The organism is Niabella soli DSM 19437 (assembly GCF_000243115.2).
Lineage (GTDB): Bacteria > Bacteroidota > Bacteroidia > Chitinophagales > Chitinophagaceae > Niabella > Niabella soli.
Window position 1 is genome coordinate 2940575 of the sequence record NZ_CP007035.1, and the last position, 57671, is coordinate 2998245.

The 57671-nt window shown below is 45.2% G+C and carries 50 protein-coding genes (2 of these 50 running past the window's edge); 15 read left to right on the plus strand and 35 right to left on the minus strand.

The features are described from left to right. Positions 1 to 171 carry the 3' end of a hypothetical protein gene (locus NIASO_RS12600; RefSeq protein WP_008586356.1) on the plus strand. It extends 216 nt beyond the left edge of the window, so 171 of the gene's 387 nt are visible here — the last part of the coding sequence; its start codon lies off the left edge, out of view; its stop codon occupies positions 169 to 171. An 83-nt stretch (positions 172 to 254) separates the two neighbouring features. On the opposite strand, the gene NIASO_RS12605 is transcribed toward NIASO_RS12600, so the two are convergent. From NIASO_RS12605 to NIASO_RS12625, 5 genes are all read right to left on the minus strand, one after another. Further along, entirely contained in the window at positions 255 to 1424 is a 1170-nt protein-coding gene (locus NIASO_RS12605) for a hypothetical protein (protein WP_008586358.1), read from the minus strand. A 98-nt stretch (positions 1425 to 1522) separates the two neighbouring features. Next, positions 1523 to 2326, minus strand: a complete 804-nt coding sequence (locus NIASO_RS12610) for an HAD family hydrolase (RefSeq protein WP_008586360.1) — start codon at positions 2324 to 2326, stop codon at positions 1523 to 1525. 279 nt (positions 2327 to 2605) lie between these two features. After that, positions 2606 to 4639: a M13 family metallopeptidase gene (locus NIASO_RS12615; RefSeq protein ID WP_008586361.1), complete on the minus strand. Its 2034-nt coding sequence runs from the start codon at positions 4637 to 4639 to the stop codon at positions 2606 to 2608. Positions 4640 to 5406: 767 nt separating this feature from the next. Continuing rightward, a complete protein-coding gene (locus NIASO_RS12620) occupies positions 5407 to 8025 on the minus strand; it encodes an MGH1-like glycoside hydrolase domain-containing protein (protein WP_008586363.1) in 2619 nt (872 codons plus the stop codon). A 446-nt stretch (positions 8026 to 8471) separates the two neighbouring features. After that, positions 8472 to 9539: an N-acetylmuramoyl-L-alanine amidase gene (locus NIASO_RS12625; RefSeq protein ID WP_008586365.1), complete on the minus strand. Its 1068-nt coding sequence runs from the start codon at positions 9537 to 9539 to the stop codon at positions 8472 to 8474. Positions 9540 to 9701: 162 nt separating this feature from the next. Between NIASO_RS12625 and gndA the strand changes: the two genes are divergently transcribed. The 4 genes from gndA to NIASO_RS12645 all read left to right on the plus strand — a co-directional run bounded on the left by gndA (position 9702) and on the right by NIASO_RS12645 (position 14464). Then, the gene (gndA, locus tag NIASO_RS12630) at positions 9702 to 11120 is read left to right on the plus strand and encodes an NADP-dependent phosphogluconate dehydrogenase (protein WP_008586367.1); all 1419 of its coding nucleotides are present in this window, start codon (positions 9702 to 9704) and stop codon (positions 11118 to 11120) included. 208 nt (positions 11121 to 11328) lie between these two features. After that, positions 11329 to 12867: a glucose-6-phosphate dehydrogenase gene (zwf, locus tag NIASO_RS12635; RefSeq protein ID WP_008586369.1), complete on the plus strand. Its 1539-nt coding sequence runs from the start codon at positions 11329 to 11331 to the stop codon at positions 12865 to 12867. Continuing rightward, on the plus strand, positions 12864 to 13586 hold the full coding sequence (pgl, locus tag NIASO_RS12640) for a 6-phosphogluconolactonase (protein ID WP_008586371.1): 723 nt from the start codon (positions 12864 to 12866) through the stop codon (positions 13584 to 13586). The genes zwf and pgl overlap by 4 nt, the downstream gene beginning before the upstream one ends. A 401-nt stretch (positions 13587 to 13987) precedes the next feature. Continuing rightward, complete coding sequence (locus NIASO_RS12645; protein WP_008586373.1) at positions 13988 to 14464, plus strand: anthrone oxygenase family protein; 477 nt, start codon at positions 13988 to 13990, stop codon at positions 14462 to 14464. 330 nt (positions 14465 to 14794) lie between these two features. Here the strand turns inward: NIASO_RS12645 and NIASO_RS12650 are convergent, their stop codons facing one another. The 7 genes from NIASO_RS12650 to NIASO_RS12680 all read right to left on the minus strand — a co-directional run bounded on the left by NIASO_RS12650 (position 14795) and on the right by NIASO_RS12680 (position 26023). Further along, on the minus strand, positions 14795 to 15145 hold the full coding sequence (locus NIASO_RS12650) for a Rieske (2Fe-2S) protein (RefSeq protein WP_008586375.1): 351 nt from the start codon (positions 15143 to 15145) through the stop codon (positions 14795 to 14797). Between the two features lie 84 nt (positions 15146 to 15229). Next, on the minus strand, positions 15230 to 16417 hold the full coding sequence (gene hflX, locus NIASO_RS12655) for a GTPase HflX (RefSeq protein WP_025298943.1): 1188 nt from the start codon (positions 16415 to 16417) through the stop codon (positions 15230 to 15232). A gap of 56 nt (positions 16418 to 16473) precedes the next feature. Continuing rightward, positions 16474 to 17688: an alanine dehydrogenase gene (locus tag NIASO_RS12660; RefSeq protein ID WP_008586378.1), complete on the minus strand. Its 1215-nt coding sequence runs from the start codon at positions 17686 to 17688 to the stop codon at positions 16474 to 16476. A 157-nt stretch (positions 17689 to 17845) separates the two neighbouring features. Next, entirely contained in the window at positions 17846 to 18271 is a 426-nt protein-coding gene (gene tsaE / locus NIASO_RS12665; protein WP_008586380.1) for a tRNA (adenosine(37)-N6)-threonylcarbamoyltransferase complex ATPase subunit type 1 TsaE, read from the minus strand. 142 nt (positions 18272 to 18413) lie between these two features. Beyond that, entirely contained in the window at positions 18414 to 20876 is a 2463-nt protein-coding gene (locus NIASO_RS12670; RefSeq protein WP_008586382.1) for an outer membrane beta-barrel protein, read from the minus strand. A gap of 144 nt (positions 20877 to 21020) precedes the next feature. Further along, positions 21021 to 23453 (minus strand): TonB-dependent receptor, encoded by a 2433-nt coding sequence (locus NIASO_RS12675; protein ID WP_157547235.1) that lies wholly within the window; start codon positions 23451 to 23453, stop codon positions 21021 to 21023. A gap of 131 nt (positions 23454 to 23584) precedes the next feature. Beyond that, positions 23585 to 26023: a TonB-dependent receptor domain-containing protein gene (locus NIASO_RS12680; protein ID WP_008586385.1), complete on the minus strand. Its 2439-nt coding sequence runs from the start codon at positions 26021 to 26023 to the stop codon at positions 23585 to 23587. 282 nt (positions 26024 to 26305) lie between these two features. Between NIASO_RS12680 and gcvH the strand changes: the two genes are divergently transcribed. Next, positions 26306 to 26683, plus strand: coding sequence for a glycine cleavage system protein GcvH (gcvH, locus tag NIASO_RS12685; RefSeq protein ID WP_008586387.1), 378 nt, complete (start codon positions 26306 to 26308; stop codon positions 26681 to 26683). Between the two features lie 86 nt (positions 26684 to 26769). After that, positions 26770 to 27144 carry a VanZ family protein gene (locus NIASO_RS12690; protein ID WP_168128489.1) on the plus strand — a complete coding sequence of 125 codons (375 nt, stop codon included), beginning with the start codon at positions 26770 to 26772 and terminating at the stop codon, positions 27142 to 27144. 390 nt (positions 27145 to 27534) lie between these two features. Here the strand turns inward: NIASO_RS12690 and NIASO_RS12695 are convergent, their stop codons facing one another. The 3 genes from NIASO_RS12695 to NIASO_RS12705 form a co-directional block, all read right to left on the minus strand. Continuing rightward, positions 27535 to 27756 carry a hypothetical protein gene (locus NIASO_RS12695; protein WP_025298944.1) on the minus strand — a complete coding sequence of 74 codons (222 nt, stop codon included), beginning with the start codon at positions 27754 to 27756 and terminating at the stop codon, positions 27535 to 27537. A 336-nt stretch (positions 27757 to 28092) separates the two neighbouring features. Further along, entirely contained in the window at positions 28093 to 29901 is a 1809-nt protein-coding gene (typA, locus tag NIASO_RS12700) for a translational GTPase TypA (protein ID WP_008586392.1), read from the minus strand. A 373-nt stretch (positions 29902 to 30274) separates the two neighbouring features. After that, positions 30275 to 30568 carry an outer membrane beta-barrel protein gene (locus tag NIASO_RS12705; protein WP_008586394.1) on the minus strand — a complete coding sequence of 98 codons (294 nt, stop codon included), beginning with the start codon at positions 30566 to 30568 and terminating at the stop codon, positions 30275 to 30277. 167 nt (positions 30569 to 30735) lie between these two features. Between NIASO_RS12705 and NIASO_RS12710 the strand changes: the two genes are divergently transcribed. The 6 genes from NIASO_RS12710 (at position 30736) to NIASO_RS12735 (ending at position 36318) form a co-directional block, all read left to right on the plus strand. After that, the gene (locus NIASO_RS12710; RefSeq protein WP_008586397.1) at positions 30736 to 31785 is read left to right on the plus strand and encodes a 3-oxoacyl-ACP synthase III family protein; all 1050 of its coding nucleotides are present in this window, start codon (positions 30736 to 30738) and stop codon (positions 31783 to 31785) included. Between the two features lie 13 nt (positions 31786 to 31798). Beyond that, the gene (locus NIASO_RS12715) at positions 31799 to 32701 is read left to right on the plus strand and encodes a diacylglycerol/lipid kinase family protein (RefSeq protein WP_008586399.1); all 903 of its coding nucleotides are present in this window, start codon (positions 31799 to 31801) and stop codon (positions 32699 to 32701) included. Further along, the gene (locus NIASO_RS12720; protein WP_008586401.1) at positions 32701 to 33330 is read left to right on the plus strand and encodes a ribonuclease HII; all 630 of its coding nucleotides are present in this window, start codon (positions 32701 to 32703) and stop codon (positions 33328 to 33330) included. The genes NIASO_RS12715 and NIASO_RS12720 overlap by 1 nt, the downstream gene beginning before the upstream one ends. 49 nt (positions 33331 to 33379) lie before the next feature. After that, positions 33380 to 33628: a hypothetical protein gene (locus NIASO_RS12725; RefSeq protein WP_025298946.1), complete on the plus strand. Its 249-nt coding sequence runs from the start codon at positions 33380 to 33382 to the stop codon at positions 33626 to 33628. Between the two features lie 94 nt (positions 33629 to 33722). Beyond that, the gene (locus NIASO_RS20515; RefSeq protein ID WP_008586403.1) at positions 33723 to 34196 is read left to right on the plus strand and encodes a hypothetical protein; all 474 of its coding nucleotides are present in this window, start codon (positions 33723 to 33725) and stop codon (positions 34194 to 34196) included. A 586-nt stretch (positions 34197 to 34782) separates the two neighbouring features. After that, positions 34783 to 36318, plus strand: coding sequence for a sulfatase family protein (locus NIASO_RS12735; protein ID WP_008586405.1), 1536 nt, complete (start codon positions 34783 to 34785; stop codon positions 36316 to 36318). Here NIASO_RS12735 and NIASO_RS12740 read toward each other — a convergent pair. The 8 genes from NIASO_RS12740 to NIASO_RS12775 form a co-directional block, all read right to left on the minus strand. Further along, positions 36315 to 37202, minus strand: coding sequence for an NAD kinase (locus tag NIASO_RS12740; protein WP_008586407.1), 888 nt, complete (start codon positions 37200 to 37202; stop codon positions 36315 to 36317). The two genes, NIASO_RS12735 and NIASO_RS12740, sit on opposite strands and share 4 nt — an antisense overlap. 2 nt (positions 37203 to 37204) lie before the next feature. Then, entirely contained in the window at positions 37205 to 38695 is a 1491-nt protein-coding gene (locus NIASO_RS12745; RefSeq protein WP_008586409.1) for a POTRA domain-containing protein, read from the minus strand. A 24-nt stretch (positions 38696 to 38719) separates the two neighbouring features. Continuing rightward, complete coding sequence (locus tag NIASO_RS12750) at positions 38720 to 39373, minus strand: CBS domain-containing protein (RefSeq protein ID WP_245605180.1); 654 nt, start codon at positions 39371 to 39373, stop codon at positions 38720 to 38722. A 33-nt stretch (positions 39374 to 39406) separates the two neighbouring features. Next, a complete protein-coding gene (locus NIASO_RS12755) occupies positions 39407 to 40189 on the minus strand; it encodes an alpha/beta fold hydrolase (protein WP_008586412.1) in 783 nt (260 codons plus the stop codon). A gap of 127 nt (positions 40190 to 40316) precedes the next feature. Further along, complete coding sequence (locus NIASO_RS12760; RefSeq protein WP_008586414.1) at positions 40317 to 40844, minus strand: CvpA family protein; 528 nt, start codon at positions 40842 to 40844, stop codon at positions 40317 to 40319. After that, on the minus strand, positions 40845 to 41297 hold the full coding sequence (locus NIASO_RS12765; RefSeq protein WP_008586415.1) for a GatB/YqeY domain-containing protein: 453 nt from the start codon (positions 41295 to 41297) through the stop codon (positions 40845 to 40847). It abuts the gene before it with no gap. A 67-nt stretch (positions 41298 to 41364) separates the two neighbouring features. Further along, positions 41365 to 41712, minus strand: coding sequence for a gliding motility protein GldC (gldC, locus tag NIASO_RS12770; RefSeq protein ID WP_008586416.1), 348 nt, complete (start codon positions 41710 to 41712; stop codon positions 41365 to 41367). Between the two features lie 183 nt (positions 41713 to 41895). Then, positions 41896 to 42966: a glycosyltransferase gene (locus NIASO_RS12775; protein ID WP_008586417.1), complete on the minus strand. Its 1071-nt coding sequence runs from the start codon at positions 42964 to 42966 to the stop codon at positions 41896 to 41898. Between the two features lie 136 nt (positions 42967 to 43102). On the opposite strand from NIASO_RS12775, the gene NIASO_RS12780 reads away from it, so the two are divergent. Both NIASO_RS12780 and NIASO_RS12785 read left to right on the plus strand, forming a co-directional pair. Further along, the gene (locus NIASO_RS12780) at positions 43103 to 43792 is read left to right on the plus strand and encodes a DUF4290 domain-containing protein (RefSeq protein WP_008586418.1); all 690 of its coding nucleotides are present in this window, start codon (positions 43103 to 43105) and stop codon (positions 43790 to 43792) included. A 170-nt stretch (positions 43793 to 43962) separates the two neighbouring features. Further along, positions 43963 to 44451: a hypothetical protein gene (locus NIASO_RS12785; protein WP_008586419.1), complete on the plus strand. Its 489-nt coding sequence runs from the start codon at positions 43963 to 43965 to the stop codon at positions 44449 to 44451. Positions 44452 to 44555: 104 nt separating this feature from the next. Here NIASO_RS12785 and tsf read toward each other — a convergent pair whose 3' ends face one another. The 12 genes from tsf to NIASO_RS12845 all read right to left on the minus strand — a co-directional run. Continuing rightward, on the minus strand, positions 44556 to 45392 hold the full coding sequence (tsf, locus tag NIASO_RS12790) for a translation elongation factor Ts (protein ID WP_008586420.1): 837 nt from the start codon (positions 45390 to 45392) through the stop codon (positions 44556 to 44558). Between the two features lie 210 nt (positions 45393 to 45602). Continuing rightward, a complete protein-coding gene (gene rpsB, locus NIASO_RS12795) occupies positions 45603 to 46499 on the minus strand; it encodes a 30S ribosomal protein S2 (RefSeq protein WP_008586421.1) in 897 nt (298 codons plus the stop codon). Positions 46500 to 46547: 48 nt separating this feature from the next. Beyond that, positions 46548 to 46937, minus strand: a complete 390-nt coding sequence (gene rpsI / locus NIASO_RS12800; protein ID WP_008586422.1) for a 30S ribosomal protein S9 — start codon at positions 46935 to 46937, stop codon at positions 46548 to 46550. Between the two features lie 38 nt (positions 46938 to 46975). Further along, on the minus strand, positions 46976 to 47419 hold the full coding sequence (rplM, locus tag NIASO_RS12805) for a 50S ribosomal protein L13 (protein ID WP_008586423.1): 444 nt from the start codon (positions 47417 to 47419) through the stop codon (positions 46976 to 46978). 201 nt (positions 47420 to 47620) lie between these two features. Then, positions 47621 to 47920 carry a protease inhibitor I42 family protein gene (locus tag NIASO_RS12810; protein WP_008586424.1) on the minus strand — a complete coding sequence of 100 codons (300 nt, stop codon included), beginning with the start codon at positions 47918 to 47920 and terminating at the stop codon, positions 47621 to 47623. Positions 47921 to 48099: 179 nt separating this feature from the next. After that, positions 48100 to 48468 (minus strand): hypothetical protein, encoded by a 369-nt coding sequence (locus NIASO_RS12815; RefSeq protein ID WP_008586425.1) that lies wholly within the window; start codon positions 48466 to 48468, stop codon positions 48100 to 48102. A gap of 28 nt (positions 48469 to 48496) precedes the next feature. Next, a complete protein-coding gene (locus NIASO_RS12820; protein ID WP_008586426.1) occupies positions 48497 to 49612 on the minus strand; it encodes a C1 family peptidase in 1116 nt (371 codons plus the stop codon). 147 nt (positions 49613 to 49759) lie between these two features. Then, positions 49760 to 50542, minus strand: a complete 783-nt coding sequence (locus tag NIASO_RS12825) for a C1 family peptidase (RefSeq protein ID WP_008586427.1) — start codon at positions 50540 to 50542, stop codon at positions 49760 to 49762. Positions 50543 to 50795: 253 nt separating this feature from the next. After that, entirely contained in the window at positions 50796 to 52040 is a 1245-nt protein-coding gene (locus NIASO_RS12830) for a YdcF family protein (RefSeq protein ID WP_008586428.1), read from the minus strand. A gap of 173 nt (positions 52041 to 52213) precedes the next feature. Continuing rightward, complete coding sequence (locus NIASO_RS12835) at positions 52214 to 53179, minus strand: sugar phosphate isomerase/epimerase family protein (protein WP_008586429.1); 966 nt, start codon at positions 53177 to 53179, stop codon at positions 52214 to 52216. Between the two features lie 45 nt (positions 53180 to 53224). Then, complete coding sequence (locus tag NIASO_RS12840) at positions 53225 to 54985, minus strand: RagB/SusD family nutrient uptake outer membrane protein (RefSeq protein ID WP_008586430.1); 1761 nt, start codon at positions 54983 to 54985, stop codon at positions 53225 to 53227. Between the two features lie 29 nt (positions 54986 to 55014). Continuing rightward, positions 55015 to 57671 carry the 3' portion of a SusC/RagA family TonB-linked outer membrane protein gene (locus tag NIASO_RS12845; RefSeq protein ID WP_008586431.1) on the minus strand. 853 nt of this gene lie beyond the right edge of the window, so only the last 2657 of its 3510 coding nucleotides appear in the window; its start codon lies off the right edge, out of view; it ends in the stop codon at positions 55015 to 55017.

Here is a 57671-nt window from a genome sequence, read left to right on the forward strand (position 1 = left end):
GGCCCTTCTTCCCCGCTGGCCCAGGGGCTGCAGCACCAGGACTACCAGAGCGTCCGTAAGCAAAACGAAAATCTTTTTACCGACCGGGATAACCGTCTGAAGAAGATATTGAGCGATGATGAATTTAAGAAATGGAAAAACTCCATTGAACCATCACTACGGAAGAAATAATTCTTTTTGATGTTGGTTTCTGGTTGCTGGATACTAGATGAACAAGCATCGAGAACCCAGCATCCAGCATCGAACATCCGGTATCATTCCACCGTAAATAAATACAACATATCCGTTTTCGGCATTTTCGGATGTTCCTGAACAATGGCCAGTTGTTGCCCGCTATCGGACCAGGTGAGGGAGTATATTTCTTTTTTGGGGAGAGGCACCTGGGTCCGTGAAAAATCACGTAAACGCAATACATAACAGGAAGCGCTGCTATCCAGGTAAGCCATATAACTGCCATCGGGGCTTAGCCAGGCTTTTGTAAAGTCAAAATTGATGGGCTTTTTTGACAGGGTTTTTCCCTTTTCAAAATATACAATATAGCTGGTGTCATCAGTCATCAAATGGTTATCATCCAAATACACCAGTTTTCTCTCCGGCAATACCGCAAATTTGAAATCCAGGTTGGTAAACCGCCTGATCCCAAAATCCTGTACCGTATCCTTTTCATGCAATAACAGGTGTTCATATTCGCTTGCCAACCCCGATGTTGAGTCCTGCGGACTGTAGACCACGTAAGCATAATTATTTCCGGTCCCATAAATATTACCTACCAGGTCATAAAGCCTGTGCCGGATCCTCGCACTCCGGAGCAGCTCGGTTTTTTTTGTGAGCAGGTGCAGCCGGTGCAGTGCAATAGCGCCGGCATACGGACCGTTTACGGCGTCTCCGGTTTTATAAAGGATGGTGGCAGAATCAGTAAACACCGGGTCCAGTAAAAAACCTCTCGCCGGCGGAGCCGCTACCGTTTGTATTTTTTTATCTTTTAGTGAAAATACCTTGATCTCGTTTCCAATTAACGTTGCCGCTGTGATCTTTTTACCGGTAACAGGCTGTAGTTGATGCGCGTATGCCACCCGGCCTCCTCCCGGCGCCAGATGGGGCGACCATCCGTAGTCGATCAACGTTAAATGTTTGCTTGACAGTTTTATCAGGCTTATAACCGGGTCGCCAATGCGAAGTGAATCTTTTTTGCCGGGCAACAAGTTTTCCGTGGTTCCGTCCTCCCTAAACCGGTTTTTCAACGCAGCCGAATCATTAGGATTAATCCGTTTTACAAAAACGATCTGATCGCCTTTGGCGCTGATTTCCACTGTTTGAATAATATGGTTGTTTTGAGACCAACTGAATTGTTGTTGCAGCCGGGGCGCCTGAGCGTTGGCGAACAGCGAACAGACCAGAAAAAAAACAAAAACAACTGATTTCATTACCTCAAAAAAAGTTTAGCCGCAAGCAGATCATATACAACTCTTAATATCGCTTTTAGCTGTCTTTTTATTGTGTATACTGCACTGTTTTTTAAGTTTTACGAAAAATTATGTTTTAGCTGTAGCAAACTGTCAACGGCCCTTAATACTCCGTTATAGTTATTATCCGCTTCTGTTATAAAAGAAGCCGCTGCAATAATTCCCGGATGGGCATTTTTCATTGCAAAACTATATTTGGCAACCCCCATCATTTCCAGGTCGTTTAAATAGTCGCCCAAAACCATGGTTTCGGCATAGCCCACACCCAGCCGTTGCTGCAGGAGCTGCACCGCCGCCCCTTTATTGGCGTCAAAAGCCGTAAAATCCAGCCAACGTTCGCCGGCTACGGCTACTTTATAGTCCTTCTCATATTTCCTGAAGTGCGGATAGCTGTTTGTTTCTGCATTTTGTAAATCGCAAAGAGACACTTTCAGGATCGGTTCGGCAACCTTTGTAAGGTCTTCCACGATCTGGTAAGATTGATAATATTGCAGGGCCTGGCTCAACAATGCGTCATTATGGTTTTCCATATAGGCTTTGTCCATCCCGCAAAGTACCGGGTATACATCGGTAAGGCCCCGGGATGCGATAGTAAGCGTTTTAACTATTTGGGAATCAAGCGTTTTAACCAACAATGCTTCTTCACCATAAGTAACATAACTGCCATTATCCGACAGGAAATAGGTATGGGCGCTTATCGGCTTAAATAAATTAACGAGATTGTGATGCGGCCGGCCGCTTGCAATGCAAAACACAACGTCCCTTTCCCGCAATACTTTTTCTATTTTCCAAAAATCCGCAGGTAGTTCTTTTTTATCATTGAGTAAGGAACCATCCAGGTCTGTAACAATCAATTTTACCATAACGCCGATAAATTTAGACAAAATCAGGCAATGTGATCAAATGGGAATGGAATTGAACCATTCCGCAGGGCGGGATGCCCATATTTACGCGGCGTCCTACGGAGCCGATGCGACACATCATAATGACGCTATAAACACAGGGCTCCTTTGGAGCCATAGTACACTCCCCCTGAATGTAACATTAGGTGAACTTATCATACGCCTATGCGAAAAGGCGGTAAGACGATGGTCCTCAACCAGCATCTTACCGCCTCCCGGTTCTATTCCACTTAAAGCCTGCTACCAGATCCGGATGCGGTCCTCCGGTTTCTTATATAATTTTTCGCCGGGTTGCACATCAAAGGCCTTGTACCAGGCGTCCATATTCACAATTGGCCCTATTGTCCGGTACCCGCCGGGAGCATGCGGGTCTGTTAAAATCAGTTGTGCTGCGGATTCGGGCAGGATGTTACCACGCCACACCTGTGCCCAGGACAGGAAGAACCGCTGATCGGGTGTAAATCCGTCTATTTTTTCATTCGACTGCCCTTCTTTGGTCATTTTAAAGGCTTCATACGCTACATTCAGTCCGCCCAGATCACCAATGTTTTCTCCTAAAGTTAATTTCCCATTTACATGAATCGTATCCAGCACGGTGTATCCATCAAATTGTGCGGCCAAGGCAGCGGCTTTGGCATCGAATTTTTTTCTGTCGGCATCGGTCCACCAGTTCCGGAGCGTTCCGTCCGCATCATATTTGCTGCCGTTATCGTCAAAGCCGTGCGACATTTCATGCCCGATAACCGCCCCTATGCCTCCGTAGTTTACGGCGTCATCTGCATCCGGATCAAAGAACGGAAACTGCAAAATACCGGCGGGAAAAACAATTTCATTGAGTGTGGCATTATAATAGGCATTCACGGTAGGTGGCGTCATCCCCCAGCGGGTACGGTCAACAGGCTTTCCCAGCTTATTGATCATAAAATTATAATCCCACGCGTCAACATTCCTGATGTTATGAAAAAAGGTATTCCGGTTAATAACCAGGCCATCATAATTCTCCCATTTATCGGGGTAAGCAATCTTCGGATGGAAAGCCGCCAGTTTTGCCAATGCTTTTTGTTTGGTTCCTTCGGACATCCAGTCCAGGCTTTTTATCCTGACGGCGAATGCTTTCCTCAGGTTCGCCACCAGTTCCTCCATACGGGCTTTTGCCGCCGGCTTGAAATATTCTTTTACATAAAGCTGGCCCAACAGTTCTCCGATACTGTTATCCGTTAAAGAAGACATCCGCTGCCAGCGGGGCGTTTGTATTTTTTGGCCTGAAAGCGCCTGGCTGAATGCAAAATTTGCCTTTACAAAAGAAGAACTGAGCTTTGAAGCCGCATTCTTCAATATGCTCCATTTTAAATATACCTTCCAGTCGTTTAGCGGGGTGGAGCGTAATAATTGTGCTGCGGTAACAAAAAAGGCGGGGTTATTCACCAGCACACTGTCTTGCCCTTTTACGTTCAGCTCCGCTAAAGTTGTTTTCCAGTCTAATCCCGGTGTGGTTTTAGAAAGGTCATCAACGAAAAACTTGTTATAGGTTTTGTACGCATCCCGCATTTCCACCCGGCTTAATTGTGCTTGTGCCAATTGTTTTTCCATTGCAAAAATCGTAGCTGCATTTGCAGCAGCGGTGGTTTCGCCGGTACCGGTTAAGCTAAAAAGCGTGGTAATATATTTTGCATAGGCGGCTCTTATCTCTACAGAACGTTTGTCATCTTTTAAATAATTATCGCGGTCGGGCAAAGAAGTACCGCCCTGGCTTAACTGCGGGATCATTACTTCCACATTCTTTTTGTCCTGGCCCACATAAAACCCGTAAAGCGCGGAAGCAATACCACTCCTGCGCAAATAGTTCATTGTTTTCAGCACATCGTCAATTGACCGGATGCCATCAATAGCGGCAAGGTCTGCCTTTATGGGTGTGTATCCGAGTTTTTCAATGGTGGCACTGTCCATAGCTGCCGCATAAAAATCCCCTACGCGTTTTTCAACCGATCCGGCAGGTGCATTTTTATCGGCGCTTGCTTTTTCCAGGATCGATTTTACGGCGTTAATATTAAAATCGCGCAATACGTTAAAGCTTCCCCAGCGGGTTTCTTTTGCCGGTACGGGATTATTTTTAACCCAGGTACCGCTGGCGTATTCATAAAAATCGTTGCCAGGTTTTACCGAGCGGTCCATATTGGCAGGGTCGATAAATTTTTGTTTTTGCTGCGCAAGGGTGGTCGCACAGGAAAACATAAGACAAGCCCCCAAAATGCTTGTTTTTGATATTTTAATCATATAACTACTGAATTTGGGCGTGAAAATAAAAAAAATTCAACAGCATTTGCATACCTGTTTAATTTTTTCAAGAGATCGCCGGGCGATGCCGGCCTAAAATGCATCATTACAGTGGACAGGGTGCGGTTCCCTGTTGATAACCCCCTTACAAATGTGTATTAGAGTGTATAACCCGAAAATAATGTGCATTACCCTGTTCACAACAACTGCATAAGAACTGGCCGGGAAATTTGGAAAAGGGCATTTTCGGTTAGTATCTTCAAAGAGCAATTGATGAAAGCAATTATGTTCTGAAAAGATTGTAGTAGCATTTTCAAAAAAAGCATCGGCACGCTCTTTGGCAATAAAAGGATTTCAATCAAAAAATGGCACAAGGTTATGCTGTAAAAAGCGCAACCGGGTGACTGGATTGAAATGCTGTCAGAAGCAGTTGTCTCCTGCTTATTCTGGAAAGGAAAGACAGTGCACCGAAGGATAATTTGCAAAAGTGTAGCGATACACCGAAGCGCTTAGCCAGAGATGTTGCCAGTCGCCTGAAATGGTAAGCAAAAAACAGCGGAAGCCTTGCCTGTGGCTGTGTATTTTGCGGCGTAAATGTGTTGTTCTTGTTGAGAACGATGCCTTGCTGTGAAATTGAAGCGGCGACAAAGCAGAAGCTATTAAAAAGCATCGGGTTAGTAAGTGACAGACCGGGAAACCGGGATGGAAACAAAAACGCGATGCTTTTTTATGTAAGACCTGTAAGGTTTTGGAAAACCTCACAGGTCTTACTCTTTATCAACCAGCTCGCTGATCATTTCAGCAACCAGGGCCGACCAGCCTGTTTGATGGCTGGCTCCCAGGCCGCGGCCGGAATCGCCATTATAATATTCGTAAAACAGGATCAGGTCCTCGTTTTCGGGAAGATTAAAAAACCAATTATATTCCCCATAAACAGGTCGTTCTCCGGCAGGGGTCTTTTGAAAAAGACTGATGACCCTTTTTGATAGTTCCTTTGAAATAGCAAAAAGATTCATTTTATTACCTGATCCGGTGGGATATTCCATTGTGAACGCATCATGATAAAAATTCCCCAACCTTCTTATTGATTGAATAATTATAAAATTTATCGGGATCCAGACCGGGCCGCGCCAGTTGGAGTTGCCGCCGAACATATCGGACGTAGAATCTCCGGGGTCATAGCGTATGGAATGCACGTCCCCGTTGATCGTAACCGAATAGGGGTTGGCTTCATGATATTTCGACAAGGCCCTGATCCCGCCGGGAGACAAAAACTCTGTTTCGTCCAAAAGCCTTCTGAGCAATGCCTCCAGCCGATCGCTTTGCACTAGTGACATCAGCATTTCTTCTCCGTTACCTTTTTCTTCATTGGGCCAGAACAGGTCATTCTTTAACCTGTAGTTCTTGAACCATTCGAACCGTTTTTTAAAATCGGGCAGTTTTTCAAATACATTCTTGCTGATCACACTTACGGCATAGATAGAAGTAAGTCCCACGATGGAACGGATCTTTAAGGGTGCCGGCGACGCATCTCTGATGCAAAGCACATCGTAAAAAAACTGGTCTTCATCATTCCACAGCACATGCTCATTCAGCGCCTCTGCAATCAGCACAAAATGTTCAAAAAACTTGGTCACCATATCTTCAAAAGCAGGATCCTGTACGGCAATTTCGAGCGCAATATCCATCATATTCAACGCATAGATCCCCATCCAACTGGTACCATCGGCTTGTTCCAACTGCATCTCCCCTTTGTCGTGATAACTGCGGTTAAATACGCCGATATTATCCAGCCCCAGAAAGCCACCTTCGAAAATATTATCGCCCTTCAGGTCCTTACGATTGATCCACCAGGTAAAGTTGATCGTAAGTTTATTGAATACTTTTTTTAGAAAGTCGATGTCGCCCACCCCGGTCCGCTTCTTTTCAACCTGGTAAATTTCCAGCGCCGCCCATGCCTGCACCGGTGGGTTCACGTCATTAAAATTCCATTCATAAGAAGGAAGCTGGCCATCGGGCTTCATAAACCATTCGCGCATTAACAGCAACAATTGGTTCTTGGCAAAAACGGGGTCCACCACGGCCATGGATATGCATTGGAACGACTGATCCCAGGCGGCATACCAGGGATACTCCCATTTATCCGGCATCGAAATGATATCCTGGTTCTTTAAATGCGTCCAGTTGCTGTTTCTGCCATATAACCGGGAAGGGGTAATGGGCGTAATGCCGTCCGATTTTGTGAGCCAGCGTTCCACATCATAATGGTAGTATTGCTTGCTCCACAACAAACCTGCCAGTGCCTGGCGCTGCACTTTTGCCAGGTGCCGGTCGGCCCCCCTGGGAAAAATGGTTTCATAATAAGCATCAGCTTCGCGCTTCCGCCTATCGAACAGTGACATAAAGGTATCATCAAACGGGGCATCCATTTCCTCATTGGCCAGCCGGCAATAAATGGAGATGGTTTCCCCGGCACCCACCATCCGCTCAAACACAGGTGCAAAGCGCGTTCCATGTTTTCTTTCTCTTAGCGCTGCTGTATTTTTCCCTTCAATAATAGCGTCATGAAATGCATCCTTCACAAAAATGCTTTCATTGGGCGTACCGAATAATTTCTCAAAATTGGTTTCATTATCGGTAAACAACCGGTCATCGGCGTTCTGAAAATAAAAATAATAATCGCCCAACCGGTTGTGTTGCGCCCGAACCGTTTGATCGTTTAGATAAGCTATATCCGGAACCGATGTGTTGGAACCATTTGCCCACCGGTTATAAAACCATAACAATGGCAATACGGTGACGGGTGCCGGTTGATTGTACAAATTAGTTATGTTGATGCGGATGGCAAGATCCGTGCTCGTTTCCTTGGCATAGGTCACCTGTACATCAAAGTATTGTTTGTTATTGAAGACACCTGTGTCCAGTATTTCATATTCCACTTCATCTTTCCCTCTTTTGCGGTTTTCTTCTTTGAGCTGCTCATAGGGAAATGCCTGCTGCGGATACTTATACAGGTATTCCATATAATAATGTGTAGGCAGGTTATCAAGGTAGAAATATAATTCCTTTACATCTTCTCCATGATTGCCCTGGTGATTGCCCAGTCCGAACAAGCGCTCTTTCAGTATTTTATCCTGTCCGTTCCACAAAGCAACGGCAAAACATAAATTCTGAAAGTAGTCTGAAATACCCGCCAACCCGTCTTCCCCCCATAAATAAGCCCTGCTGTTAGCATGATCAAAAGGGAAATAATTCCAGGTATCGCCATGCTGACTATAATCTTCCCGTACCGTAGCCCATTGCCGCTCGCTCAAATAAGGGCCCCACTGCTCCAGGGGAATTGATTTTTTTGCATTTGCCGCCAGCCGTTTATGTTCTTCTGTCATTAGTAACTTTTCATTAAATAAAAAACCTCCCGGTCAAAAACGGAGAGGTGCAAAATTATCTTTTTAAAATTAAATGATTTGGCCGATACTTTATTGAATTTATAGTATTTGTTTTCTCACACCTGCCCGACTGCTTCATTCGGGGATTTCCTGTATTTATAAAGATTAAAAAAAAGCAAGGGAGTTTCTCGCGGCGCTGCAGTGGAGCAGCGGACGCTGCGGAATGTTTGAATAAATCTGTGAGCAATAGAATAGTCGCTATTCATTTTTTCTCTCACGGATTTCCCAGATTTACACAGATTTAAAAAACTTCTTTGATAATCCGCGTAATCTGTGAGCAACACAACGATTGCTATTCTCCAGTTCAATTCCTTTTTCTCACGGATTCCGCGGACTTACGCAGATTTAAAACCCTTCCATGAAATTTTGTAGCGGTGCCCTTTCTCTTACATGTAGTTCAGGTACACGTTGTACAGGATCTTTTTATCATAATCCGAAAGTACCGGCGTTGTATCAGTTTGAACAAAATGCAGTTTGAAAGATTTAATAGCTGTTGCCGGGTTGCTGACATCATAACCAATCACCCGCAGCGCCAGCAGTGCATTAAAATCTGCGGGAGGCTGCTGCAGGTTGGTAGAATCATACCAATAGCCAAAACCCGCATCCGCCAGGCGCTTCCACGGAAAGTATTTACTGGGATCATCCTTCCGGCCCGGGGCAATATCTGCGTGGCCAATAAAGTTTGCTTGTGGGATACCAAATTTATTCTTAAGATACCCCAGCAGTTTCAGCAGGGATTCCACTTGCGGCTCGGAAAAAGGTTCTTCCCCGTTGTTATCAATTTCAATTCCGATGCTACAGGAATTCATATCGGTTATAGCGCCCCAGCGGCTTTTACCAGCATGCCAGGCACGCATATATTCGTTCAACATCTGGTAGGTAAGCCCGTCCCGTCCCACAACAAAATGAGCGCTGACACCCGTACGCGTAATGGAGAACGTAAACAAAGTTTGTTCGGCGCTTGTTTGCGCGGTATGATGCAGGATTACGAAATTGGGTTTGCGGGCATCAAAGTTTACGGTTGTATACCATTGCGCATTAACCGCAGGATTTTGCGGATTGGGCACTACCGCCATCTGTTTAAAAAGGCTCTCCGTAGATCTATAGTAGGATGCTTTTGCGGAAGTACGCTGAATACTGTCTGTAATGTATTTATAATAGGAAGGAGATTTATAGGACGCATTGGCTAACGCCGTATCTCCGCTGCCAGCAGCCGGCTCTTCCCTGCGTTCTACCGTTGTATTTATTTTCTTGCGTTCTTCTTCCTGTTGCCGTTTTGTTATTTGATTCGGTTTGGTAAAAACGGTTTGGCTGGGATGTTTCCCTGATCTGTTATCGACGGAACCAGGGGCTCCGGGAGATAACACGTTCCGCCGGGCAGGTTGTGAGGTGCCGCAGGAATACAAGACAGCCATCAACAACGCCATTCTGAATAGTGCTTTGCTGCTAAACATTTCTAATCTTTTCGTTCTATTAATCGATTAATTATTGCCGTTTCCTTTTGTGAAAGTAACGAAATTCATCGTAAAACGCCGCATCCCCGTTAAAATTGTATGCCGTGAAATTTCTTTTATGATTTCGTTAATGCCTTATTACCTTTAAATAAAAAATCTTTTATGGCAGCAAGATTTGGAATGATCGGTCTGGGAACCATGGGCAGAAACCTGGTATTAAACGTTGCTGATCATGGTTTTGAAGTATGTGGCTATGACCGCGATGCAAAACAAAGGCAGATAATGGAAGACGCCGGGAAGGGGAAACCCGTTAGTACCGCGGCGTCCTCGGCGGAATTGATTGCAAAACTGCAAACACCGAGGATCATTATGTTACTGGTGCCGGCAGGTAAAATTGTAGACGCCGTGATTAATGAACTGGTACCCCAATTGCAAAAAGGCGATATACTGATCGATGGCGGTAACTCCCATTTTATTGATACCGAAAGAAGATACTTGGCCCTTCAGGACTCCGGTATTCATTTTATTGGTATGGGTGTTTCCGGTGGCGAGGATGGTGCGCGTTTTGGTCCCAGCATGATGCCCGGCGGTAATATAGAAAGTTATAACCTGGTAAAGGATATCCTGGAAGCGATTGCGGCAAAGGCAGAAGGTGAGCCCTGTGTGGCCTATATGGGTCACTCAGCAGCAGGTCACTATGTAAAGATGGTGCATAATGGTATTGAATACGCCATCATGCAGTTGATCAGCGAAGTGTATGGTTTGCTTAAAAACGAGGGCGTAACCAATGAGCAGTTTGTTGAGCTGTTCGCAGACTGGGATAAAGGCCCGTTGCAGTCCTTCCTTATCGAAATCACTTCGGTGATCTTCAAAAAGAAAGACCCGGAAACCGGCAATGATCTCGTTGATATGATCCTTGATAAAGCGGAGCAGTTGGGAACGGGCTTGTGGACCTCCCAAAGCGCCCTGGAGCTGAATGTGCCGCTGTCTACGATCGATGTTTCGGTTTCCATGCGCTATCTTTCTTCGTTGAAAGAGGCGCGTGTAGCCTATTCAAAACAATATAATCATCAGAATAAAAAAACCGGCGTTGCTATCGAAGCATTGAAGATCGCTTGCAGGGATGCGTTGGTCTTTGCCTTTATGATTGCGTATGGCCAGGGGCTGGAGTTGTTGAAGAAAGCCTCTGAAACTTACAAATACGAAACCGATATTAAAACGGTGGTGAAGATCTGGCGGGGAGGCTGTATCATCCGCTCTGCATTATTAAATGACCTGTTCACTGCCTACGAAAAGCGACCCGATCTTTCAAATATTATAGGCTCGCCACAATTTGTAGAAGCATTAAAAAGTAAGCGTTCCGCCGTAGTACAGTTCCTGAAAACCGCTATGGACGCTGGTATGCCGGCCCCGGCCTTTGCCTCTACGCTAAATTATTTTGATGCGTATACCCTTGCGCAATTGCCGGCCAACCTGATACAGGCGCAGCGCGATCTGTTTGGAGCGCACACCTATCACCGTATCGACAAGGAAGGGATCTTTCATACCGATTGGGACTATAAACCTTCTGATGTGGAATAATGCCGAAGTTGTTTAAACTATTACCACGTAGGCACATAGGATATGATAGATTACAGAAAATATAAAAACACAGCAGCCATGTCTCCCCGCCATGGCGGGGAGAAGACTATGCAGCCTTGAATGCTATGAATTCTATGCATCTATGTGCCCGCCCGGAGGGTTGGACGGGGTTTGAAAATAAGTTTATCATTAATAAATTTTAAACCGGATGGATTTCAAAAAAACGCCCGCTAATATTATCATTTTTGGCGGTTCGGGGGACCTGGCCTGGCGCAAGCTGATCCCCGCCTTTTATAATCTTTTCATTTATGGTTATATGCCGCAGCAATTTGTTATTTATGCGGTGGATTACCAGGAGCTGCCCGAAGCCGCTTTTTATAAACATATGCTAGAGGGCATTAATAATTTTTCAAGAAGTGGAAAAGCCGACCCTGCACAATGGAAGCAGTTCATAAAAAAACTGCATTTTGTGCCGGGCGATTTTACCAAAGCCGATATATACACGCAGCTCAAAACTATTTTAGCTCAAAATGACAAAGATTGGGGATTACGGGCTACCCGGTTATTTTATTATTCTGTGGCGCCCCGGTTTATCGAGACCATTTCCACTTCCCTTTCCAAATTCAAACTGGCGCCCCAGGCTAATAGGGACCGCATCATTGTAGAAAAGCCTTTTGGCTCGGACCTGGCTTCAGCAAAGGCTTTGAACAAATTACTTGAAAATAATTTTAAGGAAAAACAGATCTGCCGTATCGATCACTACCTGGGTAAGGAAGTGGTGCAGAACCTGCTGGCCTTTCGTTTTGCCAATTATATTTTTGAACCGCTGTGGAATTATCACTTTATTGAGAACATACAGATAACAGTAGCTGAGGAGGTAAGTGTGGGTGCCCGCGGTAGTTATTACGATAAAGCCGGTGCGCTGCGCGATATGATCCAGAATCATTTGTTGCAACTGCTTTCGGTAGTGGCCATGGAGAGCCCCATCGGGTTAAGTGCGGAAGATATCCGCAACGAGAAGGTAAAGGTGCTTAAAAGCGTACGTCCTTTTACGGCCAAAAGAGTTGAATCGGATGTCGTACGCGGACAATATACCGCCGGGGAAATAAATGGCCAGCCGCAGCGGGGATACCTGGAAGAAGATAATATCGCCAAAAACTCCGCCACTGAGACCTATGTGGCGGCCCGGTTCTTTATCGACAATCCCCGCTGGAAGGGTGTTCCTTTTTATTTACAAACGGGCAAATGCCTGGACAAACAATCCTCCCTCATTGTGGTTAACTTTAAAGATTCGCCCCATAAAATTTTTAAAGACGATGTAACATCCAACCAACTGCTCATCAGCATTCAGCCGGAGCAGGAAATTTTATTACTGTTTGAAGGAAAAGTGCCCGGCCCTTACATGAAATTAAAGCCGGTGGAAATGGATTTTACCTATAAAGAATCTTTTGCTGAACAACCGCCGGAAGCATACGAAACTCTTTTATTAGACGCTTTGGAAGGCGATGCCGCGCAGTTCATGCGTGCGGACCAGGTCGAAACCGCCTGGGCTATTGTAATGCCTATTTTGAATCAATGGGCAAAAGATGGAAAAAAAGGTTTGGAGAAATATAAGTCCGGAAGCTGTGGCCCCAAAAAGGCAGCACTATTGATAAAAAAAGACGGTTTTAATTGGGTGGAGCTTCCCGCACCCGGTGCACAGGACCGCACCCCTTGTACAGAACGGAGAAAAAATATAAAATCATGAGTACCCCCGTAAAATTGATTTGGAAAGATAAAGAAGCATTAAGCCTGGCAGCAGCTTATTATTTTGTAGATGCCTGTGCAAAAAGTATCGCCACTAACGATCGCTTTACCGTGGCTTTTTCTGGTGGCAGCACGCCCAAACGCTTGTTTGAGCTATTGGCTCTGCCGGAATTCAGCAGCAATATCGACTGGAAAAAAGTATTTATTTTTTGGAGCGACGAGCGCTTTGTGCCCCATACCAACGATGAAAGCAATTATAAAACCAGTAAAATAGCGTTACTCGACCACGTAAAAATTCCGAAGAAAAATATTTTTGTCACACCCACTAAAGGAGAACCTGCGGCATGCGCAGCGGAATATGAAGCCAGTGTAAAAGCCGTGCTGGGTAAGAGTGCTTCATTTGATCTGACACTTTTAGGCATGGGCGATGATGGCCATACCGCGTCCTTATTCCCCGGTACCACTATTTTGAGCGAACAAAAAAGGCTGGTGAAAGAAGTTTGGGTAGAAAGTAAACAAACCTGGCGGATCAGTTTTACCTACCCGCTTATCAATAAGAGCAAACAGGTGATGCTTCTTGTAGGTGATGCCAATAAATACCCTGTGCTTAAAAAGATATTTGCCAAAAACGCGAAGTACTTGTTTCCGGTACAGGGGGTAAATCCTGCAAAAGGACAAACGATCTGGATGCTGGATGAAGCGGCGGTTACGGGGCAGTAATATTATTAAAAGTGAAGGTGCAACTACAACGCGTCATCTCAAGGAGCGCTCGTCCAGGTAATTCTTCAACAAGAATGCGTCATCCCGACGAGGAAGGCTTTGCCTGACGAGGAGAGATCTTATGCTTAAAAATCTACTGTAACTTACTTTACTGCTACGAGCACGAGATCCCTCTCTCCGCTGCGCTCCATTCGGGATGACGGTACTGTAGAGAGATTGCTCTTACTTGCATACAATCGTATAAAACACAATGATTAATAACGTTGTGCACACGGCGTTACACCTCTGTACGCTTTGCGGTTATATATACTACACAAAAGTCCAACTTTGCTTAAAGTATTCCGGCTGTATAAACGTCTTTCTAAGAACAATACTTCTTTTTTTACTTAAGCTGATCCGCCATGAAAAAAATAATTCTTTATTTATCCGTTATTACCGCTTCCGGCCTGCTGATGGTTACTGTTTATAATTCAATGATAGATGCCCGTGTCTGGAGCGCCGATATACCCAGGTCTGTTGAAGCGGCAAGGATTTATTATAGTCATATTGACCCCCGAACTTTTTTCCAATTTATTGCACCCCTAAACCAGTTGCTGGTGCTTTTATTGATTATACTATTCTGGAAAGACCAGCGGTTGCGTCTTTATTTTTCCCTTTCCTTCTTTCTTTATGCGCTTATCTTTTTGCTGACTTTATATTATTTCGTTCCGCGCGATGTGCTTATTTTCTCCTTAACAAGCAAGGCAACTGCAGCAGAAATGAAGGAGGCTCTTATGCAATGGCAGGTTGTGAACCCAGTAAGATCATTGTTGGGCTTGGCAGGAATATTTTTTACCTGCCGGGGTATACATCATTATTATGTTCATAAAAGAGCATAATATTCTACCAGCTCATTTGGCAAACGGATCAGGCGACGGTAGCTTGTTTCCCGGTTACTATATTTTAAGGCGTCATCCCGACAAGGAAGGCTTTGCCCAGGTAATTCTGCAATAAGAACGCGTCATCTCAAACGAGGAGGGCCCCGCCCGACGAGGAGAGATCTCGTGCTCAAAAAACGTATTGCAACTTGTTTCACTGCTACTAGCACGAGATCCCTCTCTCCGCTGCGCTTCGTTCGAGACGACGGTGCTATGGAAATAAGATTGCTTCCATATTCCCTTTGATCAATAACAAAAATTCATGTACATCATCTGCGGGCGCCCTGAATCCTAAAACCCAAACCAGGAGCCCTTTTCAATCCCCACATACCAACCATCTTCCCGTTCTTCCACCGGGTAGGTTTTCAGCGGGTAGCCTTCACCTGTTGTATTTTTACCCGTTTCCAAATTGAATTTATAACGGTGTAGCGCACAAACAATATCCCCCTGCACGTTCACATAGCCGTTCACCAATGGGTGAGCGGCATGAGGACATTTGGCAGTGCAGGCAAAGAGCCGGTCCTTTACCCGGGCGATACACAGATGCTTCCCTGCCACTTTTATTTCCGCCAGGTTTTCGGCATTAAAGTTCAGTTCATTAGGGTGCAGGGCAATGAGGTGCCATTCCCGTTGTTTGTTCATAGTGCTAAAGTTAAAGCGAAACAGAACAGACCTGTGAGGTTTTTATACGGCGCAGCGCAACCCTCGCAGATTTTTTACTATTCACTAATAAAATAGCGTCTTATACGGATACCGCACCTGGTATAATTCCTTTACTTTATTTAAAATGGTAGACCGCAGGCCTTCTACATTTCTGCGTTCCGTTGCCGATACAAATACGGCATTGCCATCGGTTTCGTTGTTCCACCGGTCGTATAAATCCTGCAGAATTTCTTTTTTGGTATCGGCGCCCAGCCATTCATCAAAAGTATTTTTTTCGTAGAGGTCCATTTTATTAAAAACAGTGATCACGAGTTTATCGCCGGCTTTCAACTCCTGTAAAGTTTTGTTTACCACCGCCATCTGGTCCTCATATTGCGGATGTGAAATATCAATTACATGGATCAATATATCCGATTCCCTTACCTCGTCCAGCGTGCTTTTAAAGCTCTCAATCAGATGATGCGGCAGCTTGCGGATGAACCCTACCGTATCGCTTAACAGAAAAGGCGTGTTCTCAAAAACCACTTTGCTGGTAGTAGTATCCAGGGTAGCGAATAATTTGTTTTCGGCAAATACCTCCCGTTTGCTCAGCAGGTTCATCAGCGTACTTTTGCCCACGTTGGTATACCCCACCAGGGCCACGCGTATAAATTCGCCACGGTTTTTTCGCTGGGTTGCAGACTGTTTGTCTATTTCCTTTAAACGGTTGCGCAGCAGTGAAATCTTTTCACGTACAATACGGCGGTCGGTTTCGATCTCCGTTTCACCCGGCCCCCGGGTACCAATACCACCTCCCAAACGTTCCAGGTGTTTCCACATCCCGCGTAAGCGTGGTAAAATATATTGGTATTGGGCCAGCTCCACTTGCGCTTTTGCTTCTGCGGTTTTTGCCCTTCGGGCGAAAATATCCAGGATCAAATCTGAGCGGTCGATGGTCTTGGTATTGATAACCTTTTCAATATTATTGAGCTGCGCCCCCGTAAGCTCATCATCAAAGATCACCAGGTTAATACCGTGCGAAATAATATATTGATTGATTTCTTCCAGTTTTCCCTTCCCTACAAAGGTGCGGGTGTCCGGGTGCGCCAGTTTTTGAATAAACCTTTTTTTCGTTTCGGCGCCGGCCGTTTCCGCCAGAAACGCCAGTTCGTCCAGGTATTCATTCACCTGCTGCTCGGTTTGCTCTTTGGTAACCACCCCAACAATAACGGCGGTTTCCGTTCCCTGTATTACATTTTTTTTGTCTAGCATTAGCCGGCAAAGTTAGCGTAAAGACCTGTAAGGTTTTAGGAAACGTTACAGGTCTTTTATCTCTGGCTGGCAATCAGCAGGTTCAGATCCGTATATTTCAGATCAAACCGCTGACTCAAATAAAAATTGGTGAGGTGGCCGCGGAACAGGTAAATACCGTTCCGGAGATGTAGCTGGTGCCATACCAGCTTTTCAATGCCGCCTTCATCGCCCGCTTCAACCAGCAAGGGGGTTAATACATTGCTGATGGCCTGCGAGGCTGTGCGCGCAAAGCCGGAAGGAATATTGGGTACACAATAATGGATAACGCCATATTTCAAAAAGATCGGACTTTCATGAGAAGTCACCTCCGAGGTTTCAAAACAACCGCCGCGGTCAATGGTGGCATCAATGATCACGGATCCCTGGCGCATACCGCTGACCATTTCTTCCGTAACCACCAACGGGCTCCTTCCCGATTCATTGGCCAGGGCCCCCACCGCCACCTCGCAGGTCTTTAATTGTTTGGCCAGCAACTTGGGCTCCAGTACGGAGGTCCACAACCGGTGGCCGATCGCGTTTTCCAGTCGTTTTAACCGGGAAATATTGCTATCGAATAATTTTACAGATGCCCCTAATGCCAGTGCAGCGCGGGCTGCATACTCTCCAACAATACCTGCACCGATGATGACCACTTTGGTGGGTGCAATACCGGTGATACCGCCCAACAACACTCCTTTTCCGTAGTTCGCGGAACTCAGGTATTGCGCTGCGATAAGCATTACAGAACTTCCCGCAATTTCACTCATGCTGCGCACGATCGGGTAATTATCGGTATCGTCTTTCAGGTTCTCAAAAGAAAGCGCGGTGATTTTTTTCAGCATCATGGCGTGCAGCACTTCCCTTCTCAAAACAGATAAATGCAAGGGTGAAATAATGATCTGTCCAAATTGGAGCAGCGACAGGTCTTCTTCAATCACCGGTGCGCTTTTTAAAAGAATGGGGGCCTTAAACACCTCTTCCCGGGAGTAAACGATTTTGGCCCCGGCCTCGCTGTATTCCGCATCTCGATAGTGGGCCGCATCTCCTGCATTGTGCTCCACCATTACGGAATGCCCGTTATTCACCAAAACAGCAACCGCATCGGGTGTAAGGGAAACCCGGTTTTCCTGGAAGGCGATTTCCTTGGGAATGCCGATAACCATACCGCCACCTTTTACGCGGATATCCAGTGTTTCTGCCTGGGTTTCATAACTGAAGGAGGTACTCACTATGGCCTTTATCTTACTCATAAAAGATTTATACAGAAAAACTCTAAATAACGATCCGATTGAATGTTCAGCAACCCGGTTTTTCATTTATCGCCCCAGGCGATAGAATAAGGATTCGAGGCGAAGGACGCTTCGAATAGCTGTGACGCCCCGAATAGCTGCGGTTAGCAAAGTTAATTTATTTTGGGAGTATTTCTATTTTCCTGTTTTGGTCATCCACTACAGAAACGGACACAAACAAGGTTGCTTCCGGGAACAGGTCGGGTGCTTTTTCGGGCCATTCCACAAAACAATAATGTCCGCTGTACAAACAATCTTCCACACCGGCCCTCACCGCCTCTTCTTCATCCCGTAACCGGTACAGGTCCATGTGATAAACAGAGCCCGGCTTACCACTATCGGCAAACTTGTATTCATTAATAATAGAGAACGTGGGGCTGCTTACCATATCTTCCACTTCCAATATCTGGCACAAAGTGTAAATAAAGGTTGTTTTTCCTGCCCCCATCTCCCCGTAAAAGGCCACTACCTTTTTATCGCCCAGGTTTTCCAGCAGCCAGCTAGCGGCTTGTATGATATTGCTCAAAGAAAATACTTTTTCCATAAGGCAAAGATAACTCAAGAGCGAATTAGTAGCGGGGAAGCCGGTACTACTTTTGAAACAACCCTTCAATAACTTCCAATAAAAAGGTTGCCGGAAATTTCCGGCAACCTTTTACCTGTTCACCAACAAAACTAAGATTTTATTATTTAGGACCGCCCTGGCCGGGAGTGCTTCCCGAATCACCGGTACGGCCTTTTTCTTCATCCAGGCCGGTCTTACGTTGCCTTGCCGCTTTTATCTGCGCATTACCAAAACGGTAGGTAAAGTTGAGTTTAAACTGGCGGCTTTCCCAGTTGGCATTTACATTTACCATTTGCCCGGCATAATTACTGCTTCCCCTGAAATGCATGGTCTTAAAGATATCACTTACAGAGGCCTTCAATGTGCCCTGTCCTTTTAATACTGTTTTCTGCAATCCGGCATCTACAAAGCCCATTGCCTTTCCTTTAAACGCACCCTGCCATACAAAAGGAGAGATATATAAGGTGCTCAGTTCTGCCGTCCAGGTCTTGGCGAATTTCAGCGTACTCTGCGTAAAGAGGTTCATTGCAAATGCATCAGCATTGATCTCCCTGTTCGGCCCGTAATTGGCTTTAAACTTTGAATAGTTAGAGCTCAGGTTACTAAATAAGCTGTAAGACTTATAGCTGAAAGGATAACTGATATTCAGGCTTACCACATCCTGTGATGCCAGGTTTTTTGTTGTCTGGAAGGATTTTGATTGATCGGTTACATCCACGATCTGCGCAAACAGGTCTTTCACGTGGCTGTAATTTAACGTAGTATTCAATTTATATTTATACGTATAGGTAATGCCAAAACTATTAGTGTACTGGGGCGTCAGGTTGGTATTCCCCTTTTGATAGGTATAATCGTTTAGCGCCATTACAAAAGGATTGAGGGCGCTATAGTTGGGCCGGTCAATGCGCCGGCTGTAGGTAAAGTTCCACTGCTTCATCGGGTTTTTGTTGATCGTGAGCGCCGCACTGGGGAACAGGTCGGTATAATTCCTGTTTAAACTGGAATCATAGGGAACATACTGATTACTGTTATTGTCCCACACCTCACCGGTTGAGCGTCCATGAGAATGCGTATTCTCTGCCCGTAGCCCTGCCTGTACCATAAACCCTTTGTACTGGCGGTTATAATTCACATAGGCTGCATTCACATTCTCTTTATAATCGAATTTGTTGCTGTTGTCGCGATCGAACTGCGCGGGCGTAACATTGTTATTAAACCGCTGAAAATTATTATCCGTATTTACCCACCCCAGTTTAAAGCCATAGCCCAGCGTACCTTTTAAAAACCGTTGCTGGTAATCTGTTTTTATGGAATAAATATCGATGCCGGTAGGGGTATACATACTGTACAGATTCTTATCTATTATAGTGCCGCCGGTTCCCTGGTAATAGATGTTTGAAATATGCTGGTCTGTATTATTATCGTACCGGGCATAATCCAGGTCCACATTCAGTTCGTGGCCGCTGGTATCGGCATAGCGGTAGTTACCATTCAGGCTGTAGTTATTTCTTTTACCATCAGCGGAAGTATTGGCATACAGGGTACGGTCGGTAATGCCGGTTGATTTGGGCGTGATCGTCATAGGTCCTGTGCTGTAAAACCCATTACTGCTCAATACAGAATTAGCCACAATGCCGACGGTGCTTTTCTTATTGATATAATAATCGACCCCGGCTTTTATATTATGGCTATGCAATTTATTCTTCAGGTTCGTATGCTGATCAAAAATAGAATCTGCAACATCGCGGTAAAGCTGCACGCTGTTGGCATTTAAACCCTGGCTGTAATTATAATTGCCAAAAATGTTGAATTTTTTTGTCCGGTGGTTTAGAGAGATCCCGCCATTGTATTTACTGTAGATCCCAATGTTATAGCCTCCTGTAACGGTACCATTCGTACCCAGTGTTTTATCTTTTTTGAGTTTGATGTTGATAATGCCCGCATTACCGGATGCTTCATATTTTGCGGAAGGATTGGTGATCAGCTCAATACTTTCGATACTTGAAGATTGCAGCGAGCGCAGGTAGTTGCCCAGGTCGGATCCTTTTAAAGGACTGGGTTTACCATCTATATAAACCTCCACACCGCTCTTTCCCATCATGGAAATATTGTCATCCTTATCGACAATCACCCCGGGAGAGCGTCGCAGCAGATCTATACCGTCATTACCGGTAGCATTGATGGTGCCTTCCACATTCACTACCATTTTGTCGGCTTTTACCTCAACCAGTGGTTTTTTTGCCGTAACCACCACACCAGCTAATTGGGTGCTGGCTTTTTGTAAAATGATAGCATCCAGCTTTACAGCCGTTCCGTTATAATCGAATGCTTGTGAATAAGCGGGTGCATAGCCCACATTGGTGGCCATCACCAGGTATTTTCCGCTGGCAGTCGTTTCAAATGTATAGCTTCCGGATTTTGTCGCGTTTAATTTTACGATGGACGAATCTTTGGCTTTTAATAAAGAGACGGTTGCTTTATCGATTGATTTCCCGGTTTCATCCTTTACCGTTCCTGAGATCTGTTGCGCCTTTGTGGTGATCTGGCAGGCTAGCAGCAGTGCTAATGTAGCAAATAGTTTCATAATTTTTTTTGTTGGTTTGTGTTTTATCCGGCAAATCTATTACCCTTTTAGCAGTATATAGAAACGGATTCCGATAAACGGTAACTAAGCTCCGATAAATGGTTGTTTTTTCCGGGTGAACAGATCCGGATATTGTTTCCGGGGTTAGTTTCCCCCACTCTTTACCCGGTTTTGCTCATCCCCGGCACCGCCGCGGCGGTTGCGGACGGGGGCAATATTATTTTTACCGAATTTATAGGTAAAGGACACATTAAACTGGCGGCTGTCCCTGGTATTTTTAAGGTCTGTATCCACAATCGCGTATCGTGCGTAACCGCTGAACACCTGGGTTTTAAAAATATCACGAACGCCAACTTTTACCGTTCCTTTTTCTTTCATCACTTTATAGGATAGTGCGGCATTTAATGCGCCCATGCTGTTGGATACCATCAGCCCTTCTGTGGCCTTGCTGCGGTACCAGCCGCTCAGTTCAAAGGCCCATAATTTGGCAAAAGTCATGGTGGAGGTTCCATTACCGGTAAACGAAGTGATCTGTATCCTTACCGGGTAATTTTTTCGCCCGTCATTGTACAAGCCCTCAAAGTCATTATTATACAAATTGGTATACAGGTTCAGGTTCCACCATTTGGTTACAGGAAAATTGGCCGTAACAGCAATGCCCAGTTGCCGCATCTTGCTAAAGTTTTCATTGGTCTGAAAGGTCTTATCCCCTTCCTGCTTCAATAACTGAGTAATAATATCATTGGTAACTGTATAGTTCAGGGTGGTGGTCAGAAATTTCTTAAACGTATGGCTTAACTCAATGTTATTGGTAAACTGGGGTTTCAAATAGGGATTCCCCTTGCCAAATGTCAGCGAATCCAGAAAATACACAAAGGGGTTCAGGTTATCATAGTCCGGGCGCGTGATCCGCCGGTTGTAGCTTATATTGAACTGGTTTTTATCATTCGCGTTAAAACCTATTGCTACTGTGGGAAACAGGTTGGTATAATTGCGTGTAAAAACCGAATCGCCGGTGATCAGATCCCCTTTCGAGCTGGTGTTCTCCACCCGCAATCCACCCGTCAGTTCCCATTTTTTTGCTGATTTTGAAATCGTGGCATAGGCCGCGTTGATGTTTTCCTTGTAAATAAAATGATTGCTCCGGGCCAGGTCCGGGTACCAGCCGGTGCTGGTATCGCGCTGATATTCCACGCGGTTATTGGTATTTACAAAACTTGTTTTGATGCCAGCTTCCAGCTTTGTTGTTTTATTAAAGGGATGCACATAGTCCGTTTTAAAGCTGTAAATATTAATTTCAGAAGGCTGATGTCCCAACAGGTTCACGATGTTCCCGTTTTGAACATCCTGAGCGTCCAATGCCTTTGTTTGCAGGGTTGCCAGCCCTTTGTTATTGTAATAAGCCTGGTCCAGGTCTATAGATAATTCTTTACCGGTCGAATCAAAACTGTGCTTGTAATTCAGGTTGGTGGTTACATTATTAAAGTTGCCCGTATTTTTTCCTATGGATAAAAGTTTGTAGTTGATCGCTCCATCGGGGTAGCGAATATTGGACGGGCTGTTCTGCTCTTCATTCCACTGTCCGAACCCACCGTTCACCACGAAGCCCGCCACATCTTTTTTAGTGAAATTATAATCCATCCCCAGTTTCAGGTTATTATAATTGCCAAAATTGCGCCGGTCCGAAGCCTGATCGGATGTGCCGGTGACCGTGCTGATTGCAGGATCAATGAATTTCCGGTTCAGGTAAAGCACGCCTTTGTTGTCCCAATGACCGCCTTCGTAACCGCCAAAAATATTCAGCTTATCGTTTCGGTAGTTGATATTCAGCCCTGCATTATAGCGCGGATAAAAGCCCTGGTCGTAACCAACGTTAGCCGTGCCGTTCATGCCTTTTATGGTGCCCTTTTTTGTTTTGATGTTGATGACCCCTGAATTACCCGCGGCATCATATTTGGCGGGCGGCGCTGTCATGATCTCGATCTGATCCAACTGGCTGCTCTGCATACTCTTTAAAAAATTGGTCAGTTGCTGACCGCTCATATAGGTCGGCTTTCCGTCAACGAGAATGGTAACGCCTGCTTTCCCCTTCAGACTTACATTTCCGTCATTATCTACGGAAATGCCGGGCGATTTCTCCAGCAGCTCCAACACATTTAACCCTGCGTTGCTTGGTGACGCATCCACATTTACCACCGTTTTGCCGGCTTTCACTTCAAAGGGAGGTCTTTTGGCTATGACCACCACACCTTTCATTTGAGTAGTTGTTTTTTCAAGAACGAGGGTGTCGATTGTAATAGCTGATTGATCCAGTTTTATAACTGATGAATACACAGGTGTATGCCCAACACTGGAAGCCAGAATAAGGTAGCTGCCTGCTTTTATCTTATCAAAACGAAACAATCCGTTTTTATCAGTAGCCGTTGTGGTGATGGTGGCAGAATCCCTTGCCTGTAACAAAGAAACGGAAGCTTTTTCCAAGGGGGTATGATCGACGCCCGCGACCGCCCCTGAAATACGTTGCGCATGCGCCGTTGTTTGCATCGCAATCAAAAGAAATAGTGCTGGTACTCTCATAAATTTAATTAGCCTTTTTATTAGCGGGGCAAAATTAGGCCGGTAAGGAATGCGGCTGTCATTTATCCTGTTAATACTGTTCATGAGCTCTTGTTTTTTTGTTCAATGGTCTTATTGAGCGATAAAAGGAATTAATTACCCCCGCTTTTTACCCGGCTTTGCTCATCGCCCGCGCCGCCGGTTCTGCGCCGCGCCGGGGCAATATTGTTTTTCCCGAATTTATAGGTGAATGAAATATTGAATTGGCGGGCATCTCTTCTTCTGTCATTCCTCACATCGATGTCCACATCCGCATAGCGGGAATAACCACTGAAGTTCTGTGTGCGGAAAAGATCCCGTACCCCTATTTTAATCGTTCCGTTTTTGTTAAGGATCTGCTTGGCCAGGTCAATATTCATAGCGCCCATTTGGCGGCCGATCATCAACCCTTCCGAGGCGCTGGTAGTATACCATCCGCTGAGCTCAGTGGTCCAGGTTTTGGCAAAGGTAAAGCTGCTGCTCAGGTTGCCGGAAAAACCGCTTACATTCAGCTTCACGGGAATATTTTGCGTGCCGCTATTGTATAGCCCGTCGTAGAGGTTATTAAACACATTGGTGTACACATTCAGATTCCACCATTTTTTTATTTGCTTATTGGCTGAAACGGAAAGCCCCCATTGCCTCCGCCTGGCAAAGTTTTCCTGTGTTTGGAAGGTGGTTTTCTTATCGGTGTTCTGCTTCAGTATTTGGGTGATAATATTATTGGTTTGAGTGTAATTAACGGTAGTAGTTAAGAAATGATTGAACGTATGGCTCATTTCAATATTATTGGAAAATTCGGGCTGTAAATAAGGATTCCCCTGGCCATAGGTGAGTGAATCCAAAAAGAAGATAAACGGGTTCAGGTCTTCATAATCGGGTCGGCGGATCCGGCGGCTATAACTCATGCTCAACTGGTTCTTGTCATTTACATTATACACCACCCCTGCATTGGGAAACAGATTCGTATAGTTTCTTTTAAAGCTGGAATCATTTTGCATTTGTTTTCCCTCTGCGTTGGTATTCTCCAGCCGTAAACCCGCGGTAAGCTCCCATTTTTTTATGGTTGCCGTTAAGATCGTATAGGCTGCATTAATATTTTCTTTATAAATAAAATGATTCGTCCGCTGGTTGTCCATATACCATCCGGTACTGGTATCGCGCAAATAGTTAACGTTATTATCAGTATTTACAAAGCTGCTTTTCACCCCTGCTTCCAGTTTCATGGTTTTACTGAACGGATGTACATAATCTATTTTGCCACTGTATATTTTTATGAGGGAAGGGGTATTGCCGTTTAACAGAACGGTATTACCCCGTTGCGTATGGTCTGGGTTAAACACTCTTGTTGACAGGGTATTATTGCCCTTGCTTTCATAATATCCCTGGTCAAGATCCATAGAAAGTTCTTTCCCCAACGAATCAAAGCTGTGCTTATAATTCAGATTAGTGGTTATATTTTTTGATTTATTGGAGTTAAAAGCCTCTGATGCCAGTATCGTATTGATCGTTTTATCTACGTCTCTCAGGTTCGACGTACTGGTCAGCCAGTTTTTCCAGGGGTTACTATTTCCGCTTACGACGATGCCCACTACGTCTTTTTTTGAAAAGAAATAATCCATTCCCAGTTTCGCATTGTGCCAGTTGCTTCTATTATGCCGTGGGCTCACCTGGTCTGACGAGCCGGTAAGGGCACCGTTTTTATAAAAATTGCGATTAATGCTTAAAGAGCCCATTCCTTCCCAGGCCCCCCCATTATAACTGCCAAATACGTTCACCTTATTATAGCGGTAGTTCAGGTTAAAACCTCCATTATATTTCGGATAAAAGCCCTGGCCATAGTTAAGGTTTACATTTCCGTTCAGCCCGCGCACGGTTCCTTTTTTGGTTTTTATGTTGATCACCCCTCCGTTGCCTGCCGCATCATATTTTGCAGGTGGGTTCGTCATGATCTCGATCTGATCCAATCCGCTGGCCTGTATACTTTTTAAAAAGGCCGCAAGATTGGTTCCGCTGAGATAAGTGGGTTTCCCATCGATCAATATCAGCACACCGCCCTTTCCTTTCAAACTTATATTATCATCATTATCTACAGACACTCCTGGGGATTTTGCCAGGATCTCCAGCACATTTAACCCCGCGTTGGAAGGAGAGGCTTCTACATTCACTACCGTTTTGCCGGCTTTTACTTCCACGGGCGGCCGTTTTGCGGTAACCACTACCCCGGCAAGCTGCGTGCCGGCATTCTGCAATATGATTGGCGGCACTGCCATGGCCTCTCCTGAAAACGTAATAGTATCTGAATATTTTTTTGCATACCCTACCGTCGATGCCAAAAGCAAATAGTGGCCCTGCGGTACTTTGTTAAACAGAAAACCGCCGTCCTTACCAGTAGCTTTCATTATTATTACAGAAGAGTCTGCTGCTTTTAAAAGCGCTATGGATGCTTTTTCCAAGGGCTTATGCTCTGTGTCTGTTACTTTGCCGGACAGATGCTGCGCATGTGCTATAACGCTCCATAAACTAAATCCCAGCAGAATTATTTTTCTCATTATGTTATTGTTATGGCAACAAAACTATTCTTATGCGCCGCCTTTGACCATCGATTTCCGGTAAATGGGGCAAAACATCCCCTAATTGGGATAAAACGCCATTTAAGTGGTCGGGGCCGTCAGGGTATATTCTAACTGCACTAAATCACAAAGTCGAAAAACCGGTAAAAATGTTACAACTGCGGGATCACTTTTGATAGAATTTAACAGGAGGCAAAAATTATTGGGGTAACGCTTGAATTGTAAATTCCTTTGTGCATATTTGTACCCTAAATTATTGTTATGAGTTATCCTGAAACATTGCGTTATACTAAAGATCATGAATGGATTAGCCTGGAGGGCGATACAGCCACCATTGGCATTACGGATTTTGCGCAGCGGGAACTGGGCGATATTGTTTATGTGGAGGTGGAAACGATTGGCAAAACGCTGCAGGCCGGCGACGTTTTTGGTACAGTTGAAGCGGTAAAAACAGTTTCTGATCTTTTTTTACCGGTAGACGGTGTCATTACTGAGCTCAATGAAGCGCTGGGTAACGCGCCGGAGCTGGTAAATACAGACCCTTATGGAGAAGGCTGGATGATAAAAATGAAAGTTACCGACCCCGCAACTGTTGAAACGCTGATGGATGCGGCCGGTTATGAAGCACTAGTGGATTAATTTCGTTTATCAACAAAATATTATTTTTCTGAATGAGCCATTTGCTGCCCTGCAGTAAATGGCTTTTTTTAACCCCAGCCAATATCGTGAAAAAGAAATTCATCTTAATAATCGCTTTAGTTTATTTTATCATCACCGTTATCCTGCTAACGCTTCCCGGAGCCGACTTTCCTCAGGAAAATTTTCTTACGAAGATCCATTTTGACAAATGGGTCCACATCGGAATGTTCGCCCTGCTCGTTTTTTTATGGGATGCCTGGCTGAGCGGGGGAAAAGAGGCGGCGCCTTTTAAAAAATTTATTACCGTCGGTATTGTAGCATTGATTTATGGAATTGTAATGGAGTTCGTACAAAGATACTGGGTTCCCGGGCGCTCTTTTGATGTAACGGATATGATTGCAGACGGAGTAGGTTGTGTGATCGGGCTGGCGGCCAGTAAGTACCTGCTTAAAAAAAAATAGACCCCTGTGGAAACAGGGGTCGCAACCAAAACTAACTGCTTATGAGAAAATTGACTATCTTTTTTAAATCTAAATATTCGTTATACTATATAAACGCAAGATCCTTGCCAATATTATTCTTTAATTGTTAAAAGAATTTAAAAGAACCCTTAACTGCATTTTTTTATATAAAGAACTTCGGGTTATTAAATGCAGAAACTATGCCAAAATCTATTTCAGGAAAATCGTTTTTGCAAATCAGGTGCTTTTACCCGAATCAGAAACATCAAAAAGAGCGAACATGGGAGCATAAAAAATGGGGAGGCATCGCTCGCAATAGATGATAAATTTCATTCCTGAAACTCAATCCATCCTTTTATATTTCTTATTCAATATTTCTTATTCTTCATTTTAAGAACTCTTTCTTTCATTGATCCACCAGCGGATCCCCAAAAAGGCGATCAGGCCCAACGGAAGAAAAGCGAGGTAGAGGATGCCGGTATTAAATCCGCGGGCGGGGCCATCGCCCAACTGCTGTGCCGTTTTGGTACAAATGGAACACTGGGCAAAGGATTGTGTTGCCCTAAAAAGACTTATCATCAAAATACCTGTTAACAGGACTATTCTTTTCATGCTGCAAAGATACGCGGTTGTTACCCCTCTTAAACAATAAAGCTTTCGTAATTGTTGCGGTTTGTTATACGAAATTCTGTAGCCGGATAGGCGGTGAGGCGGTAAATTGAAGAATTGAAAAAAATACCTTTCTATGCCTCCCGGCTATAGATTCAATTTCGGCCTTCATAGTTTCCCGCTAATCTCGCAGACTGCCGCAGAACAGGAACTGAACCCATTTGCACCTCATACTTTACGGGTCATTTTTACCGCGTAAGCTACGGGCCTTTACGCTTACCGGCCAAAAAAAACGCTTCCGGAGCTCCGGAAGCGTATAACTATTTATCTATAAATTATTTATACAGATTCTGCCGCCATTTTTTTAGCGATCTTATTGCGCTCTATTTCATCCAGTACCACTTTACGCATCCGGATAAAGTTAGGCGTTACCTCGATGCACTCATCCTGCTGAATATACTCCATACATTCTTCCAATGTCATCAGGGTTTTGGGCGCAATACGGGTAGCATCATCACTACCGCTGGCCCGGTGGTTGGTCAGTTTCTTTTCTTCCGTTGCGTTCACCACCAGGTCGCCGGGTTTGATGTTCTCCGCCAGTACCTGTCCTGCATATACCTCTTCGCCCGGATCCACAAAGAAGGTACCCCGGTCCTGTAATTTATCAATAGAATAACCGGTGGTTCTTCCCTGGTTTTTGGAGATCAACACCCCATTGTTCCTGCCAGGAATAACGCCTTTCCAGGGCTGATAGTCAGAAAAACGATGCGCCATCACAGCCTCACCGGTTGTAGCGGTCAGCATTTGTGTACGCAACCCGATCAAACCGCGGGAAGGTATTTCAAACTCAAGGTGCTGCATTTCGCCCTTGGTTTCCATCACCAGCATTTCCCCTTTCCGGCGGGTTACCAGGTCAATTACTTTGCTGGCAAACTCTTCCGGTACATCCACCACCAGGGTTTCAAAAGGTTCGTATTTTTTCCCATCGATTTGTTTGGTAATTACCTGTGGCTGGCCAACGGTAAGCTCATATCCTTCCCGGCGCATGGTCTCGATCAATACGCCCAGGTGCAGGATACCACGCCCGTAAACGAGGAAGGCTTCCCCGCCCTCGCTTTCTTCCACGCGAAGCGCCAGGTTCTTTTCGGTTTCCTTCTCCAAACGGTCCCGCAGGTGACGGCTGGTAACAAACTTACCATCCTTACCATAAAACGGGGAATTATTGATACCGAACAGCATATTCATGGTGGGTTCATCCACGCTGATCCGGGGTAAAGCTTCAGGGTTTTCTGCATCAGCAATAGTATCACCGATGTTGAAATCTTCAATACCCACCACGGCACAAAGATCACCAGCCTGCACTTCGGTTACTTTTTTCTTACCCATCCCTTCAAATACATACAGTTCTTTTACACGGGTCTTTTTTACCCCGTCTGCCTGCATCAACGCGATCTGCTGGCCTTCTTTAATAACCCCACGTCCAACTTTTCCCACGGCGATACGGCCCAGGAAGGAAGAGTAGTCTAAAGAAGTGATCTGCATTTGCAGCGGCCCTTCAGCCACTTTAGGCGCGGGTACATATTTTAAAATACCATCCAGCAGGGGATTGATATTATCAATAGGCGTTAAGGAGTCATTGAACCAGCCATTTTTTCCTGAACCATAAAAGGTGGGGAAATCCAACTGCTCTTCAGTGGCGTCCAGGTTAAAGAACAGGTCAAACACCGCGTCATGCACCTCATCGGGGCGGCAGTTCGGTTTGTCTACCTTATTAATAACAACGATTGGTTTCAAACCCAGCGCCAGTGCTTTTTGCAGCACAAAACGGGTTTGGGGCATGGGCCCTTCAAAAGCATCCACCAACAGGATCACCCCGTCGGCCATTTTCAGCACGCGCTCCACCTCGCCGCCAAAGTCGGCGTGACCCGGCGTGTCAATTACATTGATTTTGGTATCCTTGTAAGTAACCGCCGCATTCTTACTAAAAATAGTAATACCGCGTTCCCTTTCAAGGTCGTTATTATCCATTATCAACTCGCCGGTAGCCTGGTTTTCACGAAAAACCTGGGTAGCATGGAGGATCTTATCCACCAAAGTGGTTTTACCATGGTCTACGTGGGCGATAATGGCGATGTTCCTTAAATTCATGTTGTTGAAAAATTTATAAGTTGAAAAGTTGACAGGAGTCACTGTGCGACGTATTGGCCAGGTATTGAGCCCTTTTCAATTTGTGAACACACCAACCTGTTAACTCTTTTTTTCAAAAGAAGGCGCAAAGGTACGATAATTATGCGGGGCAGCCTAAAATTTGCATTGGAGAGGGAAGAAATTTTGGTTAAGTTTAGTTGACAAGATCAGAACTTCCGTTCTCTAACCCGAAATTTTCGCTATAATATGGAATAATAAACATCGGCCGGGACCAGAAGCAATGATTGTTCCTCCCACCAATCGATTGATTATTAACCGATAGCGTTCTTATTTACACCAATCAGTTTAAAGTGAGTTATCATTTTGCGGAAGATTAATTCCCCGACCGGTTTTTTTCCTCCTGGTTACCTACTTTTCTCGAACTCACGGAAATATTCTTATTACCAAAATTGTAGCTGACGGATACCCGCACTTGCCTGGTATCATAATACTGAGTAAAGGATTGGGGAATATCCTGGCTAACCGTTTTTATAGTGGAATAATTCTTTTTGAAAATGTCATCCGCGTTTAGCCCCAGTACCAGGCGCTTATCCAGCAGCAGGTATTTAAAACCAATATTCAGCGACCAGCTAGCGGTATTTTTTTGTAGTTGTGGTTTTAATGTCATTTCCTTAAATTCTCACGAAGGCTCCTTTCTTAACTTCTTGCAGGGAACAGCGTACATTGTCAATAATATATCCCACAAGAAATTGATTGTGGTTCCAATAATCAACTGTTGCAAACAATACATAATATCGTCAAAATATTTAACTTGCCACTTACAAGCATTTGTTTATGAACAGTACTATTATTGCGGGGATCGGAAGTTATGTTCCTGATAATGTGGTGACAAACACGGAACTGACCGAGTATATGAATACGAGTGATGCCTGGATTCGCGAACGCACGGGGATTGAAGAACGGCGCTATGCAACGCGTTTTGAACAAACCACTGCTACCCTGGGTGCGGAAGCAGCAAAAATTGCCATTGAGCGCGCCGGTATTACAAAAGAGGATATCGATTTTGTCATTTTCGCAACGTTAAGCCCCGACTATTTTTTCCCGGGTTGCGGGGTGCTGGTGCAGCGGATACTGGAACTGAAAGATGTGGGCGCTCTGGACATAAGGAACCAATGCAGCGGTTTTATATATGGCCTCAGCGTTGCCGACCAGTTTATCAAAACCGGGATGTACAAAAACATCCTGCTCATCGGCGCGGAAGTGCACTCCTATGCGATGGATTTTTCTACAAGGGGGCGTAATGTATCTGTTATTTTTGGCGATGGCGCCGCAGCCGTGGTATTGCAGCCATCGCCGGACGCTGCGCGGGGCCTACTGAGCACCCACCTGCACAGCGACGGCGCCCACGCCGAAGCGCTGAGCATGCCTAACCCCGGCTTCCACAGCGGCGTGCACAACCCCGCGTGGCGGCCGCCGGTACCTCCCCAAAAATACGGGGGCGTCTTTATAACGCAGCAGCTTGTAGATAAAGAGGACTTTTATCCCTACATGGATGGCCCGGCAGTTTTTAAAAAAGCAGTGGTCAAACTTCCCGAGGTAATTATGGAAGCATTGACCGCTAACCATTATAAACCGGGAGACCTTAAACTGCTGATACCACACCAGGCCAACCTGCGCATTGCGCAAATGGTGCAGCAAGCACTGCAATTGAACGACGACCAGGTTTTTAACAATATTCAAAAATATGGCAACACTACTGCTGCTTCCATTCCCCTAGCTTTGTGTGAAGCCTGGGAAGGCGGGAAAGTGCAAAACGGCGATCTTATTTGCCTGGCAGCCTTTGGCAGCGGGTTTACCTGGGGCAGCGCTTTATTAAAATGGTAAGAGGACGCTACAAATGAAAAGAAAAATTTGTTATATCATTAACCCGGTATCCGGAACAAAATCAAAGGATGCAATAGCCAATACTGCTGCAAAAGAAACACTGAGGGCCGGTATTTTTTTTAAGTTCTTTCCTTCGGTAGCCAACGGCGATTACTCCTTTCTTTACAGCACGCTTGTTGATGAACGTTACACTGATGTGGTAATCATCGGGGGCGATGGTACGGTAAACCAGGTGATCGACAGCCTTAAACACCTGCCGGTAAACTTTGGAATTATTCCATCCGGTTCGGGGAATGGGCTTGCTTTTGGGGCCGGGATTCCTAAAACGCCCAAAAAAGCGCTGGAGATCATCTTCAAAAATCATTCGGTGCTCATGGATGGTTTCCGGGTAAACGGAAAGTTCGCGTGTATGCTTTGCGGACTTGGGTTTGATGCAAAAGTGGCGCACGATTTTGCAAACGCTCCTCAACGAGGCCTGATGACCTACGTGAACCAGGTATTTAAAAACTTTTTTGGCGCCAGGCCTTATTCTTTTAAAATAAAACTTGCAGAAAAGCGTTTTGAGACCGAAGCTTATTTTATCAGTATCGCCAACAGTAACCAGTTTGGCAATCATTTTACCATTGCGCCCATGGCCAGTCTGAATGATGGATTGCTGGACGTGGTCATTGTAACGGAGCAATCAAAAATTGCCATGCTGTACAATACATTGATACAGGTGGGCGGCGGCAATAAGGTGCGCTCGATTGAAGAAATTAAGCACAAACGAGGCATCCTTTATTTCCAAACAGAAGCGATACGCATCAGCAACTGGAGTGAAGCGCCGATGCATATTGACGGAGAACCGGTGAACACTGAAAAAAAATTAAGTGTCGCCATCGAAAAAAGCTGTTTTAATCTTTTGGTAAACCGATAATGAAAAAAAAAGCTGTAACCCTGCCAGACCTGGAAGTGTCCTATCAGCAGGAATATCTTGAAGCTGGATGTGATGAAGCCGGCCGCGGCTGTTATGCGGGTCCGGTTTTCGCTGCTGCGGTTATTTTACCGATCGATTTTTATCATCCCCTGTTAAACGACAGTAAACTAATAGCACCACAGGTGCGGGTGGAGTTGCGAAAATATATTGAGGCCAATGCCCTTGCCTTTGCCGTAGCTCAGGTTGGAGTGGAAGAGATTGATACGATCAACATTTTAAAAGCCTCGCAAAAAGCCATGCATCTTGCCCTCGCTCAATTAGCGCCGGCTCCTGAATTTATTGCGGTGGACGGCAATTACTTTATACCGTATAAAAAATTAAGGCATGCCTGTATTGTTAAAGGAGATGGAAAATTAGCCAATATTGCCGCCGCCAGCATCCTTGCGAAAACCTACCGCGATGCGTACATGCAACGCATTCATGAAGAATTCCCTCAATATAACTGGGCAGCTAATAAGGGCTATGGTACCCTGGCGCACAGAAACGCTATTAAACATAGTGGCCTCTGCATTTATCATAGAAAAAGTTTTAACATTTTATCCGCTCAGTCCGAATTGTTTGAAGATTAGTGGCATTGATTTTGGATATTTCATTTTTTAACACAAAAATCCGTAGCGCATGAAAAAAGTGATTCTTTTGGTTATGGTCTTAATGACCTCGCTGTTTACTACGGCCTTCGCACAACCCCGGCCGCCCAGGCCGCCACATCCGCCCAGGCCACCGCATCATCATTACAAAAAAATAAACGGCATTATCATGCAGTACATTACCGGCACAAAAGGCCGCCGCGTCCGCCAAGACCACCGATGCCGCCGCATCACCCGCCGTTGCCGCCTCGTCCGCCGTTGCCGCCGCATCCGTAATTAAATACCAAATTACAGGTATGTCTGAATAGTAATTTCATTCTTATATTTGAGAGCGCTATTCAGACATTTTTATTGTAAACAAATACCATCCATTTATGAAAAAAACATTCCTGCTATTATTACTTTCAATTGTTTGGTGCACGGGAGCCGCCCTTGCGCAAAACACTCAAAAAGCCGACGATAAAAAACCGGAAGCAAAAAATACGGATACGAAAGACGCTGATAAAGCTGAAAATACGAATGACCGGCATGCAAAAGAAAAGGCCTTTTGGAAGAAAGTGGGCAATGATCAGAAAGACTTCTGGAAAGGCGAGCATGAGCGGCATGTAAAAGGAGAAGGACCGGGCAAACCGCCACCGCCACCAAACCCGTTTAAAAAGAAAAAGAAACAGGATACGGAAACCGCTGCAACAACACCGGGATCCGAATCAAACAATGAGCAAAAAAGCGAGGTAAAAGAAGAACGCACCGGTCCCCGTAAACCTCCCCCACCGCCGAACCCGTTTAAAAAGAAAAAGAAACAGGATACAGAAAAGGAAACCGGCAACGGTGACAAATACTCAAAATAAAAAACTACTCTTTTTATTAAAAGCACCGGTGCGCAACCGGTGCTTTTTTTAGTTTGTATATACGTTCCATAAAACTATTTACGCAGGCTAAACAGGTCTCCCGCATCCCGATGGCAACCCTGTCGAGTGGACATATCTTTGATTTTGAAAAGGGCTTATCGATTCGCGTTTTGTTTCTTTTTTTTCTTTACCTACTTTTCTCCCGATGAATCGCTTATGCATCAAAATAAGGAACACGATTCAGGCGCTTACAGCGCCGCGTGTTTATAGTATTCATGATCCTCTACGCAACGCATCGGCTCTCCCGCCTCAGCGGGACCGCGTAAACACGAGGCTCCCATGGAGCCCCAATCTTATATGTTCAACCTACTATAAACCCGCTGCTCCTGACGGAGCAATTTGTATCGTCTCAAAAAAAGTTTACAATTATTTAGATAATCCTGTTATGTATTTACGACAAGACAACTTCCTAACTTAATGACATGTCCCTTCAGGGATTGTGCGCTTATCTTGATGCATTTGACCAATGGCCCGGCGCAGATACCAAATCAGCGCATGCTTATCAAATTGGTGTTATCTTTAATACATGAAGTACTTCATCGCAATCTGTCTTTTGTTGCTGCAGCAATTAGCTGTTGCACAATCTGCCAAACAACCCAACATAGTAGTGATCATCTCCGACGATCATGCTTACCAGGCCATCAGCGCTTATGGCAGCCGGTTTATGCAAACCCCGGGTATCGACCGCCTGGCGAAAGAAGGCGCACAGTTTACCAACGCTTATGTCACCAACTCGCTTTGCGGACCTAGTCGTGCCACTTTTTTATCCGGCAAATACAGTCATATTAACGGTTTTGAGGATAATGATCATTCTACTTTTGATTTTAACCAGGACATTTTTGTAAAGCGCCTGCAAACAGCGGGATACCAAACGGCCTGGATCGGGAAAATGCACCTGGGGGAAAATACACCGCAGGGATTCACCTATTACAATATATTACCAGGGCAGGGAGAGTATTATAATCCTGATTTTATTTCCACCGGAGGTAAAAAAACCCGGCATGAAGGCTATGTAACCAATATTATCACACAGCTTTCCGAGGACTGGCTGGGCCAGAGAGATGCCTCCAAACCTTTTTGCCTGGTTGTGGGCCATAAAGCCACCCATCGTACCTGGATGCCGGACCTGCAGGACCTGGGCGCCTTTGACAAACAGACCTTTCCGTTACCGGCTACTTTTTATGACGATTATGCCACCCGCAAAGCGGCTAAAGTACAGGATATGACGGTAGCCCAAACCATGCAATTGGGTTATGATCTGAAAGTATTTCCTTCCAGGGAAGAAGAAAACAAAATGGGAGCTGTTAAACGAATGTCACCCGCGCAGCGAACCGCCTGGGACGCCTACTATGACCAGGTAAAAAAGGAGTTTGATGAAAAGAAATTAACCGGTAAGGCGCTTACTGAATGGAAATACCAGCGGTATATAAAAGACTACCTGTCTACAGCCAAATCCTTAGACCGGAACATAGCGGAATTGCTGCACTATCTTGATACGCATGACCTGACCAAAAACACAATCGTAATTTATATGTCGGACCAGGGGTTTTTTATGGGCGAGCACGGATGGTTTGACAAGCGGTGGATGTATGAAGAATCCTTCAGAACGCCTATGGTGATGCGTTATCCCGGCGTTATTAAACCCGGCACCAAAATCAACGGTTATATAATGAACCTGGATATAGCCCCAACACTGCTGCAGGCGGGAAATGCAGCGGTGCCGGATGCCATGCAGGGCATTTCTTTTCTGCCATTGTTAAAAGGAAAGGCCTATACCCCCAGAAAGGCTATGTATTATCATTATTATGAAAATACGGTACATCATGTTTCTCCGCAGTTTGGCATAAAGGCCGGACGTTATAAACTGATCCGCTATTACGAAAGGGTGAATGCCTGGGAATTATTCGACCTTGAAAAAGATCCGCAGGAATTAAAAAATGTATACGCTGATAAAAATTATGCTAAAGTAGTTACGAACTTAAAAAACCAACTGCTACAACTGATCGAACAGTATAAAGATAAAGAGGCAAAAAAACTATTCTTAACCCCCGTTGCCGATTAAGCCGGTGTATTTCTTCTATCGAGGCCCCAGATCAGTTTGGTCTGGAGTGTATGCAGAAAATTATTCTCGCTGAGGCGGATCAGCGCTATGGTAAACCGTTCTTTTCGCACCGCCAGTGATACATTTTTGGTCACGATCTCTTTTCTCGAATCCAGCGCGCAGATAATATCATCCGAGCGGCTTTCTATTTCAAAAGAAATGATGCTGTTATCACTGATCACCAGGGAGCGCATATTCAGGTGGTGCGGCGCCACGGGTGTAATAACAAAATTGCCGGAGTCCGGGAAAACGATAGGGCCACCGCAGCTTAAGGAATAACCCGTAGAGCCCGTTGGGGTTGCCACCACCAGTCCATCGGCCCAGTACACATTTAAAAATTCTCCGTTGATAAAGGTATGTACTTTGATCATAGACGCGGTGTCGCGCTTATGAATGGCAAATTCGTTTAAGCCAAAAGGTTTGTCGCCAAAAAGAGGAATATCGGCATCTAAATGCACCAGTGTTCGCTGTTCTGTTACATAGGTACGGGAGGCCAGCGCTTTTATGGCCAGTTTTAAATTATCTCTTCCGATGCTTGCCAAAAAGCCCAGGCGGCCGAAATTGATGCCCATTATGGCAATGGGTTTGTCAGAAACCAGCGCTACCGTGTCCAGCAAGGTACCGTCACCGCCAAGACTGATAATGCATTCCACATCTTTTGAAAGATCGGCCGTTTCCCGGAATACAGCGGTAGTTGCATCCAGTCCGATTGCTTCCTTTATTTCCTCAAAAAAAGGTTCAAAAACGATCAACTGAAGGTCATAATTTTTTACTTCGCTGAAAAACGTTTTTACATCCTCCAGCTTTAGCTGATCGATCCCGCGGCTATAAACGGCAATGGTCATGGTTAAAAAATATCCTTCTTTTGTAAATATATGCCCTTTTCACCTAAATGATTAATGGACAGCTCTACCTTAAGCGTAAAATCATATCCCGTAAAAATATCAAACCCAACACCGCCGCCGATCAGGAACCGGTTGGAAAGGCGGTTTGCAGGACTTGGATTCGGATCATAGGCATACCCCGCATTTGTAAATACCTTTCCGTATATCTTTAAAGGGATTGGTATGGGAGAAAACCATTTTGTTTTGGGAATACTAAAACTGAAATTGGTTAGCCGGGTTGCCAATGTGGCCGTCAGAATTCCACCCGCCACGCCATCCATTACATAATATTCATACCCGTGCAAAAACATATCGCCATACCCCAGCAATTGCCGGTTGTAATAAGGCTGGTTAAACGGCGCTTTAACGGTTCCCGATGCTCCTATACTATAAAATGATTGTTTTCCCAACTGCCAATACCCTACCCCCTTGGCGGTCAGTTGCCAAACATTCATATCATTATTAAACCCCTGTTTTGAGGCATAGAGCTCGCCCGCATAGCCTCGTGTAGGATAAGCATTATAATCAAGATTCTGGTACCGTACGCGGTAATAGACCATAGGGTATTTTAAAAAATGCTGTGCTCCTTTAAGATATTGCGGATTCATAATAAACACCGTATCTCCAAAGCGCGCCGATTGGTAGCCGATACCAAAATAATGGGTGGTATAGAATTTCTTCCGGTAGGTCAATTCCAGATTCGCGTTAAAGAAATTTTTAAGATAATCCGTGGTTTTAACAAACTGCTGTTTATCAAATTTTGTATCATATAAGACCTCATGGTTCTTACCCAGGCTTACCATTACATTCATGCCCCATTTCATACCCTTATCAATATAAGGGCGCTGATAGCCCAGGGATAATTGTTTGGTATACCCCGTAATAAAATAGAACCGGAGCTTGTCGTTATTGCCGGTAATATTGTCCCATAACAATTTGACCCCATAATCAATGCGCGACACAGCGGCCCCTTTTTCAAAAAGCCACTGGTTCAGGTTCCGGTCTACCGGCTTGAAATAAGGAAACGGCCAGATATACCAGCGCTCTTTTACTATAATTTTAATATCGATAAAAGGAGGGTCCAACTGCAGAACCGAAAGATTTACCATATGAAACAGGCTCAGGTTCATCAGTTGCGTCTTCCCGATATTAAACAATGTCGGTATTTCTCTCAGTACAATGGAATCCCCTTCTTTAAAGGGCAATTCCCGCAACAGGATCGGCTCGTTCGTTTTGTTATCCCCTTCAAAAATAATATCCCGGATAATAAATTTGCTATCCAGGTCTCTGGGCAAACTGTCGAGCCCATAATCATTCTTCGTAACCGGAGAAGCGGAGTTCGCATTTTTTAATCCGCTGATGGTTGTATCGATCTGCGCATATACCGCGGAAAAGCACCCCGATAAAAGAAGGATAAAAAGCAGGATGCTATTTTTCGGGGTTTTAATTTTCACATCAGACGGATGGAGTGCGCGGCACTATATACTTAAATAATTCATCAGGTTTTCATAGTTGTCCTTGAGCTCATTGGTGTACAACTCTTCACCAAAGTAATATTTCACCGTATAATCATAGCGTTGAAAGCTGGCCACTATGTCGGAAATCTCTAATTTATTAATACGCAGCGTTATCTCCACTACTTCTCTTTCGCGGATCTGTTTTGTGTTCAGTTGGGTAATTTGCGCATCGTTCGCCTCTACAATTTTACCTATTTCTGAGAAGGAATACTGCCGGGCTTCCACTTCCAATACCAGCAGTCCGCCGGCATCCTGTAATTGTAAAAAATCGGCAACATGCCCTGCCAGCGTTACCGCTTCAATGGTTCCAACGAGATTATTTTCATGATCAACAATCGGCACTACGGAAAGATGATGTGCCGTTGCCAGTGCAAATGCTTTTAAGAAATGCTCATCCTCCTTAACCGAATAGTTGAGCAAAGGCTGTTGTATTGCTTCCAAAGAAAGTTCATCATCAACATCCAGCAACGTATTTTCGTTCACCAGCCCTGCCAGCTTTCCTTCCCTGGTAACCGCAAGATCTGTAACATGATGCTCCTGCATAAGGTTCAGCACCTGGTAAACCCTGTCCGACAATTTTAATTGTGGTAATGCTTCAAAAGACAATTCTTTCATTAACATAGCTTCCTTTTGCAGGTAAGACAGCTTTTAGGAAACCTTTGTTGCAATAGCTCCCTGTCTTTGCAAGAAATTAAGTAAAATTTTATTGAACTCTTCGGGAACCTCCATCATTGGGGCGTGTCCGCAATGATCGATAAAATGCAACTCGCTGTTAGGCAGTAATTTCTTAAACTCTTCTGCCACAAACGGTGGCGTTACATTATCGTTCTTTCCCCAGATCAGCAAGACTGGTATGGAGATGCGGTTCAACTCCTCGCCGAGATTATTGCGGATGGCGCTTTTTGCCAAAGCAATAATTTTTATAACCTTCAAACGGTTATTGGTTATTTCAAAAACCTCGTCCACCAGCTCGTCGGTAGCCATCGCCGGATCATAGAACGTGTATTCCGTTTTTTTGCGGATATACTCGCGGTCGCCTCTTTTAGGGTAACTATCGCCCATTCCATTTTCAAAAAGGCCGGAGCTCCCGGTTAAAATGACCGTTTTTACCAGTTGCGGTTCATTGCGCAGCAGGTATACCAACCCAACGTGCCCGCCAAGTGAGTTACCCAGCAAATGAACGTCTTTGTACCCCCTGGCATCAATGAATTTGTTCACATATTTTGCAAGGCCGCTTACGCTGGTATTTAAAATATCCATCTCCAGCAATGGCAACATCGGCACCACTACCTTCATGTGATTTTTAAAGAAATCTACCAGCGGGCCAAAATTGCTTAGTGCACCAAACAAGCCATGCAACAGCACCAGCGTTTGTCCCTCGCCCTCCTCGATATATCTGAATTTATCGTGCTGTTTTATCTCGTATTCCATTAGATTTTTCCGGCAATATAGCCGCTAATATATTGATTTTAAAAATGATTCGACCTGTTAATTTATATAAAAATATTAAATTCTGTATAAAAACACGGCTGGCCAATAGGTTAATTTATTATTTCCATTAAGTTGCGGCCTTTTCAAAGAAATGTTCCAACTGTACAAACAAGTCTTTAAACGCAGGAATGATAACGCCCATGATCCCTATCGCCCGCTTTCCAAAAGCCTCAATAAAGGGAAACGCAGTGGATTTTGCTATTGTTGTACCGGGCAATAACTGCAACTGATTGACGTAAAACAACAGAATTGCATACGCCGCAATATAAAGCATCACAAAAAGTAAAATACCTCCCAGGCGGTTCAGCCAGCCCAATAATACCTTCTCCATAGAAAGCTGTATTAACCGGGCCACCCATTTTACCGCGATGATAACCCCAATGAGCACCGCAATAAATGCAATAAAGGGCAACCATTTATCGGATACTTTTACGACGGTTCCGATCCGCGTGGCTACAACTGCAGACAGCTTCATTGCCGCTGCCAGCCCGATGACAAAAGCCAGGTAAGAAAAAATGCCTACAACAAAACCCTTCCTGTAGCCCTTAAATACTGCAATGCACAGCAGGACCGCGAAAATGAGATCGATGATCATTTATTTTGCCAGTAGCTCTTTTACTATTGCGGAAATCGCTTTCCCGTCGGCTTTGCCTGCCAGTTCTTTGGTGGCCGCGCCCATCACTTTACCCATATCGGCCGGACCGGCAGCTCCTGTTTGTTCGATGATCTTTGCAATAACAGGTTTTAATTCCTCCGGGCTTAGTTGCGCCGGCAGGTATTTTTCCATTATTACTATTTCCTCTTTTTCTTTTTGCGCGAGGTCCGGACGGTTTTGTTTTTCGAAAATATCCAGCGAATCCCTGCGTTGTTTTACCAGCTTCTGCACCAGTTTTATTTCATCATCGGCAGAGAGGCTTTCTTTGGCGCCCTCGGCGGTTTTGGCCAGCAAAATGGCTGCTTTTATAGCTCTTAAACTACGCAGACCAGCTTCATCTTTTGCCAGCATCGCTTTTTTTATATCTTCATTAATGGTTTGTTCTAAAGACATGGTTGTAAGATTTAAGTGTTCAGTTGTCAGTTATCAGCTTTCAGCATTTTGCGTTGAGCATTCAGCATTAAGTAGCTTTTTGCTGCTCCAGTTGTTTTTCCTGGAACCTTTTATAAAACGCCTGCGCAAAGGCCTTCATATCATTTACCTGGTCGTGATACTGCGTGGCACGGCCATAGGTATCGGCCATCGTCATAATAGACTGATAAAAGAAATCGGCCATTTCATCCACCATCATTTCTTTGGTCCAGAGGTCGATCCGCAATGCGGCTCTTTCGGCCCCGTCCCAAAGGGACAGCATTATGGCTTTTGCTCTTTTGGCCTGTTCGGCGGTACTGGCAGTGGCGACCCAGGTAATATCCTGCGGCACTTTATTCTCGTCCAGCTCAACATCAATAGTAATCGTAGACTTCATAATCAAAACAAATAAAGCGCAAATGTAAGGATTCGGCTTCAGGCGGGCAAGGGGGCGGGGCGGAGGCACTTTTTGCCACTGAGTACAGAATCACTGAGAGCATTTCGAGAACAGTTCGCCATCGGCCGGAATCGGCGTATAACATATCGCCTTCCCGCTTTACCGGCCCAAAATACATTTTAGTTACCTGCGCTTGCCGCCCAGGAGCGCTTCCAACCCCCCGCTAAGATTATTTAATGGAGCGTGCTTTTCTATTGCTTCAATATAATACTGCCGCAGGGATTCATTTTTGTACAGCTCCATCATTTTTGTACCCAGTGATGCTTCATCACCAGCCAGGTATGCGGGCAAGGCGGGGAAGGAAGAGGCGGGGAAAGGGTCCGGCACCAGGGTTGTAGTACCACAACTCAGCGCTTCTGCCACGGCCGCGGGGAAACCGTCGTCCGTTTTGGCGCTGATCGCCGCATAGGCCGCCCCCAGGGCTTGCGCATAAGTGTGGGATGCCGACTGTCCAAACAATACAATATCGTCTTTATATTTATAGGAGCTGATCATGCCAAAGACGTTCCCAAAGGCCGTTTCAGGATTAAACCCCCTATGCGTTAATACCAGTTTCCAGTTGGTTTGCTGCATTTTTTTAAACCGGGAAAATGCCTTCAACACCAATACCAGCGATGCCGGGGTCCAATGACCATCGGCACCAATAAAAAACTCTTTACCCTCCGTAACTGCTTCTTTAAAGCGCTCTTGTCCGGCAGGATCAACAGTCCCCGGTCCCTCACTAATTATGGCTTTTGTTACAGTGATCCGGCGCGCGTCAACTCCGGCTTCCGCTATCAGCCGGGTTTTTATTTTTTCCGAACTCACTATAACACCTGCCAGTTTTTGAAATAAAGGAATATCTTTTTTTGCTGTTTCGTACCGGTCATTCAGGAGCAAAAACTGTGGGATATCAGTCCTGACCACATCCTTTACATCAAAAAGCAGCAAGGCTTCGATACCTTTTTTCTTTAGCAGCCGGGGCAACACCTGGCGCCGGCCGGCCAATGCGCCCCACAACTTCGTAACGCTGTCAGCGAGTGGCAAGCACTGGACGGAAGGATTCAGATCGTTTAACTTTACGCCGGTTCCACTATAAAAAACGATAGTTTCCGGAGACGGCTGCCACCCGGATATATTATTGATTATCAATAAATTATTTACATTTTGAAGCAGATCCCTGCCCGTATTTTTACTATAAACGCCTATCTTCACTGTTTAACCGGTGTTAAAAGAAAAATCTTTTCAAATAAATACAATTCCGTTTATCTTTGTAACCAGCTGCAAAGGTATAGCGTAACCATTTACATTGAACTACTTTACATACATTTGAGCGATCCCAATTATTTTTATGGAATATAATACTACTAGGAACAAGCTGATCATACGGGAGTATGGCCGCAACGTGCAGAAGATGGTGGAATACATACTGACCATTGAAGACCCCGAAAAAAGAAAAAGAAATGCCGACTCGGTTATAGAGCTGATGGCTATTTTAAATCCTTCCCTTAAAACGGTGGAAGATTATAAACACAAGTTGTGGGATCACCTTTTCCAGATCTCCGATTTTCAACTGGATGTATCCGCGCCTTATCCCAAACCCACCCCGGAGGAATTAAGTGCCCGGCCGGATCCACTGCCCTATCCTACCCGCAGTTCCAAACTGGCGCACCTGGGGTCCAACCTGGAAGCCCTTATCGAACGGGCATTGCAGGAAACAGATCCTGAAAAAAAACAGGGTTATGCCAATAGCATTGCCTACTACATGAAACTGGCGTACAGCAACTGGCATAAGGAAGTGGTGCATGACGATGCTATACAAAGCGAGCTCAGTGACATTACCGACGGGCAGTTGACCTTTACCAATACCCCAAGTGTAAAAGCATTTCGCCCCGATAACGGCGGCCGCGACCGCGATAAAGGAAACTTTAATAATAAGCGGAATAAATTTCAGCAGCGCAGCGGCAATAATGGTAATAACAACAATAATAACCGCCGTAATAACAATGGGGGCGGTTTTAAAAAGAAGCGCTTTTTATAAACCCGCATTTCAACTTTTTCAAAGGGCCTTCCGGAATACGGGAGGCTCTTTTTATTTGAAGCGATTTTTTAAACTGTTGCACCAAAGCTATTTTTACCGTTAAACGGACAGATCAAACAATTGCTGATTACTGCAAACCACAACTGCATTCATTTAACAAAACAAAACACATGAAAAAACTTTTATTGCTTTTGGCCATAACATCAGGCATATTCAATGGAATTTATGCTCAAAACGAGCCGCCCGCGTTCGTAAAAATATCATCTAAATTCCTGGTTACCGATGCCCCTGCAAAAAGCATCTTTGCTGTAGCTACCCAACCGGCATTTAAATGGAAAGGGGGCAAAAGTCCGGAGCATTATCAAAAACTGAAAAGGGCCGGTATTATATTGACCGGGGTAGGCGTTGCCAGCATTGCCGGGGGTATCGCATTAGCCGTAACGGGCAGTAATGAGAACCCGGTTATGGGCACGAACAGTGACTACACTCCGGGCGATAGAAAAATCATCGCGGGCGTTTTGGGAATAACTGGCGGCCTTACCGCGCTGGGCGGCGGTATTACCATGTGGGCTATTGGCAATAACCGTTTAAAGAAATATGCGGACAAGGTGCAAATTAATGCAGGAGCAAGGTCCGCCGCAGTTGTGTACCGGTTTTAGGGCTGTGTCCGGGCCCCTGTTCTAAAAAACAAAAGCACCCCTTGCGGAGTGCTTTAAAGCTATATTAAACCTATGAAGTTTTAAAAACCTCATAGGTTTGTATGTTATCCCAGCGCTACTCTTTTAAATTCAGTAACGGTTACATTGCCGCTTTCTTTTAAGTAATCAGCTACAGATTTACCTGCATCTTTTACAAAAGCCTGTGCGGTTAATGTTTGTTCTTTGAAGAAAGCACCTAATTTGCCTTCGGCAATTTTAGCCAGCATTTCTTCAGGTTTACCAGCCATCTTAGGATCTTCTTTCATGATATCCATGATAACGGTTTTTTCACGGGCAACTACATCAGCAGGCACGCTTGCTGCATCAACAGCCACGGGGCTTAACGCTGCTACCTGCATCGCCACGTCTTTTCCTACTTCAGGAGCCTCTTTATCTAACCCTACCAACACACCAATGCGGTTAGCACCATGAATATAAGAAGCTACATAAGGAGCGTCTACTCTTTCAAATTTAGTAATACCGATCTTTTCGCCGATAGAAGCTAATTTATCATTTACCAGGTCTGCTATTTTTGCGCCATTAATTTCAACAGCACTCAGCTCATCTGCGCTTTTTACGTTGTTGGCAATAGCCGCATCAGCAATGCTTTTTACAAAAGCAATAAAATCTTCGTTCTTGGAAACGAAATCCGTTTCGCAGCTCACACATACCACAATACCTGATTTGTTATCGGCAGTTGTTTGCGCGATCACCACGCCTTCTTTTGCTTCGCGGTCGCTTCTTTTAGCAGCCACTTTCTGTCCCTGCTTGCGCAGCCAGTCGATCGCAGCTTCAAAATCACCATTGGTTTCCGTTAATGCTTTACGGCAATCCATCATACCAGCGCCTGTAGCCTGGCGTAATTTATTAATGTCCTGTGCGGTTATTGTTACGGTACTCATGTTATTTCAAGTTTCAAGTTTCAGGTTACTGGTTGCATATGTTGATCAGCAGCAAACATAACCTGAACTTATTTTTTGGAATCTTAAATTATTATTAACTCGGCAATGAACAGGATGCGTTCTTATACCGGAAAAAGATTCAGGCTCAAAGCGCAATGTTCAGTTATTAAAAATAAACGGAACAAGGAACCTTAAACCTGAAACATGGAATTACTTCCGGGGTGCTCCGCTTCTGGAACCGCCACCGGGGGTAGTTCTGCGACGCTGACCGGCACCGGCGCCTGCACCAGGTGCAGTACCACGGCCTCTTCCGCCACGGCCACTTTCAGCCTCAGCTTCTGCCTGTAATTTTGCCGCTTGTTTTTCCTTTTCGTCTGCAAAATTATCTTCTACCTCATCGTCTTTCGCTGCTTGTCTTTCGCTCAATCCTTCAGCGATAGCTGCAGTAATATAGTTAACAATGATCGCTATTGATTTAGTAGCATCATCATTTGCGGGAATTGCGAAATCCACTTTGTTAGGATCACCATTGGTATCTACCACACCGAAAGTACCGATGCCTAAGCGTTTTGATTCTGCTAACGCGATGTGCTCATGACCAATATCAACAATGAACAAAGCAGCAGGTACGCGGCCCAGTTGCGCAATACCGCCTAATACTTTCTCCATTTTATCTTTATCACGCGTTAAAGTCAAACGCTCTTTTTTGGTAATGCTGTCGAAAGAACCATCGCTCAGCATTTTTTCGATGCTTTGCATTTTCTTTACCGACTTCCGTACGGTATTGAAGTTGGTAAGCATACCACCCAGCCAGCGCTCGGTTACATAAGGCATACCCACTTTTTGAGCGCATTCTGTAACGATATCTTTCGCCTGCTTTTTGGTACCTACAAAAAGGATCTTTTTGCCGCTGCGCGCGATCTGCTTCATTGCTGCCGCAGATTCCTGCAAGCATTCCACCGTTTTGTTCAGGTCAATAATGTGGATCCCTTTCTTTTCAGCAAAGATGTAAGGCAACATTTTGGGGTTCCATTTCTTTTTTAAGTGGCCAAAATGTACACCCGCTTCCAGAAGCTGCTGTTGTAATGATGTATTATTATTTTCCATCGTACTAATTTGAAAATTTGATAATTTGATAATTTGAAGATACCCCGATTAACGTTTAGAGAATTGGTAGCTCTTACGTGCTTTTTTATGACCGAATTTCTTACGTTCAACAGAGCGGGGGTCTCTTTTTAATAAACCGGCTGCTTTTAATGCAGGGCGGAACTCAGCATTTACATCAACCAATGCACGGGAAATACCCAGCATGGCCGCTTCTGCCTGGCCTTTAACCCCACCGCCTGTAGCAGTAATTTTTACATCAAATTTATCTGCTGCTTCAATGGTTTTAAGCGGACGCTCTACCTGGTTCTGTAAATATACCAGGGAGAAATATGTTTTGTAGTCTTTATCGTTAACGGTAATAGCACCGGTACCCTTTGATAAGAAAACGCGGGTGATGGCTTCCTTCCGGCGTCCGACAGCATTTTTTTGTTTTTCCATTATTTATAATTTCTTATTTGGAATTTAGGATTTGAAATTTAGAACTTCAGTTCTTTAGGTTGTTGGGCAGTGTGCGGATGAACGTCCCCTGCATATACAAATAACTTTTTGTACATTTTACGACCCAGGCGGTTTTTGGGAAGCATCCCTTTAACGGCTCTTTCAATAATTACTTCCGGACGACGTTTTTGCAGATCGGTTGCGTATTCTTCTTTACGGCCACCGGGGTATCCGCTGTAAGTGTCATACACTTTATGCTCCATTTTGCTACCAGACAGTTTTACTTTTTCGCAGTTCGTTACAATAATGTAATCTCCGGTATCTACGTGTGGCGTATAGCTGGCTTTGTGCTTACCGCGCAAAATAGCCGCAATACGGGAACACATACGTCCTACAGTTTGATTAGTACCATCTACAACGTACCAGTTACGCTGCACGGTAGCCTCGTTCGCATGTTTTGTGGTGAAATGTTGTTTGCTCATTTTTAATTTAATTTTTTAAAGTAACTCCGGGCTATCCCCCGGCCTTTTTTATAAAGGACTGCAAAGGTAATCGAGTATGGGCTGAAAATAATAAAAAAAAGGAACTATTTTTAATAGTCCCCTTGCAACAAGTTGATTTTCAGTAAAAATTTTGACTTACTTTAATTATAGAATCCTCCGGCAAGCCTTTTTTCCTTGCGTTCAGACCACAGTAGCCTCAATCACGACGGTTTTTAACGGTTCCTTGTCGGTTTCCCAGATCCGTTTTTGTTCCAGTTTTATGGAAGACACGCCCTTTCCGGTTCCAATAACCGACACATTGGTAACTGAACTGCCCCCAACCGGTTCATTTTTACGCGGCTCCCGTTCGGTGCCCGATAATTTAACACCGGTTACCTGCTCATCGTTTTGTGCTATCACCCAGCTATACCCTGCCCCACCCAAACTTTCCAACTGCAACTGAACCGTTTCTCCAATTTGCAAAGTGATCTTCTTTTCCATGGTCTAAAATTAAACTAAAATAACGGGCGTCCGTACATGGCTGTATTAACCCGGCTAAAAAGCCGCCAGATCAATTGTGGCGGCCGGCCTGCTACATCAAAGAGTAACAGTCCTCTGCAGCTCCAAAAATGAAATGACGACTTTGATAAACCGTATAGCATCAGCTTCCGCCCTGGCAGTTACCAGGCGTATAACTCGTACACCTTATTATCGGCCTCGGTCCGTACATTCACCACGCTGTTTTTATCGCGCGCGTGGCAGCCGATCATCAAAAGGGCCAGAAATGCCTGGGTATTGGTTTCTTTAATTCTTCTGAAACCCATACCACTGACGTTCAGCCAGGCATTGTTATTTTCTGCAATGCCCCAGGTGCCCACTATTTTTACATTGTTGTTCCAGGCCGTAAGTCCTCCTGCACCCGGGGGGAGCAAGGTGGGCTCATTTAACCTTTTGCTGCTTACCGCTTCTGCTGCCAGGCCCGGAGTAACAGGCGCAGTGGCGCTTTTTTTTGCTGATTTTTTGGCCGTAGCCTTTTTAACTGCGTTCATTGTGTAGTTATTTAATCCGTTAAAATATTTAATTATAGATCTGATCGATGACTGCATTGGTCAGGTGGATACTAACCGCCGTTCCCCGGTTCTTTGCAGAAATACATTGCGCAAGCAGGTTCAGGTGAATATTATCGCTTGCGGGTGAAATTTTCCTCCATCCAAAATTCTCGATATAAGCCCAGGCATTATTAGCAACATCATTGGACCATAACCCAAGGATCCGCTGGCTTCCGGTCCACAATGTTTCAACAATACCATTTACGCCGTACATTTCGGCATCGATACCGCATTGGCCGTATCCGATCCTGAAAAAACCGGATTCTCCAAAACCGGGGCCCCAGCTGTTTTTACAGATCCAGCATTGGTTTACATCATCATAACCCACCACGCACACACAGTGACCGCCTTCCACGTGATTGTTTGCCCTGCGGTAGACCCCGGACCGGTAGCTGAAGAAATCGGTGTATACCGTAAAACAGGCTTCCAGTGCGCCGCGGGTGCTGATCCAGTCTTTCATAGAGGCGGTTGTGGTTAGTTTTGTAAACCCGCTTATTTTCATTAGTCGGTCGGCCGCATTACTGCAGGTATTGCAGGCCTGGTCGCCGGGGGTATAGGGAAAACAGGCTTCATCAACCAGGCCCTTATCCCTGAAGGCAATCAGCGCCCTATCGGGCCACCATCCGTTAGCGCAGTTACGGCCTTCACTTTTAGCATAGCAATAAAACAATTGTGCTTCTGAAAAATCAATGCTCAGTGCGGGGTTTCCTCTTTGAATGCGGTAAGCGATCTCTGCAGTGGCAATGGTACCAAAGGCAACGCAGGAGCCGCAGGAGCTTTGGTTTTTAATGGACGTTACAAAATTCTGGCCGCTTCGGTTTCTCCAGTCAAAGAGCGTAGGATAGCCAAATGCTTTTTTCTTTTTAATACCTTTTCCAGCGGCCGAAAGCTGAAACGCTTTCAGAGCTTTTTCCGAAGCGTTTTCCCGGGCCGTCAGCGATCGCTCCTTAGGGCCGGGGGTAAAACCCAGGAAATACTTACGTTCCGCTTCCGTCATGGCGGTAAACTCGTTATTGGCGGCTTGCCAGGTTAAACCCGACTCAGTGATGGAGGACTGAATGGCCGCAACGTTAATTTTTGACATTTTGTTTTTGTTGTTTATTTAAAAAAATGGATTGACATTAGTGTGTAATAGGATTCCATACCCATTGCCTGTGGGGCATAGTGATCCCATTGCAGTTTTAGGTTTATTGAACTGCTGGTGTTAAGAGCGTAACTTTAAAGCTGATGGTTACTCAACATTCCGTATGGTCCAGAAATCCTGGCAGAAGCTGCTATTGGAAATAAAGGCATAGGGCATCCAGAAATAGCCTTTAATACCCCAGCCGGTATTCCATGAATTTCGTACCAGCACGGCCTGCCGGGCATCATCATAACCCACAGCCATAACAGCGTGCCCGCCCAGTACGTTTTCCTTGGAAATATTGGGTAAAGGCATTATTCCTGTATCCGCAACTTTTTTTGTCATAAAGCTGTCGTAAACGGTAAAACCAAACGCAAAAGGATAGCCTTCTGCAAGACAGCTTTTGATGGACGTAAGGTTAATAGGTACTTTCCAATAAGAGAGCACTTGGTTCTTTAATGCTGTTTTATAACAGGAAGCAGGAGGCTTTTGTGTAAATTTGTTTTCGATATAAGGCCAGTCCTTTTCAGGACAAATCCCCTGTTTATTCAGAGATTTTATACCATCCCGCAGGTAGGCGCCGCTATCAGAATTTACAGTGTTCATCAGCACCCGTTCATTATAGTAAAGAAAAAGCCGGGAAGGCATAAAATCCTTTTTACGCTGCTTTATTTTACCAAATTCAAAGGCACCGGCAAGGGCGTTGGCTGTGCAACTTCCAAGCCCCCCCTGGTCATAAACTTTGGGGCATCCCTTTCTGAGGTCGATCCGGGTGGGTATTTTCAGCATTACCCTCAGCGGTGCAGCATAAATAAAATCTCTTGCATCCGGCAGATCGGGGATCCAGCCAAGGGCTCTTTTTGTTTGTTGGGGTTTGGAGGCTTTTGCCATTGTGTTATTTGTTTAAAGGAGGATTATTATTATTCCTTATAAAGTTACTACATAACGCAAGGGCGGGCAATACCCAGATTGAGCGAACCCGTTTTTTAACAACTTCTATTGGCGGGTATTGATGTTGTGTTGACGTGGATTATAATCGCCTGAGGCAATAGAATAGGGATGCGAGGCTACAAGCCTCGCATAGCTGCATAGCCGGTTTCATTTTACCGGGCCCAAAATCCTTTCTTGGCGAAAAAGACCGGGTTTACGGATCCAAAGGGTCCCCCGTATTGATCTGTGTGGAACAGGCAGCAGGATAAAATGCCACTGTTGTGTCCGACAATTGTTTCATGCGCTCAAAAGGGAGGTATTTCAGATCTCTCCTGCAGACCCGCTCAAAATTTTCTCCGGCAATGTATCGGATATGAGCAACATCGCTTACCCCCAAAACGGGTTTATTTGCCGGCACTTTATTCTCGTATAGGATGCGGTTTGCATTCCGGATGTTGGTGGTAGTATGGCGGGCATGCGGCTCTATAATGATCACACCGGCAGGAACGGAGAGGCTATCCGTTAAATATTTTTTCATTTCCACCGCTTCGCAATATTTGGTCTGAAAGGGATGCACATATCCCCCGCTAACAATAATAAAAGGCGCCTTGCCTGATTTAAACAACGCGGAAGCCGCTGCGCACCTTTCTTTATTGTGCACACTAATAGGCACATCGGGCGTCTCGGGGCCTTCCCCAAAAACCAGTATGGCGCTAAAAGGAAACTGCCGCCATTGAACAGACCGGATTTGCTGACAGGGTTGTTCATTTATCTTGCTTAAGGGAAGCAACCGGGCAGCTTCATCGTGACGATTCAACTGCAATATCCTGAGACAGATGCGGAGTAGTGGTTGAAAAAATAATTCTTCTTCCCTTCCATTTTCAAGTACAGCCGTTATAAGATGCCCGACTGAATCAAAGTAGGGCGGGCTATTTACAGGGAAAGACGCAGCATCTACTTTGGGATACTGCAACCCTTTATTTTGAAGATACGCCCTGATAATATAATTGATTCCGGCGGCTTCTTCTTCCCATGCCTCCCTGAATAAAGAAGCATCAGGAAGCGAATCACTTAATTTATAGAAACCCGTTGCACGAATACTATCCTTTATCCATTGCCGGAGCTTTCCGTTGTTTTGAAACAAGCTGCTCAATTGCCTTGCTATCGCCGCGTCTTCCCCTGGCTTTATCAACATTGCATCGGCAATGCAAGCTAAGTTAGCACAGGAATCTATCGCCTGTTGCAGCACCGTGCGCTTTTGCACCATTAACCGTTGCAAAACGACATCAGCAGCAACCGCTGTAGCTACCGGAGGATGCGCTTCCATTGCATCCAGTAAATAAAAGATCCGTTTTTGTAAAATCCTGGTTTCGTCCTGGTGAATGCCCTCCTGGCTATAAGATACAAAGGTACTGCAAACAAGACCGAACGTTAGGGCAATAACAGAAAGGCGTTTCATTTTTTAATACTTATTTTGTTGAGGCTGTATCATAAGGCTCCATTGTCATACCTCCCGATAGCCATCGGGATGATCCGTAATAACGTATGGTTATTAATAGCTTCTGAAACAAATTCAGAACGACCTTTCGTTGTAAAACAACTTTTGATATAGCTTCTTCAGTTTATAATTAATTATTGATAGGCGGGCCGTATATATTTTTCCTGGATATATTGCTGGTACAGGAACTCGTAACAGGCCGCAAGATCCCGCAGGTTCTTATAGTGGCATTCGTACATAAAGGGACCTGTATACCCTGCCTGGTACAACGCGTCAATAATAGCGGGCCAGTTATTCATTCCTTTGCCCGAACAAGGGTAATAATGCAATTCATGCGCACCATCACCATCTGCAACATGGATGAACCTGAGCCGGCGCCCCAATGCCCGGATCAATTGCTCCGGGTGCAAAATATGGTTCATATCAACCGCGCCGTAAATATCCGGGGGCAGGCGGTTCAGAATACCCATCATCTCCTCAACGGTTCTGCAAAGTGGCCGTTCAAATTTTATCCCTTTCCGCTCCACATACAACTCCGGCCCTGTCATATTTTCTATAACGCAGATGGCGTTGATGTCTTTTACTGGTTTTTCCAGCTCCTGCACTGATTTTATAAGCTGCAGAATATGTGCCTCCCGATGATCCGGATCAAGATACCAACTGGGGTGAAATAATACCACTTCCGGTTGCAGCACCCGGCAGAGCTGCAGCACTTTTTTATGGGCCGCCACCACCCTTTTCCGCACCGCTTCATCCGTAAGGGAAAGATCGATCCATTGCCCATAGGCCATATGAATGGCAGCGATTTTTATTCCTGCAGCAACTGCCGCTTTCTTTGCGCTTGCAGCTTCAGCGGCCATTTTATTATCGTCCCATTTAAAATCACCCTTTGCATCAAACCATTCGTTCACGCCTACCTGCAGGCAGGAAATTCCGGCAGCTTTTGCGGATTGCATACTTTCCGGGGTGATTTTTGATATGGATATGGAATAACCAACGGCCAGTGGACGGGGAAGCGAATCCGGCACAAAAGAGTTGCCTAAAACCGGTACAACTGCCACCCACAGGATCAACAGAAATAAATAATTTATTTTTTTCATTATTCTTTAGTATTGTTTTCAAAAAAAGTAATTACGCTCATTGCTTTACCAGCCCGGATTCTGGACAAGACTTTTATTCAGGGTAAGCTCCTCTAAAGGAATAGGATAATAGTAATCCTTCGGCTCCTGAAACTGGATCTTATTTCTATAAGGATAAAAGTTTCCGGAAGTGCCGTTGGTTAATGGCCGCTGACGGATATTGATCTTGGTGGCCACCCCTGCCGGCGCTCCGGAGGCATCCCCATCGTAAAGATAAACATCCGGTTTGCCATCGTTATTGAAATCAAAAGCACCTAAACGTGAAAAATAAATGCCCAGCATCGGTTGTTCCAGTTTTTTACCATCTTTCCATCGCATCAGGTCATCCCACCGCAGGCCTTCATTAAACATTTCGATCCGGCGTTCCCTGCGTATTTCCAGTATTATTCCTTTATTGGCACCGGCAACATTGGGATATTCCGCACCCAGGTAAGTGTCCGGATTGCCATTGTCATGAACCAGGTTTGCCGGAGGCATCCCTGCCCGGCTTCTTAGTTTATTAATGGTATTGTCAAGATCCGCCTGGGTTAAGGTACCCAACTCTGCTTTTGCCTCGGCGTTAATAAGAAGCGCTTCCGCATAGCGGAATAAGATAATATCATTATAGGCACTGCTGGCGCCCCACTGATCCCTGGTGGCTAATGCTTTTATTACGCGATACCCGGTTGTAGTAATGTTCAGGTTAACCGGCTCCACTGCTGTTTCGCCATAGACCGTAAAACCGGGACCTGCTACAATCTGCGTCAGGCGCGGATCGCGGCGCTGCATCTCCGCGTAAAAACCCAGTGTATCGTGGCCGGCAATATCTGTAAAGCGACTGCCATCAGCCATTAAAAAGCCGTTTACAAAATCTTTGGTAGCGCCCCATGATCCGGATGTTGGCGAGGTCATTAAATAGGACAACGTATGATGTGCAAATGTGGGGTTGTAATCCTTGGCCAGAATGGTTTCTGTTGCGTCCTGATCGCTTCGCGCAAAAAGCGTGCGGTAAGCCGCAGCGGCGCCCCCGGTTGTAAACAGTTTGTAGGCGCCGGAGCTGATCAGTTGCCCCGCCGCATCAGCAGCGTCCTGCAGCCACTTTTCTGCCGAGCTTTGCAAATTCAGTTCTGTATGATATTTCCTGAAAGTACCTTCATGCAGGCAGATGCGCGCTTTTAAGAGCAATGCCGTATACTTCGTAATTTTGTTAACCTGCACTTCTGCAGACAAATTCGCAACGGCATTATTGATATCGGCAAGCACGGAATCCATTACTTCGGTCCTGGGGTCGCGGGCTTTATACAGATCGGCATCCCCTGCTTCCAGCACCTTACTATACCAGGGTACATCACCAAAGGTTTTAACCTTGTCAAAATAGAAGTAGGCCCTGAAAAAACGGGCGATGGCGCCGTATTTAATCCTGGCGGCTTCATCCGGGCATTTCTGATAATTCTGAAAAAAGAAATTAATAGCCCGCAGATTAGACCATGCCCAGCCACCGGAACCTCTTTGTACGGGTACCAGCCTGGTACCCGTAATCTGGGCGGGCTCAATCAGGGATACAACGTCATCCGAAGTAGAAAGGCCATAAGTAGCATCATAAAGATGGTAATCCGGCAACATATCATAAAAATCGTTGGTATACACTTCCAGATCAGTAGCAGTATTAAAGAACTGATCGGCATCCAGCCGGTCCTTTGGAGGTTGGTCCAGATAGTTTTTATTACAACTGCATAACAATAAAATGGCCCCTGTAAAAAATAATATAGTATTTAGTAGATTCTTCATTTCACTCTGTTTTAAATAGTTCAGATGGCTTAGAGTTGTAAATTCACTCCAAATGAAAACGTTTTCCCAATGGGATAGTCCTGCAGATCCGTTCTGTTGACCGCTGAGCCGGGATCGGAAAAGTTGGTTCCTGACCCTGCCTGTTCGGGATCCACATATTTTGTCAGCTTACCGAACCGCCAGGTGAGTATGTTTTCGCCGCTGAAATAGATCCGCAACTGTTTTACATTAATTCTCCTTAACAGCGATTGTGGAAGGGTATAGCCCACGGTAAGATTCTTAACCCGCAGGTACCCTACATTTGTCAGGTAGTAATCATTGAACTCATACAAATCCCTGTTGGCGCCTAATGCATCGTATCCCCTGTAAATTTGCGGGTAATAACCATTGGGATTATCAGGGCTCCAGGCATCTGCCACCAGATCCTTCCGGATAAAGGAAGAGTAAGGGCGATCATAGGTTCCCCAATAAATAAACCCGGTGGGATACCAGTCCTGGTGCATGACGCCGGCGCCCGCAACCAGAATGTCAAAATTTTTCCAGTCTGCCCCCAATGTAAATCCAAACGGGAACTGCGGCATGGCATTTCCGATCGGCTTCAGGTCCCCGTGATCTGCCAGGGTATAATTTCCATTGTCGATCACCCCGTCCCCGTCAAGATCAACGTATTTAATATCTCCTGCCCGGAGTTTTTTCCATTCGGTATTGGTTACCACGTTAAAGATGTAGTTATATACTTTGCCAAGGTCCTTGGATGGATTGCTGAACTGGCTTTGATAAGCGGCTGCTTCCTCATCGGTTTTAAACTGGCCGTCTATATGATACCCCCAGATCTCTCCCAGCTTCTGGCCGTTCCAATAGGTGCTCATAAGACCGTTGGGGTTCGGGTAGCTGGTAATGACCCCCTTAAAATTATACAGGCTGAGGGTAGCATTTACATGCAGCGGGGATTGACTGACCATAAACTGATCATTATAGCCCAGGCTTAATTCAAAGCCCCTGTTCCTGAGGCTGGCAATATTCTCCTTGGGTTCGGAGGCACCAAAGACACCGGGTAAGGGAGATCCGGGCACATACATACCAGACGTATTTTTTTGATACCAGTCAAACGATGCCGTAAGTTTATTTCTTAAAAAACCCAGATCTATTCCGTAATCAATGGTGCGGGTACTTTCCCAGCTTACCACACTGGGCAGGGGCGATGGTGGTCCCACATAATTCAGCCTGCTGCCGCCCACCAGCCAATTGGACTGGCCAAGACCCAATATCCGGGAAAACGTATAAAGCCCCACATTCTGATTGCCCAGTTTACCATAGGAGGATCTTAATTTCAAGGTGCTGATGGCATCCTTTAAGGGTTCCCAGAATTTTTCACTGCTAACAAACCAGCCACCGGAAACGGAAGGGAAAAAGCCCCAGCGGCTAACGGCAGGGAACCGGGAAGAACCGTCGTAGCGGGCATTTACCGCCAGCAGGTATTTGTTTTTGTAGTCATAGTTAAATCGTCCAAAATATCCCTGCACGGCCCAAATACTTGCCGCGCCGTCCGCCCGCAGCAGGTTGGTGCCCAGATTCAGGTTAGATAAGCTGCTGATGAGCAGGTCTCCCTGCTGGGCTGTAATGTCATCAGAATTGTAGTTTTCCTGGTTATAGCCCAGCATTAGTTTAAAATGATGATCAAGGGCCACATTTTTTGTATAAGTGCCGTATATGTTCAGCACGTTGTAATAATTCCGGTTGCGCACTTCCGTAAGGCTGTTTACACCGGTTGTTTGCCGCAACATTTTCGGGCCGGTCAGGTAGTCGAACTTATTCAGGCGCGTGGAGTTTGCAATATGATTGATGGTATTGCTGTAGTCAAAATTCAATACCAATCCCTTTGCAGGCGTAAGCACCCCGCTAAAGGTATTTATAAACTGTTCGGAATAATTCCGGATCCAGTTATTACCCGCTTCCAAAGCGGCCTGGGCGCCTCCCCCGTAATAATCGAAAGGAACTCCGTTTATTTCATTGGGTTGAAAAGGAAATAAATAGTACCAGGTGGTATTGCTCCAGATGCCACCGAAACCGGTCTTGTACCCTCCGTACTCGATCTGGTTATTGGTGCTGAACTGTATATTGTCTGAAAGCCGCAACCAGTCCGTTGCCTTGAAGCTGACGTTTGCTTTCAGATTATACTTAACCAGGTTAGCATCCACAATGTTCTGTATGCTGGATGTTTTGTAATACCTGCCCGAAAGGTAGGCCTGGATCCTGTCATTACCACCGGAAACAGCTATGGTATGGTTCTGGAAAGGCTGCCATTTGCGGAACAGGTAATCATACCAATCTGTATGGTAGAAGAATTTATTTTCCCCGTTTGGCTGGGTCCTGTAAAAAGGGGCGAGCTTGCCCTGCGATACCAGTCGTATAGTATCCCAGTCGGCGCCGGTATACCCGGTATAATTTGTGCCATTATACCCCAAAAGGGCAGCATCCACCGTTTTCCCGAATTCATAGGGGTCATCGATAAAATCGGTACGGGTAGTGGGGGTGGTCCAGCCCAGGTTATTGGTATAGTTAACAGCCAGCTTGCCCTCTTTTCCCTTTTTGGTTGTTATTAATATCACTCCAAAAGCACCGCGGGCGCCATAAATGGCGGCGGAAGCCGCATCTTTTAAAACGGTCACGCTTTCTACATCGGCCG

What these genes read in the sequence shown, in the direction of transcription:
- NIASO_RS12735 (WP_008586405.1), top strand. Translation starts at nt 34,783, where the DNA reads ATGAAGTACTTCATCGCAATCTGTCTTTTGTTGCTGCAGCAATTAGCT.
- NIASO_RS12675 (WP_157547235.1), bottom strand. Translation starts at nt 23,453, where the DNA reads ATGAGAGTACCAGCACTATTTCTTTTGATTGCGATGCAAACAACGGCG.
- NIASO_RS12715 (WP_008586399.1), top strand. Translation starts at nt 31,799, where the DNA reads ATGAAAAGAAAAATTTGTTATATCATTAACCCGGTATCCGGAACAAAA.
- NIASO_RS12660 (WP_008586378.1), bottom strand. Translation starts at nt 17,688, where the DNA reads ATGAGTAAGATAAAGGCCATAGTGAGTACCTCCTTCAGTTATGAAACC.
- NIASO_RS12650 (WP_008586375.1), bottom strand. Translation starts at nt 15,145, where the DNA reads ATGAACAAACAACGGGAATGGCACCTCATTGCCCTGCACCCTAATGAA.
- gcvH (WP_008586387.1), top strand. Translation starts at nt 26,306, where the DNA reads ATGAGTTATCCTGAAACATTGCGTTATACTAAAGATCATGAATGGATT.
- gldC (WP_008586416.1), bottom strand. Translation starts at nt 41,712, where the DNA reads ATGAAGTCTACGATTACTATTGATGTTGAGCTGGACGAGAATAAAGTG.
- NIASO_RS20515 (WP_008586403.1), top strand. Translation starts at nt 33,723, where the DNA reads ATGAAAAAAACATTCCTGCTATTATTACTTTCAATTGTTTGGTGCACG.
- NIASO_RS12780 (WP_008586418.1), top strand. Translation starts at nt 43,103, where the DNA reads ATGGAATATAATACTACTAGGAACAAGCTGATCATACGGGAGTATGGC.
- NIASO_RS12740 (WP_008586407.1), bottom strand. Translation starts at nt 37,202, where the DNA reads ATGACCATTGCCGTTTATAGCCGCGGGATCGATCAGCTAAAGCTGGAG.
- zwf (WP_008586369.1), top strand. Translation starts at nt 11,329, where the DNA reads ATGGATTTCAAAAAAACGCCCGCTAATATTATCATTTTTGGCGGTTCG.
- gndA (WP_008586367.1), top strand. Translation starts at nt 9,702, where the DNA reads ATGGCAGCAAGATTTGGAATGATCGGTCTGGGAACCATGGGCAGAAAC.
- NIASO_RS12705 (WP_008586394.1), bottom strand. Translation starts at nt 30,568, where the DNA reads ATGACATTAAAACCACAACTACAAAAAAATACCGCTAGCTGGTCGCTG.
- NIASO_RS12670 (WP_008586382.1), bottom strand. Translation starts at nt 20,876, where the DNA reads ATGAAACTATTTGCTACATTAGCACTGCTGCTAGCCTGCCAGATCACC.
- NIASO_RS12680 (WP_008586385.1), bottom strand. Translation starts at nt 26,023, where the DNA reads ATGAGAAAAATAATTCTGCTGGGATTTAGTTTATGGAGCGTTATAGCA.
- NIASO_RS12765 (WP_008586415.1), bottom strand. Translation starts at nt 41,297, where the DNA reads ATGTCTTTAGAACAAACCATTAATGAAGATATAAAAAAAGCGATGCTG.
- NIASO_RS12625 (WP_008586365.1), bottom strand. Translation starts at nt 9,539, where the DNA reads ATGTTTAGCAGCAAAGCACTATTCAGAATGGCGTTGTTGATGGCTGTC.
- NIASO_RS12830 (WP_008586428.1), bottom strand. Translation starts at nt 52,040, where the DNA reads ATGAAACGCCTTTCTGTTATTGCCCTAACGTTCGGTCTTGTTTGCAGT.
- NIASO_RS12755 (WP_008586412.1), bottom strand. Translation starts at nt 40,189, where the DNA reads ATGGAATACGAGATAAAACAGCACGATAAATTCAGATATATCGAGGAG.
- NIASO_RS12710 (WP_008586397.1), top strand. Translation starts at nt 30,736, where the DNA reads ATGAACAGTACTATTATTGCGGGGATCGGAAGTTATGTTCCTGATAAT.
- NIASO_RS12645 (WP_008586373.1), top strand. Translation starts at nt 13,988, where the DNA reads ATGAAAAAAATAATTCTTTATTTATCCGTTATTACCGCTTCCGGCCTG.
- typA (WP_008586392.1), bottom strand. Translation starts at nt 29,901, where the DNA reads ATGAATTTAAGGAACATCGCCATTATCGCCCACGTAGACCATGGTAAA.
- pgl (WP_008586371.1), top strand. Translation starts at nt 12,864, where the DNA reads ATGAGTACCCCCGTAAAATTGATTTGGAAAGATAAAGAAGCATTAAGC.
- NIASO_RS12835 (WP_008586429.1), bottom strand. Translation starts at nt 53,179, where the DNA reads ATGAAAAAAATAAATTATTTATTTCTGTTGATCCTGTGGGTGGCAGTT.
- NIASO_RS12605 (WP_008586358.1), bottom strand. Translation starts at nt 1,424, where the DNA reads ATGAAATCAGTTGTTTTTGTTTTTTTTCTGGTCTGTTCGCTGTTCGCC.
- NIASO_RS12815 (WP_008586425.1), bottom strand. Translation starts at nt 48,468, where the DNA reads ATGAACGCAGTTAAAAAGGCTACGGCCAAAAAATCAGCAAAAAAAAGC.
- NIASO_RS12610 (WP_008586360.1), bottom strand. Translation starts at nt 2,326, where the DNA reads ATGGTAAAATTGATTGTTACAGACCTGGATGGTTCCTTACTCAATGAT.
- rpsI (WP_008586422.1), bottom strand. Translation starts at nt 46,937, where the DNA reads ATGGAAAAACAAAAAAATGCTGTCGGACGCCGGAAGGAAGCCATCACC.
- NIASO_RS12620 (WP_008586363.1), bottom strand. Translation starts at nt 8,025, where the DNA reads ATGACAGAAGAACATAAACGGCTGGCGGCAAATGCAAAAAAATCAATT.
- NIASO_RS12725 (WP_025298946.1), top strand. Translation starts at nt 33,380, where the DNA reads ATGAAAAAAGTGATTCTTTTGGTTATGGTCTTAATGACCTCGCTGTTT.
- NIASO_RS12720 (WP_008586401.1), top strand. Translation starts at nt 32,701, where the DNA reads ATGAAAAAAAAAGCTGTAACCCTGCCAGACCTGGAAGTGTCCTATCAG.
- NIASO_RS12820 (WP_008586426.1), bottom strand. Translation starts at nt 49,612, where the DNA reads ATGTCAAAAATTAACGTTGCGGCCATTCAGTCCTCCATCACTGAGTCG.
- NIASO_RS12760 (WP_008586414.1), bottom strand. Translation starts at nt 40,844, where the DNA reads ATGATCATCGATCTCATTTTCGCGGTCCTGCTGTGCATTGCAGTATTT.
- rplM (WP_008586423.1), bottom strand. Translation starts at nt 47,419, where the DNA reads ATGAGCAAACAACATTTCACCACAAAACATGCGAACGAGGCTACCGTG.
- tsf (WP_008586420.1), bottom strand. Translation starts at nt 45,392, where the DNA reads ATGAGTACCGTAACAATAACCGCACAGGACATTAATAAATTACGCCAG.
- NIASO_RS12840 (WP_008586430.1), bottom strand. Translation starts at nt 54,985, where the DNA reads ATGAAGAATCTACTAAATACTATATTATTTTTTACAGGGGCCATTTTA.
- NIASO_RS12695 (WP_025298944.1), bottom strand. Translation starts at nt 27,756, where the DNA reads ATGAAAAGAATAGTCCTGTTAACAGGTATTTTGATGATAAGTCTTTTT.
- NIASO_RS12615 (WP_008586361.1), bottom strand. Translation starts at nt 4,639, where the DNA reads ATGATTAAAATATCAAAAACAAGCATTTTGGGGGCTTGTCTTATGTTT.
- NIASO_RS12750 (WP_245605180.1), bottom strand. Translation starts at nt 39,373, where the DNA reads ATGAAAGAATTGTCTTTTGAAGCATTACCACAATTAAAATTGTCGGAC.
- NIASO_RS12785 (WP_008586419.1), top strand. Translation starts at nt 43,963, where the DNA reads ATGAAAAAACTTTTATTGCTTTTGGCCATAACATCAGGCATATTCAAT.
- rpsB (WP_008586421.1), bottom strand. Translation starts at nt 46,499, where the DNA reads ATGGAAAATAATAATACATCATTACAACAGCAGCTTCTGGAAGCGGGT.
- NIASO_RS12810 (WP_008586424.1), bottom strand. Translation starts at nt 47,920, where the DNA reads ATGGAAAAGAAGATCACTTTGCAAATTGGAGAAACGGTTCAGTTGCAG.
- hflX (WP_025298943.1), bottom strand. Translation starts at nt 16,417, where the DNA reads ATGCTAGACAAAAAAAATGTAATACAGGGAACGGAAACCGCCGTTATT.
- tsaE (WP_008586380.1), bottom strand. Translation starts at nt 18,271, where the DNA reads ATGGAAAAAGTATTTTCTTTGAGCAATATCATACAAGCCGCTAGCTGG.
- NIASO_RS12825 (WP_008586427.1), bottom strand. Translation starts at nt 50,542, where the DNA reads ATGGCAAAAGCCTCCAAACCCCAACAAACAAAAAGAGCCCTTGGCTGG.